The organism is Xenorhabdus sp. SGI246 (assembly GCF_040838225.1).
Lineage (GTDB): Bacteria > Pseudomonadota > Gammaproteobacteria > Enterobacterales > Enterobacteriaceae > Xenorhabdus > Xenorhabdus indica.
In genome coordinates, this window is the sequence record NZ_JBFPEZ010000022.1 from 1 (window position 1) to 53566 (window position 53566).

40 protein-coding genes, 1 pseudogene and 1 riboswitch are annotated in these 53566 nt (G+C 44.6%); of the genes and pseudogenes, 24 read left to right on the forward strand and 17 right to left on the reverse strand.

All coding sequences use genetic code 11. The features are described from left to right. The first annotated feature begins 391 nt into the window (after positions 1-391). The 9 genes from secE (at position 392) to ABLA85_RS05730 (ending at position 14188) form a co-directional block, all read left to right on the forward strand. Positions 392-775 (forward strand): preprotein translocase subunit SecE, encoded by a 384-nt coding sequence (gene secE / locus ABLA85_RS05690; RefSeq protein ID WP_038260752.1) that lies wholly within the window; start codon positions 392-394, stop codon positions 773-775. A 2-nt stretch (positions 776-777) separates the two neighbouring features. Continuing rightward, the gene (nusG, locus tag ABLA85_RS05695; RefSeq protein ID WP_038260749.1) at positions 778-1323 is read left to right on the forward strand and encodes a transcription termination/antitermination protein NusG; all 546 of its coding nucleotides are present in this window, start codon (positions 778-780) and stop codon (positions 1321-1323) included. Between the two features lie 213 nt (positions 1324-1536). Beyond that, positions 1537-1965 (forward strand): 50S ribosomal protein L11, encoded by a 429-nt coding sequence (gene rplK, locus ABLA85_RS05700; protein WP_367962133.1) that lies wholly within the window; start codon positions 1537-1539, stop codon positions 1963-1965. Positions 1966-1968: 3 nt separating this feature from the next. Further along, positions 1969-2670, forward strand: a complete 702-nt coding sequence (gene rplA, locus ABLA85_RS05705; RefSeq protein WP_038260744.1) for a 50S ribosomal protein L1 — start codon at positions 1969-1971, stop codon at positions 2668-2670. 340 nt (positions 2671-3010) lie between these two features. Next, positions 3011-3508, forward strand: coding sequence for a 50S ribosomal protein L10 (gene rplJ, locus ABLA85_RS05710; RefSeq protein ID WP_340620201.1), 498 nt, complete (start codon positions 3011-3013; stop codon positions 3506-3508). Between the two features lie 63 nt (positions 3509-3571). Continuing rightward, positions 3572-3937, forward strand: a complete 366-nt coding sequence (rplL, locus tag ABLA85_RS05715; protein ID WP_340620202.1) for a 50S ribosomal protein L7/L12 — start codon at positions 3572-3574, stop codon at positions 3935-3937. A 422-nt stretch (positions 3938-4359) separates the two neighbouring features. Beyond that, the gene (gene rpoB, locus ABLA85_RS05720) at positions 4360-8388 is read left to right on the forward strand and encodes a DNA-directed RNA polymerase subunit beta (protein ID WP_367962134.1); all 4029 of its coding nucleotides are present in this window, start codon (positions 4360-4362) and stop codon (positions 8386-8388) included. 183 nt (positions 8389-8571) lie between these two features. Then, positions 8572-12795: a DNA-directed RNA polymerase subunit beta' gene (gene rpoC / locus ABLA85_RS05725; protein WP_367962135.1), complete on the forward strand. Its 4224-nt coding sequence runs from the start codon at positions 8572-8574 to the stop codon at positions 12793-12795. 97 nt (positions 12796-12892) lie between these two features. Beyond that, on the forward strand, positions 12893-14188 hold the full coding sequence (locus tag ABLA85_RS05730; protein WP_367962136.1) for a polysaccharide deacetylase family protein: 1296 nt from the start codon (positions 12893-12895) through the stop codon (positions 14186-14188). A gap of 165 nt (positions 14189-14353) precedes the next feature. Here the strand turns inward: ABLA85_RS05730 and malM are convergent, their stop codons facing one another. The 3 genes from malM to malK are packed head-to-tail and all read right to left on the reverse strand — an operon-like array spanning position 14354 to position 17738. Then, on the reverse strand, positions 14354-15295 hold the full coding sequence (gene malM / locus ABLA85_RS05735) for a maltose operon protein MalM (RefSeq protein WP_367962191.1): 942 nt from the start codon (positions 15293-15295) through the stop codon (positions 14354-14356). A 20-nt stretch (positions 15296-15315) separates the two neighbouring features. Next, positions 15316-16593, reverse strand: a complete 1278-nt coding sequence (locus ABLA85_RS05740) for a maltoporin (protein WP_367962138.1) — start codon at positions 16591-16593, stop codon at positions 15316-15318. 35 nt (positions 16594-16628) lie between these two features. Continuing rightward, positions 16629-17738 carry a maltose/maltodextrin ABC transporter ATP-binding protein MalK gene (gene malK, locus ABLA85_RS05745; RefSeq protein ID WP_367962139.1) on the reverse strand — a complete coding sequence of 370 codons (1110 nt, stop codon included), beginning with the start codon at positions 17736-17738 and terminating at the stop codon, positions 16629-16631. Between the two features lie 377 nt (positions 17739-18115). Here malK and malE point away from each other — a divergent pair, with 377 nt between their 5' ends. From malE to malG, 3 genes are all read left to right on the forward strand, one after another. After that, a complete protein-coding gene (malE, locus tag ABLA85_RS05750; RefSeq protein WP_367962142.1) occupies positions 18116-19315 on the forward strand; it encodes a maltose/maltodextrin ABC transporter substrate-binding protein MalE in 1200 nt (399 codons plus the stop codon). Between the two features lie 145 nt (positions 19316-19460). Next, positions 19461-21062 carry a maltose ABC transporter permease MalF gene (gene malF, locus ABLA85_RS05755; RefSeq protein ID WP_367962143.1) on the forward strand — a complete coding sequence of 534 codons (1602 nt, stop codon included), beginning with the start codon at positions 19461-19463 and terminating at the stop codon, positions 21060-21062. A gap of 12 nt (positions 21063-21074) precedes the next feature. Next, positions 21075-21965, forward strand: a complete 891-nt coding sequence (gene malG / locus ABLA85_RS05760; RefSeq protein WP_367962145.1) for a maltose ABC transporter permease MalG — start codon at positions 21075-21077, stop codon at positions 21963-21965. A 204-nt stretch (positions 21966-22169) separates the two neighbouring features. Here malG and malQ read toward each other — a convergent pair whose 3' ends face one another. Then, complete coding sequence (gene malQ / locus ABLA85_RS05765) at positions 22170-24302, reverse strand: 4-alpha-glucanotransferase (RefSeq protein WP_367962147.1); 2133 nt, start codon at positions 24300-24302, stop codon at positions 22170-22172. A 9-nt stretch (positions 24303-24311) separates the two neighbouring features. After that, entirely contained in the window at positions 24312-26747 is a 2436-nt protein-coding gene (gene malP / locus ABLA85_RS05770) for a maltodextrin phosphorylase (RefSeq protein WP_367962148.1), read from the reverse strand. A gap of 346 nt (positions 26748-27093) precedes the next feature. Here malP and malT point away from each other — a divergent pair, with 346 nt between their 5' ends. From malT to ABLA85_RS05800, 6 genes are all read left to right on the forward strand, one after another. Further along, positions 27094-29808 (forward strand): HTH-type transcriptional regulator MalT, encoded by a 2715-nt coding sequence (gene malT, locus ABLA85_RS05775; RefSeq protein ID WP_367962149.1) that lies wholly within the window; start codon positions 27094-27096, stop codon positions 29806-29808. Between the two features lie 196 nt (positions 29809-30004). After that, complete coding sequence (locus ABLA85_RS05780) at positions 30005-31279, forward strand: aspartate aminotransferase family protein (RefSeq protein ID WP_367962151.1); 1275 nt, start codon at positions 30005-30007, stop codon at positions 31277-31279. Further along, entirely contained in the window at positions 31279-32340 is a 1062-nt protein-coding gene (locus ABLA85_RS05785) for a zinc-binding dehydrogenase (RefSeq protein WP_367962153.1), read from the forward strand. The genes ABLA85_RS05780 and ABLA85_RS05785 overlap by 1 nt, the downstream gene beginning before the upstream one ends. A 24-nt stretch (positions 32341-32364) precedes the next feature. Continuing rightward, positions 32365-32997 (forward strand): HAD family hydrolase, encoded by a 633-nt coding sequence (locus ABLA85_RS05790; RefSeq protein ID WP_367962193.1) that lies wholly within the window; start codon positions 32365-32367, stop codon positions 32995-32997. A 159-nt stretch (positions 32998-33156) separates the two neighbouring features. Further along, the gene (locus ABLA85_RS05795) at positions 33157-34308 is read left to right on the forward strand and encodes an MFS transporter (protein ID WP_367962156.1); all 1152 of its coding nucleotides are present in this window, start codon (positions 33157-33159) and stop codon (positions 34306-34308) included. A gap of 14 nt (positions 34309-34322) precedes the next feature. Continuing rightward, positions 34323-34928, forward strand: coding sequence for a DUF1349 domain-containing protein (locus ABLA85_RS05800; RefSeq protein WP_367962157.1), 606 nt, complete (start codon positions 34323-34325; stop codon positions 34926-34928). A 152-nt stretch (positions 34929-35080) separates the two neighbouring features. Here ABLA85_RS05800 and thiH read toward each other — a convergent pair whose 3' ends face one another. The 8 genes from thiH to ABLA85_RS05840 form a co-directional block, all read right to left on the reverse strand. Beyond that, on the reverse strand, positions 35081-36259 hold the full coding sequence (gene thiH, locus ABLA85_RS05805) for a 2-iminoacetate synthase ThiH (RefSeq protein WP_367962159.1): 1179 nt from the start codon (positions 36257-36259) through the stop codon (positions 35081-35083). Next, a complete protein-coding gene (locus ABLA85_RS05810) occupies positions 36256-37023 on the reverse strand; it encodes a thiazole synthase (protein WP_367962162.1) in 768 nt (255 codons plus the stop codon). The genes thiH and ABLA85_RS05810 overlap by 4 nt, the downstream gene beginning before the upstream one ends. A gap of 15 nt (positions 37024-37038) precedes the next feature. Then, positions 37039-37251 carry a sulfur carrier protein ThiS gene (thiS, locus tag ABLA85_RS05815; protein ID WP_367962164.1) on the reverse strand — a complete coding sequence of 71 codons (213 nt, stop codon included), beginning with the start codon at positions 37249-37251 and terminating at the stop codon, positions 37039-37041. Continuing rightward, positions 37248-38039 (reverse strand): ThiF family adenylyltransferase, encoded by a 792-nt coding sequence (locus tag ABLA85_RS05820; RefSeq protein ID WP_367962166.1) that lies wholly within the window; start codon positions 38037-38039, stop codon positions 37248-37250. Before ABLA85_RS05820 ends, thiS begins: the two co-directional genes overlap by 4 nt. Next, a complete protein-coding gene (thiE, locus tag ABLA85_RS05825) occupies positions 38033-38719 on the reverse strand; it encodes a thiamine phosphate synthase (protein WP_367962168.1) in 687 nt (228 codons plus the stop codon). Before thiE ends, ABLA85_RS05820 begins: the two co-directional genes overlap by 7 nt. Beyond that, positions 38703-40688, reverse strand: coding sequence for a phosphomethylpyrimidine synthase ThiC (gene thiC, locus ABLA85_RS05830; RefSeq protein WP_367962170.1), 1986 nt, complete (start codon positions 40686-40688; stop codon positions 38703-38705). The genes thiE and thiC overlap by 17 nt, the downstream gene beginning before the upstream one ends. 202 nt (positions 40689-40890) lie before the next feature. Next, a riboswitch (TPP riboswitch) is annotated at positions 40891-41014 on the reverse strand. Positions 41015-41277: 263 nt separating this feature from the next. Further along, positions 41278-42195 carry an Rpn family recombination-promoting nuclease/putative transposase gene (locus ABLA85_RS05835; RefSeq protein ID WP_367962172.1) on the reverse strand — a complete coding sequence of 306 codons (918 nt, stop codon included), beginning with the start codon at positions 42193-42195 and terminating at the stop codon, positions 41278-41280. Between the two features lie 83 nt (positions 42196-42278). Then, positions 42279-42953: an HAD family hydrolase gene (locus tag ABLA85_RS05840; RefSeq protein WP_367962174.1), complete on the reverse strand. Its 675-nt coding sequence runs from the start codon at positions 42951-42953 to the stop codon at positions 42279-42281. Between the two features lie 254 nt (positions 42954-43207). Here ABLA85_RS05840 and nudC point away from each other — a divergent pair, with 254 nt between their 5' ends. Then, positions 43208-43972: an NAD(+) diphosphatase gene (gene nudC, locus ABLA85_RS05845; RefSeq protein ID WP_367962176.1), complete on the forward strand. Its 765-nt coding sequence runs from the start codon at positions 43208-43210 to the stop codon at positions 43970-43972. 175 nt (positions 43973-44147) lie between these two features. Here the strand turns inward: nudC and dcp are convergent, their stop codons facing one another. Together dcp and ABLA85_RS05855 are read right to left on the reverse strand one after the other, a co-directional pair. Further along, complete coding sequence (gene dcp / locus ABLA85_RS05850) at positions 44148-46355, reverse strand: peptidyl-dipeptidase Dcp (protein WP_367962177.1); 2208 nt, start codon at positions 46353-46355, stop codon at positions 44148-44150. Positions 46356-46456: 101 nt separating this feature from the next. After that, positions 46457-46673, reverse strand: a pseudogene (locus ABLA85_RS05855) (hypothetical protein); the annotation flags it as partial. Positions 46674-46758: 85 nt separating this feature from the next. On the opposite strand from ABLA85_RS05855, the gene hemE reads away from it, so the two are divergent. The 5 genes from hemE to ABLA85_RS05880 all read left to right on the forward strand — a co-directional run bounded on the left by hemE (position 46759) and on the right by ABLA85_RS05880 (position 50332). Continuing rightward, positions 46759-47823, forward strand: a complete 1065-nt coding sequence (hemE, locus tag ABLA85_RS05860; protein ID WP_367962178.1) for a uroporphyrinogen decarboxylase — start codon at positions 46759-46761, stop codon at positions 47821-47823. Positions 47824-47826: 3 nt separating this feature from the next. After that, a complete protein-coding gene (nfi, locus tag ABLA85_RS05865) occupies positions 47827-48504 on the forward strand; it encodes a deoxyribonuclease V (protein ID WP_367962181.1) in 678 nt (225 codons plus the stop codon). Between the two features lie 76 nt (positions 48505-48580). Next, complete coding sequence (locus tag ABLA85_RS05870) at positions 48581-49168, forward strand: YjaG family protein (protein ID WP_367962183.1); 588 nt, start codon at positions 48581-48583, stop codon at positions 49166-49168. Positions 49169-49355: 187 nt separating this feature from the next. Next, positions 49356-49628, forward strand: a complete 273-nt coding sequence (gene hupA, locus ABLA85_RS05875; RefSeq protein WP_010848914.1) for a nucleoid-associated protein HU-alpha — start codon at positions 49356-49358, stop codon at positions 49626-49628. A gap of 44 nt (positions 49629-49672) precedes the next feature. Further along, positions 49673-50332, forward strand: a complete 660-nt coding sequence (locus ABLA85_RS05880) for a DUF1481 domain-containing protein (RefSeq protein WP_367962184.1) — start codon at positions 49673-49675, stop codon at positions 50330-50332. Between the two features lie 36 nt (positions 50333-50368). On the opposite strand, the gene purD is transcribed toward ABLA85_RS05880, so the two are convergent. Beyond that, positions 50369-51667: a phosphoribosylamine--glycine ligase gene (gene purD / locus ABLA85_RS05885; RefSeq protein WP_367962187.1), complete on the reverse strand. Its 1299-nt coding sequence runs from the start codon at positions 51665-51667 to the stop codon at positions 50369-50371. Positions 51668-51697: 30 nt separating this feature from the next. Continuing rightward, positions 51698-53287 (reverse strand): bifunctional phosphoribosylaminoimidazolecarboxamide formyltransferase/IMP cyclohydrolase, encoded by a 1590-nt coding sequence (purH, locus tag ABLA85_RS05890; protein ID WP_367962189.1) that lies wholly within the window; start codon positions 53285-53287, stop codon positions 51698-51700. Positions 53288-53566: the final 279 nt, after the last annotated feature.

The following is a 53566-nucleotide window of genomic DNA, read 5'->3' on the forward strand; positions in this document are numbered from 1 at the left end:
TGCTGGTGTTGTTGCTAAAGTGATCGCATAATTTTTTTAATGTGTTCATTTTGGAAGGGGCATCGACAGATGCCCTTTTTATACGTTGTTTTAAGAAGAACCTATCTCATCAATAGTTGTCTGATGGGTACGCTGACTGAATAGTTGTATTGAATTATTGGTGAGATAGGCTCTGATACAACGGATAGGCTTGGTATCGATCGGTTTTCAAGAATTCTTTCCAAAAAATAGTTTTCAAGAAAACAGATACAAAAAGTCCTGCTGAATTATGGCACCGAGTCAGATACAATTGCAATTATCTTTGGGTTCGGTCTGATTTGTTTTGCTCTTGCGAGGCAAGCTGGCTATCTATTTACATCATAGTTACTTACATATAGTTACAGGTTGGTTTATGAGTGCGAATAGCAATGCTCAAGAAAGCGGGCGTGGTCTTGATATAGCAAAATGGCTATTGGTGGCAGTGCTGCTGGTGGTTGCTATTGTGGGTAATTACTATTACCGGGAGTATAACCTGCCTCTGCGCGCGATAGCCGTTGTTGCTATTGTTGCCCTTGCAGGAGCAGTTGCATTGTGGACTGCGAAAGGTAAAGCTGCATTAGCATTTGCCCGTGAATCCCGCGTTGAAATGCGTAAAGTCATTTGGCCAACACGCCAGGAAGCTCTGCATACGACACTGATTGTTGCGGCAGTGACGGCTGTCATGTCTCTTATTTTGTGGGGGCTGGATGGTATTCTGGTGCGTTTAGTTTCATTTATTACAGGCCTGAGGTTTTAAGAATGTCTGAATCCCCAAAAAAGCGTTGGTATGTCATACAGGCATTTTCTGGGTTTGAAGGTCGTGTGGCTCAATCTCTGCGTGAGCATATCAAATTGCATGATATGGAAGATTCTTTCGGCGAAGTGATGGTGCCGACAGAAGAAGTTGTTGAGATCCGCAGTGGCCAACGTCGTAAAAGCGAGCGTAAGTTCTTCCCTGGCTATGTCTTGGTACAAATGGTAATGAACGATGCAACCTGGCATCTGGTTCGCAGTGTACCACGCGTAATGGGCTTTATCGGTGGTACATCTGACCGCCCGGCACCAATTAGTGATAAAGAAGTCGATGCGATTATGAATCGTCTTCAGCAGGTTGGTGATAAACCACGTCCAAAAACTTTGTTCGAACCAGGCGAAATGGTTCGTGTCAGCGATGGCCCGTTTGCGGACTTCAACGGCGTAGTGGAAGAAGTCGATTACGAGAAGAGCCGTTTGAAAGTTTCGGTTTCTATTTTTGGTCGTGCCACGCCAGTTGAGCTGGATTTCAGTCAGGTCGAAAAAGTTTGATCTGATGCTTAATTAAGCGAATTGGCTTGCAAAGGGTGTGAAATTAACATACAATTTCGCGCCTTTTGTTTTTATCTAGATAAGCAACTAAGTCTGGTAACAAACATAACTTTTTTTGTGGTCTGGTCTTATATTAGGTTATTAGACGAGGCCTGAATCGTTAGGGGAGCCTCTTTCTGGAGGCGATAACACCCATATAGAGGAAAAATATAGATGGCTAAGAAAGTACAAGCCTACGTTAAGCTGCAAGTTGCAGCAGGTATGGCTAACCCAAGCCCACCAGTTGGTCCAGCTTTGGGTCAGCAAGGTGTTAACATCATGGAATTCTGTAAGGCGTTCAATGCTAAAACTGAAAGCCTTGAAAAAGGCCTGCCAATTCCAGTTGTTATCACTGTTTACGCAGACCGCTCTTTCACTTTTGTTACTAAAACCCCACCAGCGGCTGTCCTGCTGAAGAAAGCTGCAGGCATCAAATCTGGTTCTGGTAAGCCGAACAAAGAAAAAGTTGGTAAAGTAACCAGCGCTCAGATTCGTGAAATTGCTGAAACTAAAGCTGCGGACATGACTGGTGCTGACATTGACGCAATGATGCGTTCAATCGAAGGTACTGCTCGTTCCATGGGCCTGGTAGTGGAGGGTTAATCAATGGCTAAACTGACCAAGCGCATGCGCACTATTCGTGAAAAAGTTGATGCAACTAAACAATACGACATCAATGAAGCCGTTGTTCTGCTAAAAGAATTAGCTACCGCTAAATTCGTAGAAAGCGTTGACGTAGCTGTTAATCTTGGCATTGATGCGCGTAAATCTGACCAGAACGTTCGTGGTGCAACTGTACTGCCACACGGTACTGGTCGTTCAGTACGTGTTGCTGTATTTACTCAGGGCGCAAACGCTGAAGCAGCTAAAGCTGCTGGTGCAGAACTGGTAGGTATGGAAGATCTGGCTGAACTGGTTAAGAAAGGCGAGATGGATTTCGACGTAGTTATCGCATCTCCAGATGCAATGCGCGTTGTTGGCCAATTGGGTCAAATTCTGGGTCCACGTGGCCTGATGCCAAACCCAAAAGTTGGTACTGTAACTCCTAACGTTGCAGAAGCGGTACAAAACGCTAAAGCAGGTCAGGTTCGTTACCGTAACGACAAAAACGGTATTATCCATACCACCATCGGTAAAGTTGACTTTGATGCTGACAAACTGAAAGAAAACCTGGAAGCTCTGTTGGTTGCGCTGAAAAAAGCTAAGCCATCTTCTGCTAAAGGCGTTTACATCAAGAAAGTTAGCCTGTCCACTACCATGGGCGCAGGTGTTGCAATCGACCAGTCTGGTCTGAACACCGCAGCTTAATAATTTAAGCTAAAAGCGAATAACGCTTTACCTTGGCGTCAGATTTGTCTAAAATCTGACGCTTCGAATTTGCCTGAACAGATGTATAACAATTGATAATAATTGATACATAAAATCTATCAGAGCAAATCACAGTTTTCGGTTGGAGCTTGGCCTAATCCAAGCCCCGTCCAAGACCGCAGGCGTAAGTAATTACTTAATATCCTGCGTAGACGGTGACAGAGCCAAAGGAAATTTATTTTCTGGATTCTGCTCACCGTGTTTCAGCGCTCAGGCACATTTCGTGCTCTGAGTGAAGTGAGTCCCGGGTTTGCCCGGTTAATCCAGGAGCAAGAAGCTAATGGCACTAAATCTTCAAGACAAACAAGCGATTGTTGCTGAAGTCAGCGAAGTAGCCAAAGGCGCGCTGTCTGCGGTTGTTGCGGATTCTCGCGGCGTTACCGTAGATAAAATGACTGAACTGCGTAAAGCAGGTCGCGAAGCTGGCGTTTACATGCGTGTTGTTCGTAACACTCTGATGCGCCGTGCTGTTGAAGGTACTGAATATGAGTGCCTGAAAGAAGCGTTTGTTGGTCCAACCTTGATTGCTTTTTCTAACGAACATCCGGGCGCCGCTGCTCGTCTGTTCAAAGATTTCGCGAAAGCGAACCCAGCATTCGAGATTAAAGCAGCAGCCTTTGAAGGTGAGTTTATCCCAGCGAGCAACATCGATCGTCTGGCAACACTCCCAACTTACGAAGAAGCAATCGCACGCCTGATGTCAACCATGAAAGAAGCCGCTGCAGGCAAACTGGTTCGCACCTTGGCTGCGCTACGCGATCAGAAAGAAGCTGCTTAATTGCTTATTTCCTTCGTTGCTTTTTAACGTATAAATTTTTTCTGAATTTTAGGAACACTTGTTATGTCTATCACTAAAGAACAAATTCTGGACGCAGTTGCAGAAATGTCTGTAATGGACGTTGTTGAACTGATCAGCATGATGGAAGAAAAATTCGGCGTTTCTGCTGCTGCGGCTGTTGCTGTAGTTAGTGGTGCTGCTGAAGCAGTTGAAGAGAAAACTGAATTCGACGTAATCCTGACTGGCGCTGGTGCTAACAAAGTTGCTGTAATCAAAGCAGTACGTGGTGCAACTGGCCTGGGTCTGAAAGAAGCTAAAGACCTGGTTGAAAGCGCACCAGCAGCACTGAAAGAAGGCATCAGCAAAGAAGACGCTGAAGCTCTGAAAAAATCTCTGGAAGAAGCAGGTGCTTCTGTTGAGATCAAGTAAGATCAGTTTGAAGTTCGCAGCCTGATTATTAAGGCTGGCGGCTGGCGGTTTTTTAATCGCCAGCCTTTTTGCGCTGTAGAGCACCTTATTGTTTTATAAGATCATTGTTTTATAAAGTCATTTTGGAGTTTTATAAGGCATATGCGCTATAGAGCACAACGCAGGGAGTTAGTAGCATTTCACACTGTTTGGCTGCTAATGAACCCAGAATACTCTTTCCTATTGACGACTTAATATACTGCGTTCTCAGCTACGATCCACTCGGGTAGCTCGGTAGTAAGTAACGCAATGAAATGATTTAAGAGTAATAGTAATGAGTATTACAGAAAATATTCTATTTTCTGTTCGAAAAAATAGTGTTGCAGAGTGCTGTCCTTAAGGGCGGACAGAGTGGGTCACTTATCAGCGAGCTGAGGAACCCTATGGTTTACTCCTATACCGAGAAAAAACGTATTCGTAAGGATTTTGGTAAACGTCCACAAGTTTTGGATGTTCCATATCTTCTTTCTATCCAACTTGACTCGTTCCAGAAGTTTATCGAGCAAGATCCTGAAGGCCAGAATGGACTGGAAGCGGCCTTCCGTTCTGTGTTCCCAATTCAGAGTTACAGCGGCAGTTCTGAGCTGCAATATGTAAGCTACCGTCTTGGCGAACCTGTTTTTGATGTTCAAGAATGTCAGATCCGTGGCGTGACTTATTCTGCTCCACTGCGCGTTAAACTGCGTCTGGTGATCTATGAGCGTGAAGCGCCAGAGGGTACAGTTAAGGACATCAAAGAACAAGAAGTCTACATGGGTGAAATTCCACTCATGACTGATAATGGGACTTTCGTTATCAACGGTACTGAGCGCGTAATCGTATCTCAGTTGCATCGTAGCCCAGGCGTTTTCTTTGACAGCGATAAGGGTAAAACCCATTCATCCGGTAAGGTACTGTATAATGCACGTATCATTCCTTACCGTGGTTCATGGCTGGATTTCGAATTCGATCCTAAAGATAATCTGTTTGTGCGTATTGACCGCCGTCGTAAATTGCCGGCTTCGATTATTCTGCGTGCGATGGATTACACTACTGAAGACATTCTGAATCTGTTCTTCGACAAAACTATTTTCGAAATCCGCGACAACAAGTTGCAGATGACTCTAGTACCAGAACGTCTGCGTGGTGAGACTGCTTCATTTGATATTGAAGCAAACGGCAAAGTATATGTTGAAAAAGGCCGTCGTATCACTGCTCGTCATATCCGTCAGTTAGAGAAAGATCAGGTAGACCGTATTGAGGTGCCTGTCGAATATATCGCGGGTAAAGTTGTTGCGAGAGATTACATCGATCAGAACACAGGTGAAATCATCTGTTCTGCTAACATGGAACTCTCTTTGGATCTGCTGGCGCGTTTGAGCCAATCTGGTCATAAATCCATTGAAACTCTGTTTACTAACGACTTGGACCACGGTGCATACATCTCCGAAACTCTGCGTATTGACCCAACCAACGATCGTTTGAGCGCACTGGTTGAAATTTACCGCATGATGCGTCCGGGTGAACCACCAACCCGCGAAGCAGCAGAAAACTTATTTGAGAACTTGTTCTTCTCTGAAGATCGTTATGATCTGTCTGCTGTTGGCCGTATGAAGTTCAACCGTTCTCTGGATCGTGAAGAGGTTGAAGGTTCCGGTATCCTGAGCAAAGACGACATCATTGATGTCATGAAGAAGCTTATCGATATCCGTAACGGTAAAGGCGAAGTGGATGATATTGACCATTTGGGCAACCGTCGTATTCGTTCCGTTGGCGAAATGGCTGAAAACCAGTTCCGTGTTGGTCTGGTACGTGTAGAACGTGCGGTGAAAGAGCGCTTGTCTCTGGGTGATCTGGATACCCTGATGCCACAGGACATGATCAACGCTAAGCCAATTTCTGCGGCAGTGAAAGAGTTCTTTGGTTCCAGCCAGTTGTCTCAATTTATGGATCAGAACAACCCACTGTCTGAAATTACCCATAAACGTCGTATTTCTGCTTTGGGCCCAGGTGGTCTGACCCGTGAGCGAGCAGGCTTTGAAGTTCGAGACGTACACCCGACTCACTATGGTCGTGTATGTCCAATCGAAACGCCTGAAGGTCCAAACATCGGTCTGATTAACTCACTGTCTGTTTATGCACGTACTAACGAATATGGTTTCCTTGAAACCCCTTACCGTTTAGTGCGCGACGGTGTAGTAACAGATGAGATTCACTACCTGTCAGCGATTGAAGAGGGTAATTACGTCATTGCGCAGGCTAACTCCGCATTAGACGAAGAAGGCCACTTCATTGAAGAACTGGTAACTTGCCGTCACTATGACGAATCCAGCTTATTTAACCGTGATCAGGTTCAGTACATGGACGTTTCGACACAACAGATCGTGTCCGTCGGTGCTTCCTTGATCCCATTCCTTGAACACGATGACGCCAACCGTGCATTGATGGGTGCAAACATGCAACGTCAGGCAGTTCCAACTCTGCGTGCAGATAAGCCGCTGGTCGGAACAGGTATGGAGCGTGCAGTAGCGGTTGACTCTGGTGTAACCTCCGTTGCTAAACGTGGTGGTGTGGTTCAGTACGTTGACGCATCCCGTATCGTGATTAAGGTTAACGAAGATGAAATGTACGCAGGTGAAGCGGGCATTGATATCTATAACCTGACCAAATATACCCGTTCTAACCAAAACACTTGTATCAACCAGATGCCATGTGTATCTCTGGGCGAACTCGTAGAACGTGGTGACGTTCTGGCTGATGGTCCATCCACTGACTTGGGTGAACTGGCACTGGGTCAGAACATGCGTGTGGCGTTCATGCCATGGAATGGTTATAACTTCGAGGACTCCATCCTCGTATCTGAACGTGTAGTTCAGGAAGACCGTTTTACCACTATTCATATTCAAGAACTGGCTTGTGTATCCCGTGATACCAAACTGGGGCCTGAAGAGATCACCGCTGACATCCCTAACGTGGGTGAAGCCGCTCTGTCTAAACTGGACGAATCCGGTATTGTTTATATCGGTGCGGAAGTGAAAGGTGGTGACATTCTGGTAGGTAAAGTGACACCGAAAGGTGAAACGCAGTTAACGCCAGAAGAAAAACTGTTGCGTGCGATCTTTGGTGAGAAAGCATCTGATGTTAAAGACTCATCACTGCGCGTACCGAACGGTGTTTCCGGTACTGTTATCGACGTACAGGTCTTTACCCGTGATGGTGTAGAAAAAGACAAGCGTGCGTTGGAAATCGAAGAGATGCAGTTGCGTCAGGCGAAAAAAGACCTGACTGAAGAACTGCAAATTTTCGAAGCTGGTCTGTTTGCCCGTATTCGCAATGTACTGATTTCCGGTGGCATTGAAGCGGAAAAATTAGACAAACTGCCACGTGAGCGCTGGTTAGAATTGGGTCTGGCTGATGAAGATAAACAAAATCAGCTTGAGCAATTGGCAGAACAGTATGACGAACTGAAAGCTGAGTTCGAGAAGAAGCTGGATGCTAAGCGCCGTAAAATCACTCAGGGTGATGACTTGGCACCAGGCGTGCTGAAAATTGTCAAAGTTTATCTGGCAGTGAAACGTCAGATCCAACCTGGTGACAAGATGGCAGGTCGTCACGGTAACAAGGGTGTCATCTCTAAGATTAACCCAATCGAAGACATGCCTTACGATGAAAACGGTACGCCGGTTGATATCGTACTGAACCCGCTGGGCGTACCATCACGTATGAACATCGGTCAGATTCTGGAAACCCATTTAGGTATGGCGGCGAAAGGCATTGGTGACAAGATCAATGCGATGCTGAAACAGCAGCAAGAAGTTGCCAAACTGCGTGAATTCATCCAGAAAGCATATGATCTGGGTGATGATACCCGTCAGAAAGTTGATTTGAATACTTTCACTGACGACGAAGTCATGCGTCTGGCTGAAAACTTGAAGAAAGGGATGCCAATCGCAACTCCAGTCTTCGACGGTGCGAAAGAGACTGAAATCAAAGAGCTGTTGAAATTGGGTGGTTTGCCGACCTCTGGTCAGATCACTCTGTTTGATGGCCGTACTGGTGAGCAATTTGAGCGTCAGGTAACAGTTGGTTACATGTACATGCTGAAATTGAACCACTTGGTTGATGACAAGATGCATGCTCGTTCTACTGGTTCTTACAGCCTGGTTACTCAGCAGCCACTGGGTGGTAAGGCACAGTTCGGTGGTCAGCGTTTCGGTGAAATGGAAGTATGGGCACTGGAAGCATACGGTGCTGCATATACTCTGCAAGAAATGCTTACTGTTAAATCTGATGATGTTAACGGTCGTACCAAGATGTATAAAAACATCGTGGATGGTAACCACCAGATGGAACCAGGTATGCCGGAATCTTTCAACGTATTGCTGAAAGAGATCCGTTCCTTGGGTATTAACATCGAGCTGGAAGACGAATAAATTGTTTTCCGCTGGCGCTGTCCGGCCTTATGTTGAAACCGGGTTTTGAAACGTTGTGTTGAAACATTGCGTTGAAACATATAGCAATGTCGGGCAGTTTGCCAGCCAGTGGTTACACTGGTCATAGGGGGGAGTGGCATGGGCCACTCACCTAACAGGTCTAACTCCGACAGGAGCCATTTCGTGAAAGACTTATTGAAGTTTCTGAAAGCGCAAACTAAGACCGAAGAGTTTGATGCGATCAAAATTGCTCTGGCCTCTCCAGATATGATCCGTTCGTGGTCATTCGGAGAAGTAAAAAAGCCGGAAACCATTAACTACCGTACGTTCAAACCTGAGCGTGACGGACTTTTCTGTGCGCGTATTTTCGGGCCGGTAAAAGATTACGAATGCTTGTGTGGTAAATACAAGCGCTTGAAACACCGTGGTGTGATTTGTGAGAAGTGTGGTGTTGAGGTGACTCAGACTAAAGTTCGTCGTGAACGTATGGGTCACATTGAACTGGCATCTCCAACTGCCCACATCTGGTTCCTGAAATCACTGCCGTCCCGTATTGGTTTGCTGCTGGATATGCCACTGCGCGACATTGAACGCGTATTGTACTTCGAATCCTATGTAGTTGTTGAAGGTGGCATGACCAGCCTTGAGCGCGGCCAGATCCTGACTGAAGAACAGTATCTGGATGCACTGGAAGAATTCGGTGATGAATTCGACGCCAAAATGGGCGCGGAAGCGATCCAATCTTTGTTGAAAAACATGGATCTGGAAAACGAATGTGAAACCCTGCGTGAAGAACTGAACGAAACCAACTCTGAAACTAAGCGTAAGAAGCTGACCAAGCGCATTAAGCTGCTGGAAGCCTTCATTCAGTCTGGCAACAAGCCAGAGTGGATGGTTCTGACTGTTCTGCCAGTTCTGCCGCCGGATCTACGTCCATTGGTTCCACTGGATGGCGGCCGTTTTGCAACTTCAGACCTGAACGATCTGTATCGTCGCGTTATTAACCGTAACAACCGTTTGAAACGCCTGCTGGATCTGGCTGCGCCAGACATCATCGTACGTAATGAAAAACGTATGTTGCAGGAAGCGGTTGATGCGCTGTTGGACAACGGTCGTCGTGGTCGTGCGATTACGGGTTCCAATAAACGTCCTCTGAAATCCCTGGCAGACATGATCAAGGGTAAACAAGGCCGTTTCCGTCAGAACCTGCTAGGTAAACGTGTTGACTACTCAGGCCGTTCTGTAATTACCGTAGGTCCATACTTGCGTCTGCATCAGTGTGGTTTGCCTAAGAAGATGGCGCTGGAACTGTTCAAGCCATTCATCTACGGTAAGCTGGAACTGCGTGGTTTGGCGACTACCATCAAAGCAGCCAAGAAGATGGTTGAACGTGAAGAAGCGGTTGTATGGGATATTCTTGATGAGGTTATCCGTGAGCACCCGGTTTTGTTAAACCGTGCACCAACCCTTCACCGTCTGGGTATTCAGGCATTCGAACCGGTTCTGATCGAAGGTAAAGCAATCCAGTTGCACCCACTGGTGTGTGCGGCGTATAACGCCGACTTTGACGGTGACCAGATGGCTGTTCACGTACCGTTGACACTGGAAGCCCAGTTGGAAGCGCGTGCGTTGATGATGTCTACCAACAACATCCTGTCTCCAGCGAGTGGTGAACCAATCATCGTTCCATCTCAGGACGTTGTATTGGGTCTGTACTACATGACTCGTGACTGTGTTAACGCGAAAGGCGAAGGCATGGTTTTGACCGGCCCTAAAGAAGCAGAACGCGTATACCGCGCAGGTCTGGCTTCTCTGCATGCCCGTGTCAAAGTTCGTATCACTGAAGAAGTGAAAGATGGTGAAGGTAATGTCACTGTCAACACAGGATTGGTTGATACGACCATTGGTCGTGCCATCCTGTGGATGATCGTACCAAAAGGTTTGCCGTATTCATTGATTAACCAGCCACTGGGTAAAAAAGCTATCTCCAAGATGCTGAATACCTGTTACCGCATACTGGGCTTGAAACCAACCGTTATTTTGGCTGACCAGACCATGTATACCGGTTTTGCTTACGCTGCCCGTTCAGGGGTATCCGTAGGTATTGATGACATGGTTATTCCTGAGAAGAAAGAAGGCATCATTGCAGAAGCTGAAGCCGAAGTTGCCGAAATTCAGGAACAGTTCCAGTCAGGTCTGGTAACTGCGGGCGAACGTTATAACAAGGTTATCGATATCTGGGCTGCGGCGAATGAGCGTGTTGCTAAGGCGATGATGGAAAACCTCTCTTCTGAAACTGTGATTAACCGTAATGGTGAAGAAGAACAGCAGGTTTCCTTCAATAACATCTTTATGATGGCCGACTCCGGTGCTCGTGGTTCTGCGGCTCAGATCCGTCAGTTGGCGGGTATGCGTGGTCTGATGGCAACGCCAGATGGCTCCATCATCGAGACCCCAATTACTGCGAACTTCCGTGAAGGTCTGAACGTACTCCAGTACTTCATCTCAACTCACGGTGCTCGTAAAGGTCTTGCGGATACCGCATTGAAGACTGCGAACTCCGGTTACCTGACACGTCGTCTGGTTGACGTTGCTCAGGATCTGGTTGTCACTGAAGATGACTGTGGTACTCACGACGGTATTTTGATGACCCCGGTTATCGAAGGTGGTGACGTTAAAGAACCTCTGCGTGAGCGTGTACTGGGCCGTGTGACTGCTGAAGACGTTCTGAAACCAGGTTCAGCGGACATTCTGGTTCCACGTAATACACTGCTGAACGAAAAATGGTGTGACCTGTTAGAAGAAAACTCCGTTGACAGCGTGAAAGTACGTTCCGTCGTGAGTTGTGAAACTGACTTCGGTGTTTGTGCGAAATGCTACGGACGTGACCTTGCTCGTGGACATATCATCAACAAAGGTGAAGCAGTTGGTGTTATTGCGGCACAGTCAATCGGTGAACCAGGTACACAGTTGACGATGCGTACGTTCCATATCGGTGGTGCGGCATCTCGTGCGGCAGCAGAATCCAGCATTCAGGTACGTAACAAAGGTCAGCTTAAACTGACAAACGCAAAATTTGTTACTAACTCTGTGGGCAAACTGGTTATTACTTCCCGTAATACCGAATTGCGCCTGATTGACGGCTTCGGTCGTACGAAAGAAAGCTATAAAGTACCTTACGGTGCGGTATTGGCTAAAGGTGATGGTGAAGCAGTAACCGGCGGTGAAACTGTTGCGAACTGGGATCCACACACCATGCCAGTCGTGAGTGAAGTGTCCGGTATCATCCAGTTCTACGACATGGTTGATGGTCAAACCATCACCCGCCAGACGGACGAACTGACTGGTCTGTCATCACTGGTCGTTCTGGATAGTGCAGAGCGTACTGGTAGTGGTAAAGACCTGCGTCCGGCACTGAAAATCGTTGATGCTCAGGGTAACGATGTTCTGATCCCAGGTACAGATATGCCTGCTCAGTACTTCCTGCCGGGTAAAGCGATTGTTCAGTTGGAAGATGGCATGGCTATCTCTGCGGGTGATACGCTGGCGCGTATTCCTCAGGAATCTGGCGGTACTAAAGATATCACCGGTGGTCTGCCACGCGTTGCAGACCTGTTCGAAGCTCGTCGTCCGAAAGAGCCTGCTATCCTGGCAGAGATTAGTGGTATCGTTTCTTTCGGTAAAGAAACCAAAGGCAAGCGTCGTCTGGTAATCAGCCCACTGGATGGTGGTGATGCTTACGAAGAGATGATCCCTAAATGGCGTCAGCTCAACGTGTTCGAAGGTGAGGTTGTTGAACGTGGTGACGTGATCTCCGATGGCCCAGAATCTCCACATGACATTCTGCGTTTGCGTGGTGTTCATGCTGTTGCCCGTTACATCACCAACGAAGTTCAGGAAGTTTACCGTCTGCAAGGCGTTAAGATTAACGATAAACACATTGAAGTTATCGTTCGTCAGATGCTGCGTAAAGTTACCATTGCAAGTGCGGGAAGCTCTGAATTCCTTGAAGGCGAGCAGGTTGAATACGCACGCGTTAAAGTTGCTAACCGTAAATTGGAGCAGGACGGTAAAGTCTCTGCGACTTTCCACCGTGATCTGTTGGGTATTACCAAAGCGTCACTGGCAACAGAATCCTTCATTTCTGCGGCGTCGTTCCAGGAAACAACCCGCGTACTGACTGAAGCTGCTGTTGCAGGTAAGCGTGATGAGCTGCGAGGCCTGAAAGAGAACGTTATTGTGGGTCGTCTGATCCCTGCGGGTACAGGTTATGCTTACCATCAGGATCGTATGCGTCGTCGTCACGAAAATGAAGTGGTTGAAGCACCACAAGTTAGTGTTGACGAAGCCACTGCAAACCTTGCTGAATTGTTGAATGCTGGTTTCGGTAGCAGCAATAACGAGTAAACTCGTGATGATGAATAATAGTATACTTAATCAGTATCGCTAATTGTAAAATGCCCTCTCTTGGTAGAGGGCATTTTTTATTGGGTGGAAAATACAAATGAGACGAATCGTTCATGTTCTTGTAATGGTTTTCTTACTGCCCTTGATATTTTTTCTCAATCCGGCCTTAGCACATCAGCATGACGGGTCAAGCTATCGTTATATGGAGGTAATCAGAGATAGTGAAATCTATGCCTGGATTGGTGAACATGTCATTCAGGTTGGACTGTTCAAAAAAGGGCAAAATCTGAAAGTGACTCAGGAAGAAGGGGAAGACAGTGATTATTACGAATTTAGCTTTGGTAATGGGAAAGGTTATATTGCCAAAGATAATTTGAGGAAAATAAAGAGATCAGCATTTCCTATTGATCCTTTCCATACTCTTAATAAAAAAGCATCTCAAGGTTTGGTTATTTTTAAAGATATTCGAGTCTATAGCACCCCCAAAGTAGATAATAAACCGATAACAATTTTAGCAGCGGATCTCCGTTATCCAATTTTGGATAAATTACAAGATGCTTCAGATCATATTTGGTATGAAATTAATTTAGGCGATCGCTTGGGTTACATTAGTGACCAAGATGCTGAGTTGGATAATGGTATTCCTGTATTGACTTATCACCATATTCTTAAGGATAAGGAAAATAAACATTTTCTACATACTTCAACAACCACATCTTTGACTGCCTTTCGTCATCAGATGGCTTATCTGAAACAGGCGGGTTATACCACGATTTCATTGTATGAACTGGAAGGATACCTAAATGGAAGCATTAATTTGCCAGCTAAAGCTGTTGCTTTGACGTTTGATGATGGATTGAAATCTGTATATCGGTATGCTTATCCAATACTGAAAGAGAATGGACAAAAGGCAACGCTTTTTATTATTTCATCCCGAATTAAACGCCATCCACAGAAATGGAATCCTAATGGCCTGCAATTTTTAAGTCTTCCTGAATTCTACTCCATGCAGAACGTTTTTAATTTTCAATCCCATACCCATTTTTTGCATCGTTTAGGTAAAAATAAACAACCAATATTACTCAGTCGTTCATACCGCAATATTCTGTATGATTTCGAACATTCACGCCGGGCATTATCACAATTTAACCCCTATGTACTTTATCTCTCTTATCCTTTTGGTGGATATAATCAGATAGCGATGAAAGCTGCCAAAAATGCAGGATTTCATTTGGCGGTTACTACAGTTCAGGGAAAAGTAAAGTTGGGGGATAATCCTTTCTCTTTGAAACGATTATATATATTACGGACAGACTCCATTGAAAAAATGGCAAGAATGATTTCTAATCAGGCAGATATTGTACCTTTACAGCGTATAGATAACAGGATGTAAGATATTAGTACATTGCCAGATTTTTAGAGGCTCACCATAGTCATAAATGCACAGCTATAAACATATCTGAATTTATAGGATATAGAGCCTAATCCTTTAGGCCCTAAGTTTATTTATTGAATCTCACTATGGTTTTCGCTGAATATGGTTTTCGCTGAAACAAGCCTATTCTTTGTTTTTTACCATTTTGATAAATGTTTCTCGTGCGCTTGGTGAGCCAAGACGTTCTGCTTCATCTAATAACTTTAGTGCCTTATCAATATCACCATTTCTAATCGCTTTTTTAATGGCATCATTGAAATACTGTTCGGTATCACCTAAGACCGATTTGGTTTCCGGCGTATTAGATGACGGTTGCCCAGGAGGAACAGTATTTAGTTGGGTAGAACCAACAGTCACTGCTTTAGGCTCGGATACAGTAAAAGAATGACCAATTAAAATATTTCCAGCATCTCGTTCCGATTTCACTTTCAGTGTTAAAGTACCTGTATCGGTATGGCGAGCTATTGGATTAGGGATATTAGGTATAGCATTACCGACTCCCTGTGCATAAGCTTTGGCGGGATCAGCCATTTCTGTAGATGCTTGTAGATCTGTATGGGTCGTATAAATCAGCATATAAATTTGCTGCTGCCCTAATGCAGGTGTCAGTTTTAATGTCCCCTCAAGCCTGTCTGCCGACATAATACTTGGTTGCTGATAGGTAAAATAATGGCTTGGGTAAAAAGCAGCAGGACGGAATTGTTCATCAAGCACTAACACATTAGGTGAATAAACTTGTCTGTCTTTTATCAGGCTACTCAGGGTTATTTCCAATGCTCCATGATTGGCAGGTAAAGCAAGAGCGGCGACTGCACCCTGGATATTTCCTTGATTAAGCTGAAGTGATGCGTGATTAAGAGTCACTGTTTGCTTGGCATTGGTATTCACCGATTGCCATGCTAATTTCTGTAAAACGGAGATAGGTAAAGAAGGCGCAACAGAGTTGCGCTTTTTCAAATCAGTGATGGACTTATCAGAAACCGTTTCAGTGACAGCATAAGTCAGTGTGGGTATGTTCATGCAGAACAAGATACTGAAACAAATAGGAAACAGTTTGATTCTCATTTTATGACCTTTGCCTGACATTACCACCAAGCCTCAAATTGAGCCCCAAACGTGAATTCATCACTCTTACCACGGCTGAAACGGTGTGCCGTTGTGTCAGAGTAAGCAACGCCATTGAGATAACCTTCATTTTCATTGGCATAACCCCACTTTTCATTCCATTTGGCATAAGTAACAAATAAACGGATAGCAGGACGGGACCAGATACTATCCCCTGCTTGCCATTGCTGTGCCAATGTAATTTTGTATTGATTATTTGTTGTTTTGGTGCGTTGAGATTTCACACTGTCATAGCCAGCTTCCATCAACGTACTCATAATAGGGGTCCACTTATACATTGGCCGGATACCAACCGTATACCATGTGGTGCCGTTACGATTATCGCGATCAATATCCTGATACATAGCCACGTACATCAGATCCCATTTTTTTGCCAGATTGATTGCACCATGATTTAAAATACGCAGCATATGACCATTATTGTTGACGTTAGCACCTTCTGGACGACCATTATTGCTGGAGGTCATGGAATCAGTTGCATACTGAACAACAAACTTGTTGAATCCTCCTAACATACTTTGTGTGTGTTCAGCCGTTAGCATAACGCCATCTTTAGAGGCGTTTTTATCCAGATGATAGCCTTTGCGCGCATTAGCACGCCCATAGTCAATCCCCAATTCCAGCGTTCCACCATCATTGATAGGTAATTCAGCAAGCCGAATATCGAAAACATCATTAGAGGTGGAGGTATAGCCCTGTTTACCTGCAATCCAGCCATGTGAGCCACCATTTTCGGTATTGCGAGTCACAGCAAGAGAAAGTTTGCCCAAACCAAGATCAATATTTTCCAAGCCCGCACCGGGACCAGAGATATCCCAATAATAAAAATCGATCATATGCACATCATGGCGTTGGTAAAAGCGCTTACCTGCCCATAAAGTCGAACCGGGTAGCCAATCAATGATATTACTTGCCTTCACATTCATTTCACGAAGAGCCGGGCTGGTTGATTCCCAATCGCTCTTTTGTGCGATGGAATAGGCCAGATTAGTGTCAAAATAGAAGCGCTTGTCACCTTCCTGCCACAATTCTTGTCCTAATTTTAATTCGGCATAGGTTTCACACTCATTGCCGAGGCGATATTTACTTTGTGCTCCTGTACTTTGAGCACATTTTTGTTCACCTCCACTGCCTGTCCAACCGATACCTGAACGGGCATAACCGTGAAAGTCTACCGCAGCGGCTTGTATGGAAAATAATCCAGCCAGTATAGTCAATGAGAGAGGTAAGATACGCATTAATAATTCTCCTGTTATTTTTTTATAGAGTAGATTTAAACTCCTGGTTCTTTATGCAAACGCTGGCATGCCGTTCCATCTTCCCGGAACAGATGGCAGCGATGAGGAGCTAACCCGATCGTGAAGGTTTCCCCTTCTTCCACGAGAACAATATCAGGCCGGAGATAAACGAGGTTTTGATGGATAGTTGATATGTGGATATGGATTTGCGTTTCATTTCCTAACTGCTCTACTAGCTGTATTGTTCCTTCTAGTGTTACGTCGGCAATATCATTGGGCAGTAGGTGTTCCGGGCGAATGCCTAGGGATACGTTACTGCCAACGGTGAGGCCTTTACTTTCGACAGGAAGCCAAACATGCTGTCCATTGGGCAGGCTGATTTGCACTTGATCGACGGCGATAGCAGAAACCTTGACGGGCAAGAAATTCATTTTCGGAGAGCCAATAAAACTGGCTACAAAACGGTTAGCAGGGTAGTGGTAAATCTCCAGAGGTTTTCCAACCTGAGCAATATTGCCTCCGTTTAATACGACGATCTTATCTGCCAATGTCATAGCTTCGGTTTGATCATGGGTGACATAGATCATGGTGCGTTTCAGGCGCTTGTGCAGGCGTGAAATTTCAATACGCATTTGGACACGCAGGGCTGCATCCAAATTGGAAAGAGGCTCATCCAGCAAAAAGATATTAGGTTCGGCTACCAGAGTTCTGCCAATAGCAACTCGCTGACGTTGCCCACCTGATAGCGCTTTTGGGCGGCGATCTAATAAGTGAGCAAGCTGGAGAGTTTCTGCAACTCGCTCTACTCGCTTCTGAATTTCACTCTTTTTAACACCTGCCAGCTTTAAACCGAAAGACATATTATCTGCTACAGACAGATGGGGGTAGAGCGCATAAGATTGAAAAACCATTCCGATACTGCGTTTGGCAGGAGGTACATCATTTATTCTTTGCCCTGCGATCAATAGCTCACCGGAAGTAATATCTTCCAGCCCGGCAATCATCCTTAATAAGGTTGATTTTCCACATCCTGATGGGCCAACAAAAACCACGAATTCCCCTTCTTCAATCTCAAGATTGAGATTTTTAGAAATAATATTTTCACCATAAGCCTTAGATACATTACGAAATGTGACGCTGGACATGTATTTCCCTCGGAGTTGCCATCCTGGTTTGTAGTGAAAAGCAGATGGCAGGATTGTGTGCAAAATAACAGGAACAAAAATCCTCCATTTCATAGTTTTTTATGGGGGAGGAGGTAGGAGGATTAGATTAATAAAATTGAAAAATTCTTTGATAAGTCACGGAATAAGATGTGATTTTAATCCCAAAAATTGATGCCTTTTTAAGACTAACAGTCTGGTTTACAGTGCTTTTGTAATCACGCTCACACTCATTTGATGGGAGGCGTAGGGTAAAGGAGGATGAGCCTGTTTTCCATTAATTGCACACTGAGGACTATTTTCTGAAAGTGTAATGAGAAATTTAGCTTAAATTAGCAGACGATAAAAAGGACGGAATGATGAAAAAAACAACTTTGAAAGTGAGTGTTCGTGCTCTGATGCTTTCCGTTTTATCTACATGGGTACTCTCTGCCCCGGCTTTAGCAAAATTGGAAGAAGGTAAACTAGTAATTTGGATCAATGGGGATAAGGGATATAACGGTCTGTCTCAGGTCGGTGATAAGTTTGCGCAGGAAACGGGCATTTCAGTCAGTGTTGAACACCCAGACAAACTAGAAGAAAAGTATGCCCAGATTGCTACAACGGGGGATGGTCCTGATATCATTTTCTGGGCACATGATCGTTTTGGAGGTTATGCACAGTCTGGGCTGTTGGCTGAGCTCACACCTGATAAAAATTTTATAGACAAACTGTTTCCTTTTACTTGGGATGCTGTTCGCCATGATGGCAAGATAGTGGGTTATCCTGTTGCAGTTGAAGCACTTTCCCTTATTTACAATAAGGATCTACTTAAGTCACCACCTGCAACATGGGAAGAAATTCCGGCATTGGATAACGAACTAAAAAAACAGGGAAAGAGTGCAATCATGTTTAATTTACAGGAGCCTTATTTCTCTTGGCCCCTGATTGCTGCTGATGGTGGATATGCTTTTAAGAGGCAAGGAGATACCTACAATATTAAAGATAGTGGTGTAAATCATGCTGGCTCTAAAGCGGGTTTGACATTTTTAGTCAACTTGGTAAAAAACAAACATCTCAGTGCGGATATCGATTACTCCATTGCTGAAGCTGCTTTCAATAAAGGCAAAACAGCAATGACGATCAATGGCCCCTGGTCATGGGCGAATATCGACAAAAGTAAGATCAATTACGGTGTCACTCTGTTACCTACTTTTAAAGGTCAACCCTCTAAACCATTTGTTGGTATTTTAAGTGCGGGAATTAATGCAGCTAGCCCTAATAAGGAATTGGCGAAAGAGTTTTTGGAAAATTACCTGCTGACTAATGAAGGTTTAGCCATGATGGATAAGGATAAGCCATTAGGCGCTGTAGCGTTGAAATCCTATCAAGATATTCTTGCCAAAGATCCTCGCATTGCTGCCACGATGGAAAATGCTCAGAAAGGGGAAATTATGCCCAATATTTCACAAATGAGCAGTTTCTGGTATGGCATGCGTAGCGCCGTACTCAATTCAATAAGTAGTCGACAATCTGTAGATGCGGCTCTCAATGATGCAGAGGCTCGGATAGTAAAATAAACGAATATTAGGCTCCTGATTTTTAAGGAGCTTTTTTAGCTATTGAAGGGCAAGTTTGGTTACTGTATTTCAGTAACAGATTTTGAGTAAAGATATTTTTGTAACGGGAATAGTTATTAACTGGGATAGTAACAGGAAGTGCATAATGTCAACAAGATTGAACAAAAAAGTATGGTGGTCACGTTCTGTCCTGAAACGGCTTGTCGTGGGGCTGATAGCGGGGATGGGCCTATTTTTTACCGGTTATTTGACTGTGTTGATGTATGCACAAGGGGAATACCTGTTTGCTATGCTGACACTGGTATTACTGGGCAGTGGTATTTATATTTTTGTTAATAGCAGAGCTTACGCTTGGCGTTATACCTATCCGGGTATTGCCGGAATGGCTTTGTTTGTATTGTTTCCGCTTATTTGCACCATTGCGATTGCTTTTACAAATTATAGCAGTACCAACCAACTCACCCTTGAGCGGGCTAAGACAGTATTAATGAGTCGTCAATATCAGACAGGAGAAGCATTTGATTTCAAGCTTTATCCTGAAGCTGAACGGTGGGTTTTGGCATTGAGTATCCCGGATAGTTCTAAGATATCCAGTTCTAATATATTGGTATCAGAACCTTTTTCTTTATCTGAATCTGAAAAAGAAGAGATGATTCTGCCATTGCGTGAACAAGCAATTGGTTTTGAGCTTGGTTTCGAACGTAGTGCTGCTACATTGCGTACTATCACTCAGAACCGACAGATATTGGGAAAAATTGTGGTAGTTTTGCCCGATGGCAGTAAGTTACGTATGAGTTCTCTACGGCAATTTTCTGGTATACATGCACTTTATACTCTGAGTGAAGATGGTAACGCCCTAACCAACAATCAAACTGATGTGCAATATCGACCAAATATGGAGACAGGCTTCTATCAATCCATTAATGCCAAAGGAGAATGGGGGCAAGAAACGTTGAGTCCCGGATTTACTGTTTCTATTGGGTGGAAAAACTTCTTGCGAGTGATACAGGATGAAGGGATTCAAAAACCTTTTCTCTCTATTTTTGTCTGGACGGTGATCTTTTCCCTGTTGACAGTAATATTGACTGTGGCGCTAGGTATGATCCTGGCGTGTATTGTACAGTGGGAAGCCCTCAAAGGCAGGGCAATCTACCGAGTATTACTTATCTTACCGTATGCTGTACCTTCCTTTATTTCCATCCTTATCTTCAAGGGGTTATTTAATCAAAGTTTTGGCGAAATTAACTTGCTGCTTAATGGGTTATTTGGTCTGAAGCCGGATTGGTTTACTGATCCAACTCTGACCAGAACCATGCTGATTATCGTCAATACATGGTTAGGTTATCCCTATATGATGATCCTGTGTATGGGGTTGCTGAAAGCGATTCCTGATGATCTGTATGAAGCATCTGCAATGGATGGTGCAGGGCCGTTACAGAATTTCTTCTATATCACGTTTCCTTTGTTAATTAAGCCCCTGACACCATTGATGATTGCCAGCTTTGCGTTTAACTTCAACAACTTTGTCCTGATCCAATTACTCACTAAAGGCGGACCAGATCGTATTGGCACAACAACACCTGCGGGTTATACCGACCTCTTAGTCAGCTATACCTATCGTATTGCGTTTGAAGGTGGTGGGGGACAGGATTTTGGATTAGCGGCGGCGATAGCAACGTTAATTTTCCTGCTGGTGGGAGCCTTAGCAATCATTAACCTGAAAACCACACGTATTAAATTTGACTAAGGAGATGGCAACATGGCGATGGTGCAACCTAAATCGCAACGGTGGCGAGTATGGGCAACACATATACTCATGCTGACTTTTATCGCTTTGATTTTATTCCCATTACTGATGGTTATTGCTATTTCCTTACGACCGGGAAATTTTGCTACAGGGAGTCTTATTCCGGATACGATTTCCTGGGAACACTGGAAATTGGCACTTGGCATTAGTATAGAATCCGCAGATGGGCGTGTTACATCCCCGCCATTTCCGGTGATGTTATGGCTATGGAATTCTGTGAAAATCGCATTTATTACTGCCACGGGTATTGTTGTACTATCAACAACATGTGCTTATGCCTTTGCTCGTATGCGTTTTCGTGGCAAAAGTACTTTGTTGAAAGGAATGTTGATTTTTCAAATGTTCCCCGCTGTTTTGTCATTGGTAGCACTATATGCTCTGTTTGATCGACTAGGAGAATATATTCCTTTTATCGGGTTGAATACCCATGGCAGCGTGATTTTTGCTTATATGGGGGGAATTGCTCTGCATGTGTGGACGATAAAAGGTTATTTTGAAACATTAGATCGTTCTTTAGAAGAAGCGGCTATGTTGGATGGAGCGACATCGTGGCAAGTTTTTCGTTTGATACTTTTGCCTCTTTCTGTACCAATACTGGCAGTTGTATTTATTCTGTCTTTTATTGGGGTGATTACTGAAGTGCCAGTGGCGTCGCTATTGTTAAGTGATGTGGACAATTACACACTAGCTGTGGGTATGCAGCAATATCTTCATCCACAAAATTACCTCTGGGGTGATTTTGCAGCGGCTGCCGTACTTTCTGCTGTGCCTATTACAGTGGTTTTCTTACTTGCTCAGCGCTGGTTAGTGGGAGGATTAACAGCGGGTGGCGTGAAGGGGTGACTATCTGATTAAAAGTCAACCAAAGTAAGGGGAGTTTAAGTTGGAACTTCGTACCGGAGTAATTACGGTACGAAGTTTAATACTAAATACTTGCGGAGAATTTCAGAACCAGAAGCGTGGATCACACGAATAATGGTATTTTTGTGCTTATATTTAGTAAAATCTGCCGTAAGCTGGCTCTAGTACAAGTATTTATTCAACTGATTATGAAATCGTCCTTCTGTGCTTATCCACTGTTTCCAGCAAGTGATTTACACGCTCATCTTTGAAAATAGCTTCCAATGTAACAGCTAATTTACGTCGCCAGTTCGGGTATTCCCTGGTTGTGCCAGGAACATTGACAGGGTGTTCCATATCTAACCAATCTTCGGGTTGTAAGCCTAATAAAGCACTGGTACTGCTGGCGAGATAATAGTGTATGTCATGATTAATGGAGATTGATATCTGTGATGAGGTCTCTTGCTGCAATTGAATTGGCGTATTTGTTATGAACAATGATTCAGAAAGATAGCCAGATCGGTGTAAACCTGCCAATAGCTTTTGCTTACAATGTTCGCGTTCATCATATAACTTAGCAAGTAGCGTGTTATCTGGATATAAGCCGATTGATTCCCCCAGTTTCAGATCGCCACTTTGCCAAAACCCGCGTAATGTTGGTAAATCATGGGTGGTGATAGTTGCCATAGCTTGTGTGGTATATTCATTAGGTGACTTAAATTCTCCTTGTCCGTCGCGCTCGAAATAAAATACCTTGTAAGAATAGACACCACGTTCGCGTAATTTCCCGACAATCTCTTCTGGTACAATCCCTAAATCTTCACCTATCACCATGCAACAGTGGCGTTGACTTTCTAGTGCCAGTATTGCCAGCAGATCATCAACGGGATAGTGAACATAAACCCCTTGTGCTGCGCTTTCGCCTTGTGGTATCCACCAAAGCCTGAGCAGTGCCATCACATGATCAATTCGTAATGCACCGCAGTGACGCATATTGCTACGTAGTAATTTAATAAAAGGCTGGTAGTGTTGGGTTTGTAACACGTGAGGGTTCATCGGTGGGAGTCCCCAGTTCTGCCCTAGTGGTCCTAAAATATCCGGTGGTGCACCAATGGATGCTTCAGTGCAATAAAGCTCTCGGTTCTCCCAGGTTTCTGAACCGCCTTGCGCCACACCGACGGCCAGATCACGGTAAATACCAATTGGCATAGAACTGTTTTGGCTTTCACTAAAACAGTCAGCTAATTGACTGTCAGCTATCCATTGTAGCCAAAGAAAAAATTCCACTTCCTGTGAGTGGGTATGACAAAATTCCTGAACGGTATCACTATCTGGTTCACGATATTTTTCTGGCCAAGCGGGCCAACCCCAATAAGCATGGTTTTCACTGTACAGTTTACAGAGCAGGGCATCATAGACAGCCTGTGAATACAGGCTCTTACCACCTTGAGTAATAAATTGCCGGAAAGCGATGTAAAGGGGATCTGCAACAATTCGGGTATTGAATTGCTGATAAGCCAAACGTAACGCCGTCATTTTTAATGCCATTACGGTGGAATAATCAACCCATTCTGTTTGACGGGCATGCTGAAGTTTGTGCTGAGTTTCTGGTGACTGCCACCATATTTGAGCTTCGGTACAGGATTTGAAGTCTTCTACCTGATTTACATCAATGTAAATGACATTAAGCCAATGGCGGGATGAAGGACTATAAGGGCTGGCGTTTTCAGGCATGGCCGGATACATTGCATGCAGCGGATTCAGGCCGATAAAAGACCCTCCGCGTTGTGCCAGTTCTCGCAACATCTGTTTTAAATCACCAAAATCACCGATTCCCCAGTTATTTTCTGAACGCAGTGTATAGAGTTGAACACAGGCTCCCCAAAGTTTATGGCCTTTCTTCAAGGGCTTTGGTTCATAACAGCGTTCTGGTGTGACAATGATCTGCATCGTGTGATGTTGTGCATCATCTTTTTGCTCTGATATAGGTGTCAAAATAAGAGTGTGGTAACCCAGAGGCAAAGAGGTCGGCAATGTAAGCTGATATTGGCAATTTCCATGTAAATCTTCTCCTTGTTCTGTCTGTATCTGCCATTGATATTGTATTGAGCTATCCAAAGACAAAGTAAATGCTTTTCCCTGCATCAATACTTTCACTGTGGGGAAAGACAGAACAGAGGGGTCAGAAACCGGTCTTTTGACCGGTATATTTGTCCCCATAGCTTGTAAAATCCGATGCCTTATTTGAGCAGGAATAGCCTGTGGTTTCCCGTAAGCATTAATATATTCAGTGGCAATACCGGCCTCTGTTGCTAAATCATCAAGGCATTTATTTTCCATGACGGATCCTTATTTCAACTGCCAGATACGCTGTTGGTAATCTTGAATAGTTCGGTCAGAGCTGAATTTTCCCATACGGGCAGTATTAAGGATCGCGCTCTGTGTCCAACCGTGGGTATTACGGTATAGGGCGTCGATCCGCTGCTGAGCAACGCAGTAATCAGCAAAATCTGCCAGTACCAAATAAGGGTCACCGCCATCAATCAGACTATGCAGCATTAAAGCAAATGCTTGTGTATCTCCATGACTGAATTCACCGTTGGCAAGCGAATCGAGGATGTCTTGTAGGTGACTGTTTTGTTGGAGAATGCTTTGTGGGTTATAGCCATTTTTCAGTAATGCTTTTGCTTCCTCTACTGTATGCCCGAAGATAAAAATATTATCGTTGCCAACTTGTTCGGCTATTTCGACATTTGCACCATCCAGTGTGCCGATAGTGAGTGCTCCATTTAAGGCGAGTTTCATATTACCTGTGCCGGAGGCCTCTTTTCCTGCTGTAGAGATCTGTTCTGATACATCGGCGGCAGGGATCATTAATTCAGCTTTAGAAACATTGTAATCGGGAATAAAGGCAATCTTTAGGCGATCACGTACGATCGGATCGTGGTTGATCTTTTCGGCTGCGTGGTTGATGGCGGAGATAATATTTTTTGCCAGATAGTAACCTGGGGCGGCTTTAGCGCCGAACAGGAAAACACGTGGGTGAATATCCAACGCCGGGTTTTCCTGAATTTGTCGATAAAGTGAGAGGATATGCAGCAGATTCAAATGCTGGCGTTTGTATTCATGCAGTCGTTTGATTTGTACATCAAAAATGGCATGGGGATCGAGTTTAAGCCCCATCACTTTATTAACGTAGTTGGACAAGCGGATTTTATTATCCTGTTTTACCCCCCGATAAGCTTCATGAAAAGCCGCATCATTGGCATAGGGTTCGAGTTTTTTTAACGCGGTAATATCGTTGATCCATTCGTGTCCTAATGTCTGATCAATCAATGAAGAGAGTGCTGGATTGCATTGTTTTAGCCAGCGACGTGGTGTAACCCCATTGGTTACATTATGGAATTTTGCCGGCCACAATTGATGATATTCAGGAAATAGGTCTGTCACAATCAAAGATGAATGCAGTGCTGCTACTCCATTAACTGCAAAACAGGCTACAACACAGAGATTAGCCATCCTCACCTGATGGTCATGGATAACAGCCAGTTTTTCCCATATTTGTTGATTGCCCGGCCAGTTTTGTTCCACTGTTTCACGGAAGCGACGGTTTATTTCCTGAATGATACGGTGGTGGCGCGGCAGTAATTCACTGATTAAATGTTCATCCCAACGTTCTAAGCCTTCTGGTAGTAGGGTGTGGTTGGTATACGCGAAGGTCTGTCCAGTAATGGCCCATGCAGTATCCCAATCCAATTGGAGCTCATCAATCAGAAGACGCATCATCTCAGGAATGGCAATGGTTGGATGGGTATCATTGAGCTGGATAACTTCGTACTGCGGTAACTCTTGTATTTTGCGGCCAGCTTGTTGATGACGACGTAGAATATCAGCTACGGCACAGGCGCACTGGAAATACTGCTGCATCAGACGAAGGCGTTTTCCGGCCTGATGATTATCATTCGGATAGAGGACTTTGGTCAGGCTGTTGGCTTCAATGCCTTGTTGCTCAGCATGCAGGAACTGCCCATCATTAAACAGTGATAAATCAAAGGGATTATCGTGAGTTGCCAGCCACAGACGCAGGGGTTGTATAACACCATTATCATAACCAATCACAGGTAGATCCCATGCTTCTCCTGTTAGCGTAAAATCAGGTAGCCAGGTTTCACGACCTTCTGCTGTTGTGACAATTTTACCGCCGAAACTGACAGTAACGTTCAACTGTATATTGTGGTAAAACCACGGGTAGGTATTGCGTTCCCAATCATCAGGAGCTTCAATTTGTAGCCCCTGTTCGAAAGATTGCCGGAACAGGCCATATTGGTAATTGAGTCCGTAGCCGATTGCCGGTTGCTTAAGGGTTGCCATTGAATCAAGAAAACAGGCTGCCAGACGCCCTAATCCACCATTACCCAAAGCAGGGTCAACTTCTTCTTCCAGTACATCACTTAATAGCACTCCATATTCGGCTAAATAAGTCTGAACATCATCATACCAACCAAGGTTAAGCAAATTGTTAGCAGTCAAACGGCCGATTAGAAATTCCATCGAAATGTAGTTGACGTGTCGTTGATTGCCTTTCGAACTATCGACGTGGTTTGGATGATCAATTTGGTGATTACTGTTTTGCCGATAAGTAGGCAGTAATTCCAAAAGAGTGGTACTGATAGCTTGCCACCACTGATGTGTTGTCATTTTCTGTGCTGAATCAAGGCCAAAGCGTTGCCACTGACGAGTAAGTGCAGCCTGAAATACGGCTTTATCGAGTTTGGGCTGTTTCATGGAGTCTTCATCCTGGGGAAAATATAGAGATTATTTAGCCTGATATGCTGAAGGCTCAGTCGGCAAGATACATCATCCTGTAAGGATATTCACAGGGATGAGTATCAGGGCGTAGCTATTTTTTCGGATGCTTTCGCAATTTTATCGGGAACAAGAAACGTTTCAGATAAAGAATGTGACAAGGTGCAACTTAACACAATGAAATCAATCAACCTAATTGCAAAAGGCGGGCATTTCTCTAAATTTGGTTGTTCATTAGCAAATGTTACTGATTTTGATTGCTTAATAACATCGAAACAAGGTTTCAGAAATCAGTTTGACTCGTTATTTGTGAGGGGAGGAAATCATGCTTATCCCGTCGAAACTCAGTCGCCCCCTTCGCCTCAATAATATGGTTATGCGTGAGCGCCTGTTAAAACAGCTTAATGAAGCACAGAATTATCGATTGGTGCTGATAACCAGTCCGGCAGGGTATGGTAAAACCACGTTAATGTCACAATGGGCTGCCGGACAGGATAATCTGGGGTGGTATTCTCTGGATGATAGTGATAATCAGCCGGAACGTTTTGCCAGCTATCTGATTGCTGCTGTCCAACAGGCGACACAGGGGCATTGTGTTAAAAGTGAAGTATTAGCGCAAAAACATCAATATGCCAATTTATCTGCACTGTTTGCACAATTATTTATTGAACTGAATGAATGGAAACAACCACTGTTTCTGGTGATCGATGATTATCATCTGATCGTGAATAAGCTTATCCATGAAGCCATGCGTTTTTTTCTACGCCACCAGCCGGAAAACCTGACGTTGATTATCCTTTCCCGTCATTTACCGTCATTGGGCGTTGCTAACTTACGTGTGCGCGAGCAATTGTTAGAATTCGACAGTCAGCAGTTAGCTTTTAATGAGCAGGAAGCGCAGCAATTTTTTGATAAACGGCTGGCCAGACCATTAGATGCTGATCATTGCAGACAGTTATGTCACGACGTGGGAGGGTGGGCGACGGCGTTGCAGTTAATTGTTCTCTCTGCCCGTCAGGCAGGTAATACAGCAGAAATGTCGGCAAAACGCCTTTCAGGAATGAATGCCTGCCATTTGTCAGATTATCTTGTGGACGAAGTTTTAAACCGCGTTGATCAGGAAACACGGGAGTTTTTGCTGCGTAGTTCTATCCTGCGTTCGATGAATGATGGTTTGATTGTCTGTTTGACAAGAATGGAAAATGGACAGCAACACCTTGAAGATATTGAACGTCAAGGGTTGTTTATCCAGCGCATGGATGATTCTGGAGAGTGGTTTTGTTTTCATCCCTTGTTTGCTTCATTCCTTCGCCAACGTTGCCAGTGGGAAATGGCAGCGGATTTACCGGAATTGCATCGTGCGGCGGCAGAAGGCTGGTTGATGCAGGGGTATCCGGGAGAAGCGGTTCATCATGCTTTGGCGACAGCAGATACGAAGTTGTTATGTGATATTTTGCTACAACATGCATGGGAGTTATTTAACCACAGCCAGTTATCACTACTGGAAGAGTGCATGAATGCTTTGCCGCATGAGCAGCTATTGGAAAATCCGCGTTTGGTGCTGTTACAGGCATGGCTGGCGCAGAGTCAGTATCGGCATTATGAGGTCAATGCGTTATTGAATCAGGCTGAGCGATCTTTGGAGCAAAAAGAGATAAAGGTTGAGGATGAATTACTGGGAGAGTTTGACGCATTGCGTGCTCAGGTCGCGATTAATGACGGCAGACCGGATGATGCCGATTTACTGGCTGAAAAAGCGTTGGCAAGTCTGCTGCCTGATAATGAATATGGCCGTATTGTCGCGATGTCAGTCAAAGGGGAGGTATTGCATTGTAAAGGGGAGTTGTCTCGCGCATTAACGTTGATGAAACAGACAGAACAGCTTGCCCGCCACTGCCATGTTTACCATTATGCTTTATGGGCATTATTGCAGCAAAGTGAAATTTTACTGGCTCAGGGATATTTGCAGGCCGCCTATGAAACTCAAAATCACGCTTTTGACTTGATCCGTGAACAGCATTTGGAACAGTTACCCATGCACGAGTTTTTGCTGCGTATTCGTTCACAGCTTTTGTGGTGTTGGGCGCGTATTGATGAATCGGAGGAATCGGCACGTCGTGGTTTAGATGTGTTATCTAACTTTCAGCCTCAGCAGCAATTACAGTGTCTGACTCAACTGGCGAAATGCTCTTTAATTCGTGGCGATATTGATAATGCTCGCCGTCATTTATCCCGGTGTGAGAATCTGCTCAATAATGGGCATTATCACCGTGACTGGCGAACAAATACTGATAAATTGCGGGTCATTATCTGGCAACATCTGGAGGATAAGGTTTCAGTGGCACAATGGCTGGTTCAGGCAGAAAAACCTGAAAGTTTCAGTAACCATTTCAACCAGAACCAGTGGCGTAATATTGCCCGTGCTCAGATCTTGCTTGGTCAGTATGAAGAAGCAGAAGCTATTTTGGAAACGCTGAATGAATATGCTTTAAAGCTGGAACTGGTAAGCGATCTGAATCGCAATTTATTATTGTGCAACTTACTTTACTGGCAGCTTGAGCGTAAGGCTGAAGCACAACAAGTGCTGATGGAAGCCTTGCATTTAGCTAATCGCACGGGGTTTATCAGTCATTTTGTGCTTGAAGGTGAGTTAATGGCTCAGCAATTGCGCCAGCTCATTCAACTCAATATCTTGCCTGAATTTGAGCAACATCGGGCGCAGCGTATCTTGCGGGAAATTAATCGCCAGAATCGGCATAAATTTGCTCATTTTGATGAAACTTTTGTTGAGCAGCTTCTTACTCATCCTGATGTCCCTGAACTTATTCGTAATAGCCCATTAACTCAACGTGAATGGCAGGTATTGGGGTTGATTTATTCTGGTTACAGTAACGAGCAAATTGCTGTTGAACTGGAAGTGGCAGCGACGACAGTTAAAACTCATATCCGCAATCTGTATCAGAAAATGGGTATTACCCATCGTCAGGAAGCTATTCAGCAAGCACAGTATTTAATGCAAATGATGGGATTAGGTGTCTGATAATTTTTCCCCAATGCGATATTACTGTTAAGAACATAAATAAATATGAATAAATAAAAATATAAAATAATTTTTAAACCTATTTAATATTTTTTATGGTATTTCTGTGATAGACATCAAATTTGAAAGAGGTCTAATCTTATTCTCCATAGTTGACGTGTTTTTTGTTAAATATAACTAATGATGGAGAGTGATTATGGAAAATAACTATCACCTTAAAGAAGATCACTTTAAAGAGAATCATCTCGAAGAAATGCTTTCTCGTTATGTCGGTCATGGCCCGTATTTGGTCATTGATGGTGAAAAATATATTGATGCGGCATCGGGAACGTTCAATTTGCCGCTTGGTTACACTAATCACAGGATCGCTGAAAAATTAAAGCAGCAGATTGATAGATGCACGCATTTGAGTTCTGCCTATACACGAGAAATGTCACAGTATATTTTGAATAAGTTGGTTAAACATACTCCCAAAGGTATAGACAGAATTTGGTTACGGGATGTTTCTGGCTCTGGTGCTGTGGAGTGTGCCATTCGTATTGCTCAAAAAGCGACAGGACGTTCTGGCATCGTTTCTTTCTTTCTTGCCCATCACGGTCAGTCTCTTGCTACGGCGCAGGTTTCTGGCAATGCGTTCCGGCTTAAAAATTTTCATATCAATATCGAAGGTTCCATAAAAATTCCAGCTCCGAGTAGTGTCATGGCTGAACCCCCAGATGAAGCAACACAGTATATCGATCTGGAGCAGTTCATTCAGTTGGGCTCAAGCGACAATATCGCATGTCTGATTATTGAACCGATTCAGGGGAATGGCGGGAATATTGTTTTCCCCGTGGAGTTCTATCGCAAGATCCGGGAAATTTGCCATCAGCATGGCATCATTATTATTGCAGATGAAGTTCAGACAGGGTTTGGGCGTACGGGTACTTTCTTTGCTTCTACAGGTTATGCCAAAGAACTAGAGCCAGATATTATCGTTTTTGCCAAAGGCGCAGGCGGCATTGGTATTCCAACCGGCGGTGTGCTTATGCGTAGTTCATTGGATGTATTGGAATCATTCGAGCATTCAAGCACTTCCGGCGCTAATCCGTTGTCTTTGGTCGCACTTAACGAAATCATCGATATTATTGAAGATGAACATATCTTAGAAAATGTACGTCAGAATGAAACCTTCCTGCGTAACGGGTTGCTGGATTTACAACATAAATATCCTGAAATTACCGGAGTCAGGGGCATTGGTTATATGTTTGGTTTTGATACGCCAAGTCCAGAGTTTGCAGGCAGGGCGATTGCGGTTGCCAACTACCATAAACTTATTCTGCGTGGTTCCCGGTATGGTAAGGGGCGAGCACTCAAGGTACGTCCTCCTTTGATTTGTACACAAGTGCATTTGAACGAAATACTTCATAAATTGGATCTGACTTTTGCTGAGCTGACGGTTTCTGCCCAGGGACACAGGGAGGTTGCATAATGAAAGCGCTTAAATTTAATCAAGTATGGGATATTCAAGTCCAGGACGTTGAGCCGTTGCACTGTATTGAACCGGATGATGTGGTGGTGAATATCGCTGTATGCGGGATATGTGGAACTGATGTAGGCATTATCACGGGTTCTTACCCTGTTGCAGTACCGGGAACGACATTGGGCCATGAAACGACAGGCATTGTGGCACAGGTGGGTAGTGGAGTAACGCGCTTTCAAGTTGGTGATCGTGTAGTCATTAACCCGACATACTCTTGCGGGTGTTGCAGAATGTGCCAGACAGGCAACCCAAACCATTGTGAGAAGAAAATGGGTACAGAAGCGGGTGTTTCCTATGATGGTGCATTTGCTGAGCAGTATCTGGCAAAAGAGGGTTCACTGATTAAATTGGAGCCTCATGTCAGTATGGAAGCGGCTTCATTGACAGAGCCATTAAGTTGTACATTGACTGGCGTGGATAAATTGGGGATTACCCACACCAATATTCGTGCAGTAGTAGCAGGTGCAGGGCCGATGGGGATGCTGTACCTTTGGGCATTGCATGAGCGAGGCGTTAAGGCGTTCATGATTGAGAAAAACCCGAATCGTATACAGTTTGCCCGCCAGAATTTACCTGCGGAATGCCGATTATATACTAATTTTGATGAAGCGCTGACACAGGAATACGGCGATAAATCGGCATTAATAGACCTGTGTGTAGATACTACTGGGCAACTGACAGAGTATATTTTCGGTCATTTGGCACCGGGAGGTAAGTTATTGAATGTTGCTTTAAAAGACAAACATGCCAATCTCGATATCTTAAAGATTGCGGATAAGAGCCTTTCTGTGATTGGTTCCATTGATTCCCTGAACAACAGTTTTGAACGGGCTTACACCATGATCCGTGATGGTGTGATCCCGGCAGATCGCCTGATTAGTCATGTTTTTGATTTTGATGATTATCACCAGGCATTTCTGACTGTTGGTTGTGATATTGCAGGCAAGGCGCAAATACCGCTTAGTACGCCAAATTGTAAAGTGTTAATTCGTGTGGCTGATTTGAAGTAATTGATGAGTATTGGAATAGTGATGATGGATAAATTCAATGTCATTTTTGATATCGACGGGGTCATTGTTGATAGTGAACAGCTACATTTTGATGTGCTGTGTGAACTGGCACCTGAACAGACACGCGATATTCAGCCACAACAACTGATCGGCCTGAGTCTGGCAGAAACACTGAATGCGATTGGTGTTCCATCACAAGTACAGCAAAGCATTACCAACCAGATTATCTCAGTTTATCAAGATAAATTATCTACACATTACCTGCGACCAGGCATTGCTGGCTTGCTAACAGCCTTACAGCAAAATGGGGTTGCTTTTGGCTTTGTTTCGACCGCTCCACGCGAAGTGTGTTTGGCCAATCTTGGGTTGTTGAGCCTGGCGGAAGAACCAGCATTAATTTCTGGTGATGATGTTGAACAAACCAAGCCTTTTCCTGATCCCTATCTGGCTATGCTTAAATTGAAAAGAATGGAGGTTCGGCAGACTTTAGTCATTGAAGATACTGATTTGGGAATTATGGCAGCAAAACAAGCGGGTATTCCACAAATATATGCCTGGCCTCATGCCTTGTCAGTAATGGAACAGTATAAGCAGGCAACGTGTGTTATTAAGAGTCTGGCAGATATTCCTCAATTTGCAGGGTTAATCTCAATATAATTTAAAAAGATTTTCAGCCAGTATGATTTGGGTTTTATATCTCAAGCTAATGCCCTTTTCAAAAAATCGAGAAGGGCATTGTTTGAATAAGGGTGATTTTTTATCAGGCTTGTGTATGTAAAACAAGGTTGCATACGCGGAAATTGATGGAGGAAGCGGATGTCTGGGGAATATACGATTTCTTTGGTTAAACAACCTATTATGGCGACAAAAATCTCTTTTTTTATTGCAGGTTTTAGTATGGCGAGTTGGGCTCCTCTGATCCCATTAGTCAAAGAGAGACTACTCTTGGATGATGGTGCAATGGGCTTGCTGATGCTGGCATTTGGCATAGGCTCTTTCATTATGATGCCAGTCGCAGGAATGCTGTCCGCACGATTTGGTTGCCGGAAAGTTTTTGCTTTCTTCACATTACTGGCCATTTTGATGTTGCCGGGATTGAGTATCCTACCTACTCCCGCAGTTCTGGCTGGTGCACTATTTTTATTTGGGGCAGGGATTGGGGCGATGGATGTTTCGGCCAATATCCACGCAGTTAATATTGAAAAAAGAGTACAGAGTCCTGTGATGTCAGGTTTTCATGCCCTGTTCAGTTTAGGGGGAATATCCGGGGCGGGTTCGGTGAGTTTGTTGCTGTTTATGGGAATATCCCCATTTTTAGTAATGGTCGCTGTGACATTATTGATTATCCTGTTGCTGTTTCCGGTATGGAATGGATTGCTGGATGATGCAGAAGCCGGAGATACCCCGTTTTTTGCTTTGCCGCGTGGAATTGTGATCTTGATAGGTTTTCTCTGTTTTGTTGTTTATCTGATGGAAGGTTCCATGCTGGATTGGAGTGGGATCTTATTAAGCAGTGTTCATAGCATAGATAGTCATCAGGCGGGATTGGGTTATACCCTGTTTGCTATTACCATGACATGCGGTCGATTTTTCGGAGACAGGCTGATCGCCGCCTGCGGGTATCGGCAGGTTTTTTTGGCAAGCGCTATTTTGGCGACATCAGGGTTTATCCTGATTTATCTGGCATCCGGTGTAATTGCATTGGTGGTGGCATTCCTGATGATCGGCGCTGGTTTGTCCAATCTGGCTCCGATGTTTTTTACCGCATCGGGACGGCAAAAAGTGATGCCTGACTCTCTGGCTGTTTCTGCGGTCTCTACGATGGGATATTCAGGTATTCTGCTTGGGCCGGCGATTATTGGTGGTTTAGCCCATCAGATAACATTGCACAGCGCGTTTGGTTGTATCGCTTTGTTATCTCTTTCATTATTGGCGGGATATTGGTTAATTGCACCCGACCGAAAATAACAGAGGAAATATTGATGAATTTGTTGCACTGCCATTGGCTTAATGAACCCGTTTCGTGGAAGCATCAAGATGATGAATTGCATGTGGTGACTGATAATCAAACAGATTTTTGGCGAGATACCTGGTACGGCTTCCAACGCCATAGTGGGCATGTTTTTGGTGGTTATGTAGAGGCTGCTTTTATCAAAGAAGGGTTCACTTTTCAGCTCTGCATTGAAGGACGTTTTGAGCAGTTATACGATCAGGCCGGTATTATGTTGCTGGTGGATGAGCACCACTGGTTAAAAGCGGGTATTGAGCATTCTGATGGGCAGTCAACAATTGGCAGTGTACTGACAGCTCCTTGCTCTGATTGGGCAATGGGGGTTTTTCCAGGTGACCCTGATAAATTCTGGCTGCGTTTGACCTATCAGGAGGGGGCTATACGCTTGCAATATTCCACTGATGGTAAGCGATGGCCATTGTTGCGGTTATCTCCTTTTAATATCAGTAATCACACTGGACAGCAGGTATTTGTTGGGGCTATGTGTTGTTCACCGGAACGTGAAGGTTTACAAGTGAAATTCTCTGATTTCAAATTGACGTCCTCATTGAACAAAGCTCTGCATGATTTGAGTTAGAGACCATTCTATCGGTCTGTATGTTTTATGCACAGATTTTATTGAAATGATGGTTTGCAGATTACAACCCGACAAAATTAAATCCCCTTTTTAAAAAAAGAGTTAGTTGATTACCCCTCATCCAATGTGGATGAGGGATATCATGATATTTTTTATCCATGCCTGCCCAAATAACTATCCCAATCCTTCCAGACTGGTTGCAATCCAGCTTTCACCAAAGCATCTGCAACTTGTTCAACAGAACGATGATCGTTTGGAGAGAACTGTTCCAGCTCGTGATGGTCATTATCGACATAACCACCCGGTTGGGTTTTGGAGCCGGCACTGACACTATTTATTGCCAATGGCACGACGTGATCGCGGAAATACGGGGATTCACGCGTGGAGAGGGAAAGCTCTACATCTGGTGCCAGCAGGCGGAATGCACAGATCAGTTGTACCAGTTCGGCCTCATTCATCAGAGAAGCAGGTTCAATGCCACCAGCACAGGGACGCAGGCGTGGAAAAGAGATGGAATAGCGGCTTTTCCAGAATTCTTTTTGCAGGAAGAGCAGATGCTCTGCCACCATATAACAATCTGTGCGCCAGTTATAGGATAAACCGATTAACGCACCCAAACCGATTTTGTCGATACCTGCTCGTCCGAGTCGTTCAGGGGTTTCCAGTCGCCAATGGAAATCTTGTTTTTTCCCTTTGAGATGATGCAATTGATAACTTGGCTCATGGTAGGTTTCCTGATAGACCAGTACGCCATCCAATCCTAGAGTTTTTAATTCTGCATATTCCTCTTGTGCCAATGGTTGCACTTCCATTGTGACAGAGCTGAAATAACGGTGTATTAAGGGAAGATAATGGCGAAAATAATCCATGCCGACCTTTTTTTGATGTTCCCCGGTTACCAGCAGGATATGCTCAAACCCTAATTTTTTGATGGCCTGACATTCAGCTTCAATTTCCTGTTCATTGAGCGTCTTACGTTTGATGTGGTTACTCATGGAAAAACCACAATAAGTGCAGTCGTTGGCGCACAGGTTGGAAAGGTAAAGTGGGATGTAAAATCCCACGGTATGACCAAATCGTTGACGGGTTAATTGTTGTGCCCGCTGAGCCAAAGGTTCAAGGTAAGACTGCGCTGCGGGGGAGAGCAGTGCCATAAAATCATCCAATGTCAGATGTTCGCTGTTTAGGGCCTGTTCGACATCTCGTCTGGTTTTACTGTTGATACGTAGCGTGATGTCATCCCAATCCAACTGTTGCCAGCGTTGACGAAAAGTAGTTTCTGTCAATCGATTACGGGTCGCTGTGTTACTGGGTAATGTGTTAACTGTCATAGCACCCCCAGAAAATTGGTCAGTGGGCTGGAGGCTTCTGCATAGGATTTCTGGCTTGCCATACCGGCCTGATAAGCAAGTTCACCTGCCTCAATGGCTGCTTTAAATGCTTGCGCCATTTTGACCGGATTATGAGCAACGGCGATGGCAGTATTGACCAAGACGGCGTCGGCTCCCATTTCAATGGCTGCCAGTGCATGGCTTGGTGCGCCAATACCAGCGTCCACGACGACAGGAACATGGGATTGTTCGATGATGATTTGCAGAAAATCACGGGTGAGCAAGCCCTTGTTTGAACCAATAGGAGCACCTAATGGCATTACAGCAGCACAGCCTGCTTCTTCCAGACGACGGCACAGAACCGGATCTGCGCCGCAATAAGGCAGGACAATAAAGCCTTCTTTGACTAACTGCTCTGCACCTTTCAGAGTTTCTACCGGATCAGGTAACAGGTATTTTACGTCAGGGTGAATTTCCAGTTTGATCCAGTTGGTGTCCAGTGCTTCCCGTGCAAGACGGGCGGCAAATACGGCTTCTTCTGCGGTTTTTGCCCCGGAAGTATTAGGCAGGAGTTTGACTCCTGACTCTTGTAATGGTGCGAGAATGCCATCATCGTTGCCATGCAGATCGATACGTTTCATAGCCATTGTGACTAGCTGGCTACCGGAGGCACGGATAGCTTCTATCATTAATCCGGCATTAGCGAATTTACCTGTTCCTGTAAACAAGCGGGAGTGAAAGAGGGTATCAGCGATTTTTAACATGATTAACCTCCGGCATTAACCACCAGCAATGGCCTGAAACAGCAGGATATTGTCCCCGTCATTGACCAGGTGAGTATCCCATGCTGAGCGCGGGATAATAGTCTGATTAATAGCTAATGCAGTGCCCGATTGGGTACGCTGTATATGTTTTAGTAGCTGTTGTACCGTCATAGGCTTATTCACAGGAGCTGGCAGTGTGACTGTTTGATCGTTGACGATGATGTTCATGCGATTTTTTTTCCTGAAACTGTTTTATCTATAAAAGATAATGTTCCGCAGATTGGACATTGCGGTGATGCAGTTAGCTGTAATGTGCTCCAGCTTTGTTGTCTGCCATCAAACAGACGTAGTTTTCCACTCAGATGAGAAGGAAGACCAGCCAGCATTTTGATTGCTTCCAGCGCTTGCAGTGTACCGATAACACCGACAACTGGCCCCAGAACACCAGCAGTCCGACAATTACGTTGTGGTTCTTCCTGATCGGGATAGAGACAGGCATAACAACCATGTTGGTAAGGGGGTTCAAACACCATAAGTTGCCCGCTGAACCCTACAGCACTGCCACTGATAAGGGGTGTACTGGTATTAACACAGACAGCATTAATTGCGTGCCGGGTTGCCATGTTATCGCTGCAATCCAATATCAGGTCGATTTGTCTTTGTCGGACAAGATTTGTCAGTGACGTTTTATCTTGTCGCTCGCTAATAACGGTGAGATTGACGAGGGGATTTAAATCGGCCAATTGTTCTGCCGCCAGAACTGCTTTTCCGGCGGAAATATCTGCCGTGCGATAGAGGATTTGGCGTTGCAGGTTAGAGATATGTAATTTGTCATCATCTGCAAGATAGAGGTGCCCTACTCCTGCTGCGGCGAGATAAAGTGCTGCGGGGGAGCCTAACCCCCCCATTCCAACAATTAATACCTTGCCTGCTTTTAATTTTTCCTGTCCATCAGGACCGATGTCTTCCAATAACAATTGGCGGCTGTACCGCATAAATTCTTGATCGTTCAACATAAGAGCCTCCGATCATTTTTCTCAACGATCCCTTCAACCATTATTCCTTCAACTAAGTGAAGTAATTTGGATGTTGCCTGTCGCCAGTCTTTGGCTTTAGTGATGGCACTGACCAGCGCCACACCTCCGACACCTGTTGCGATCACATCCGGTACACGTTCCAGTGAGATACCGCCGATGGCAACGGTAGGAAATTCTGGCGTGATCTCCACCTGATGTTTCAGTGCGATAAGTCCCTGTGGCGCTGATGGCATCTCTTTGGTCGTGGTCGGGAAAATATGGCCCAGTGCGATATAAGATGGACGCAGAGCTTTTGCCCGTGCTAGTTCCTGTTCGTTATGGGTGGAAATACCCAGACGAAGTCCGGCCTGTTGGATAGCCTGAAGATCGGCGATATCCAAATCTTCTTGCCCCAGATGTACGCCATAGGCACGGTGTTTGATTGCCAGACGCCAGTAATCGTTGATGAACAGACGAGCGTTGTATTGATTCCCCAGTGTAATGGCTTGCCGGATATCGTCCTCCACTTGCTCTTCGGACATATCTTTGATGCGCAATTGCAGAGTTCTGACACCCGCTTCCAGTAACCGCTCAATCCACATCAGGGAATCCACAACGGGATATAGCCCCAACCGGTGTTCAGTCGGAGCAAAGGATATTGTTTTAAGCTGATTTGACATCGTTGATATCCTCGGCACGATGATACAGTTCACTGCCATGAGCACGGAATTCTTCGGACATCTGTTCCATGCCAGCTTCTTGCTCTAGTTTTGCGGCATAATCTCGCACATCTTGCGTGATCTTCATTGAACAGAATTTTGGCCCACACATTGAGCAGAAGTGAGCAACCTTACCGGATTCTTGTGGTAAAGTTTCATCGTGATATGCGCGGGCAGTTTCAGGATCAAGCGCCAGATTAAATTGATCTTCCCAACGGAATTCAAAACGAGCTTTTGACATGGCGTTATCGCGGATTTGTGCACCGGGATGACCTTTAGCAAGATCTGCTGCATGAGCGGCGATTTTATAAGTGATCAGCCCCTGCTTCACATCTTCTTTGTTTGGCAGACCGAGATGCTCTTTAGGCGTAACATAACACAGCATGGCACAGCCGAACCAACCGATCATTGCAGCACCAATACCAGAGGTGAAATGGTCATAACCCGGTGCGATATCAGTTGTCAGTGGCCCCAAGGTATAAAATGGCGCTTCGTGACAGTGCTCCAGTTCTTCTGTCATATTGCGGCGAATTAACTGCATCGGAATATGCCCCGGCCCTTCTATCATCACCTGTACATCATATTCCCAGGCGATTTTGGTCAGCTCACCGAGGGTATGCAGTTCGGCAAATTGAGCTTCATCATTAGCATCCTGAATAGAGCCGGGGCGTAATCCGTCCCCCAAAGAGAGGGAAACGTCGTAGGCCGCACAGATTTCACAAATTTCACGAAAGTGGGCATAGAGAAAGTTTTCCTGATGATGGGAAAGGCACCATTTCGCCATAATTGAACCACCACGGGAAACAATGCCTGTCAGGCGCTTGGCAGTCATAGGAACGTAACGCAGCAACACCCCCGCGTGGATGGTGAAATAATCCACTCCTTGTTCGGCCTGCTCTAGTAACGTATCGCGGAACATTTCCCATGTCAGGTTTTCCGCAATGCCATTGACTTTTTCCAGTGCCTGATAAATAGGCACTGTGCCGATGGGGACTGGGCTGTTACGCAGTATCCATTCACGGGTTTCGTGGATATAGCGTCCGGTGGAGAGATCCATTACTGTGTCAGCACCCCAACGGGTAGACCAAATCAATTTTTCGACTTCTTCTTCAATAGAGGAAGTGACGGAGGAATTACCGATATTGGCGTTAACTTTCACCAGAAAATTACGCCCGATAATCATCGGTTCAGATTCTGGATGATTAATGTTAGCAGGAATAATCGCACGGCCAGATGCGACTTCTTGACGGACAAATTCAGGGGTGATGTTATCCGGCAAGTTTGCGCCGAAACTTTGTCCTGCATGTTGTTGAAGCAGAATTTCACCACGGATACGCTCACGCCCCATATTTTCACGCAGTGCAATAAATTCCATTTCTGGTGTGATAATGCCTTGGCGTGCATAGTGCAATTGAGTCACATGCTTGCCCTGTTTGGCTTTCAATGGCTGAGAACGATGTTTGAAGCGCAGGTGATCCAGTCCGGCATCTGCAAGGCGCTGTTGAGTAAAGTCAGAACTGAGTCTTGCAACAGGTTCAGTATCATTGCGCTCTTCAATCCACGGTTGGCGGATTTTCTGCAAACCCGTTTTTACGTCCAGTATGGCTTCTGGATCACCATAAGGGCCGGAAGTGTCATAAACAGGTACGGGTTCATTCTCCTCAAATTGAGGATTTTCTTTCGTTCCGCCAATCAGCGTGGGAGATAACTGTATTTCCCGCATGGGAACCTGAATATCTTCGCGTGATCCTGCCAGATAAATACGGTGTGAATTGGGAAATGTCACACCTTGAATCGAACTGATAAATTCCTGTGCTGCATCTCGTTGGGCTTTACGTGGCTGTGCTGGATGAGCTTTAGGTGAGATATTGGTTGCAGGGATAATGTCAGCGGTAGAGGTAACGCTGTTGTTATTAATCGCATTAGACATAGCAAATTCCTGACTGTGTTATCGCCTGTCTCATTGCGCAAATAAACATGACGCTCAGAGAGGGCTTGAGTTGAGAAAATTGCTTGTCTGGAGCTCGCAGGGAGTAATGGTTGATTGCTGAATTACGTCATCCGAACAGATTTATTTGCACGACAATTTGTTTGTACAACAATCTGTGCAACAAAAAGAAGAACATATCAGCGGAGTGATTACTCTTGTTCCCTTCGCGGGTATTAGCCCGATCAGGTTCTGCGGATCCCGAATAAACGGTCTCAGCCTGTGTTCACCGTGATACAGATGAACGCTAGGCACTCCGACAAGAAAACACCCAGAGTATAAAGGGGATTCTGAAAACTGCAACCAGATAAAGTCAGAATCTTTTGTGTGAAGCTGGCCATCCGGGATTAGATTCGTGGGATTAGGTACTTACGATGAGTCTGAATCCCCCCTTTTTTCCGTTAAAAGACCTTGTGCCAACTGCCCTTTTCTCAAAGAAAATGGTTGAGTAAATTTAATTTTGGTTAACTTAATAAATTAATAACGCTTACCCGCCCCGAAAAGCGGGTAAGGGAACAACAAGAAGAGAGTATTATTGCAGGGAGATAATTTCTTCACGGCTAAGACCGGTACTTTCCATGATCAATTCAATAGTGACACCATTTTTCAATAGGGTTCGAGCAATATTCATTGATGCCTCTTTTTTACCTTCCAATCTGCCTTCCAATCTGCCTTCCAATCTGCCTTTATCCTGTAATCGTTGTGCAATATTCACAATTACCTCCTGATGACTATCTGCCTGTTCAGTCAGTTGCTGGATCACCTGTTCAAAGTGGGGAGAATCCATCGTAACAAACAGGTAATTAAGGATAGTAACAACATCACTGTCACTATTGTAGTTCTGTTTGAGGGCGTGAGCTAATAACCTAGTCACAGCTTTAAACCCCTCGCGCAAATTCTTATGTTTCATCGCCAGTTCCATCACGGCGATTTTACGATGATTAACCAATTCGTTATCATCAATAATGGTCACATCGACCAGCGGAAATGGGTTGCAATACATTTCCTCCGCCAGTTTTGGCAATGAAAAACATTGCGTCCAGACCTGCTGGAAAGGATAAGGGCTGGCATCGCCATGATAAAACAAAACGGGCACAACCAGCGGCAATTCTTTATTGCCCTGTTGCAAATGCTGATTCATTGCCATAAATGCATAGTGCATCATGCGCCAGGCTATCATTTTATCCGGTGTAGATTGGTGTTCAACAAGTACATAAATATAACCGTCACCTTGTCGAGTTTTCACCGAATAGAGAACATCGGACATTCTTGATCGTAACTGACGATCAATGAATGAAGAGTTAGTCAATCTTAACGTATCAAAATCACACAGTTTCTTGATTTTTTCCGGCAGATGAATGTCAAAAAAATCACGGGCATTTTCAATCTTAGCCATAAACCCTTTGAACGCTGCATCATGCGGTGTGGGGATTGTCTTTTTATTCTTCATATTTTCTTATTAAAAATGATTCTCGCACCCAGTGTATAGTACATTTGTAAAAAGCTAATTTTTCACGTAGTTAGATTAGTAAATTAAGTGCGTGACGCTAAAGTCCAATTCAATTGTTTCCAACCATGAGCTTCTGCCGCGGCCCGTAATTGTATATCTGGATTGACTGTAAAGACTTCGCTGGCAAATCGGCACATTGGTAAGTCATTCGCAGAGTCTGTATAAAAATAGATATGTTGTGGCGATAAATTCTGTTCTGTCAGCCATTGTTGTAAGCGGGCAACTTTCCCTTCCCGGAAAGTAGGGATGCCCTGAATATCTCCGGTATAACAACCATCTTTCATTACCATATCAATCCCCATTGCTGTTTGTATTCCAAATGCAGCAGCGATTTTCTTAACGATAAAAGAAACGGTGGCAGAAATGATGATGACAGGAATGTTTCGATGGCGATAGATATCTAATTGTTTTCTGGCGGCAGGATAGAAGACAGGTTTGATTTTGGTTTCCACAAAATCGGTCAGCCAGATATCTATTTGCTTATGAGGAATTTGGCTGAGTGCCTGCAAGTTGGCCGCCAGATACGCTTGCATATTCAGCTTTCCTGCACAGTAATCCGATATCATTTTCTGGTCTGCCTCTATAAAGCGTGGGTCAGTAATGATGCCTTTTTCCCATAAATAATGAGTCCAGAACTGGCTGGAATCTCCACAAATCAGGGTATCATCCAGATCAAATATGGCAACCTGTTGTGACATAGTTGTTATTCCTTAATTCAGGATACCTATTGATACCTTCATGTTATTGATTGAAAGAAAATCAAACACTTTAACTGCATTAAATGAACATTCAGAAACGTAATTAATATAACAGATTGCAGACAAAATACGATGAAGAGGAGTATGCTGTACTGATATTGCTTTTTTTATTACATTTAATTAACATTTTAATGTGGTTATAACTTAGTTTGGCTATAACACAAAATACGATGCAACACATGATGGAATTGATGATGCAAAAGAAATTGACAGGTATAGAACGAGGTTGGTGGATTGTCAGTCTGGAAAACAGGATATGGCTACCACAAGGAGAGTTGCCATTAGGAACAGCCAGTCAGTGGTCATTGCAAGGTTATGTGGCTTACGCTATCGGTGAATGGTTGGGAGAAACTGTTTGGTTGATACGTCATAAAATGGAAGCAGATATGTCTTCTCTTCGTCGGGTTGCAGAGCAAGATCCCAGGTTATTTCAATTGGCAGGACGTGGGATCCAATTGGCTGAGTTCTATCGTTCACATCATTACTGTGGTTATTGTGGTCGAGAAATGCAACATAGTCAGCATGAATGGGCCTGTTTGTGCCAGCATTGCGATGAACATTATTATCCGCAAATTGCGCCTTGCATTATTGTCGGCATTCGTCGTGGTGATCACATTCTGCTGGCACAGCATCAGCGTCATCGTAACGGTATTCATACGGTACTTGCCGGATTTGTTGAAGTGGGAGAAACACTGGAAGAAGCTGTGCATCGTGAGGTGATGGAAGAAAGTGGGATAAAAATCCGTAATTTGCGTTATGTTGCTTCTCAACCGTGGCCTTTCCCAAATTCATTGATGATGGGATTTCTGGCGGATTATGATAGCGGTGAAATTGAACATGACCCTGTCGAACTTATCAGCGCAGATTGGTATCGTTATGATGAGCTCCCTCTAATCCCTACGTCTGACACGATTGCCTGCCGTTTGATTGAGGAAACGGTTGCATTATGTCGTCAGTAATGATGTTGATTGATCAATGAGTTAATCCTTTTCAAAACATGTCCATAATCTGCGCGGGAGTAGCCTGGTAACAGCTATTCTCCCGCGACTGTATAAACCATGAGAGTTACCTTGTGTTTTATATAGGGGGACTATACCCATATCAAAATGGGTAACTCTCAATCTTTACTACACCTCATTGTTTTTGTTCCTCTAGACCTCTGTTTTTCAGCATATGCTTAATACTCGGTGGTTTACCGCGCCAGTCGATATACAGTTTTTCCAAGTCTTCACTATTACCACGTGACAACACCTTATCGCGGAAACGTTGGCCATTCTCTGCCGTCAGACCTCCGTGTTCGGTAAACCAGGCAAAAGCATCATCTGCCAGCATTTCTGTCCACAGATAAGCATAATAACCGGCAGAATAACCGCCACCCCAAATGTGGCTGAAGTAGCTGGAACGATAGCGCGGCGGCACGTAGCTGAGATAGATGTTGTCTTGTTGCAGAGACTCGGCTTCAAACTTATCCACGTCCTGCTGTGGTTGATCAGCGGTCAGCATATGCCAGTGCATATCCAGCAACGCGGCTGACAGAAGCTCGGTCATGCTATAACCTTTGTTGAATTTGTCAGCTTTATTGATTTTATCCACCAACGTCTGTGGCATTGCTTCACCGGTTTGGTAATGCTTGGCATAATGGGCAAACACTTTTGGATCACGCGCCCAATACTCATTAAATTGTGATGGAAATTCCACAAAATCACGGGCGGTGTTGGTGCCGGACAGGCTCGGATATTCCTGATCGGCAAACATTCCGTGCAAGGCATGCCCAAACTCATGGAATATTGTGATCACGTCATCATACGACAATAGCGCTGGTTGGCCCGGTGCCGGTTTAGTAAAGTTGGCGACGTTGTAAATCACCGGCTTGGTTCCGATGAGCTTTGACTGATCGACAAAATTACTCATCCAGGCCCCACCGCTTTTGTTGTCGCGCTTAAAGTAATCGGCATAAAACAACGCCAACGGCTTCTTGTCTTTATCGAAAACTTCATACACGCGGACGTCGGGTTGATAAACTGGGATGTCTTTGCGCTCTTTAAAAGTAAGGCCATACAGCAGATTGGCGGCATAGAATACGCCATTATTCAGAACGTTATTCAACTCGAAATATGGCTTAATCTGTGATTCATCCAAATCATATTTTGCTTTGCGTACCTGTTCGGCATAAAACGGCCAGTCCCAGGCCTCCAGCTTAAAGCCCCCTTTTTGCTGATCAATCACCGCCTGAATGTCTTTAGCTTCGCGCTCAGCGCGTGCAGTGGCCGCTGGTACAATATCACGCAAAAATTTCAATGCGGCTTTAGGCGTTTTAGCCATCTGATTTTGCAGTTTCCACGATGCATAATCCGGGAAGCCTAGCAGCTTAGCTTGTTCAGCACGGATCTTCGCTAACCGGGCCAGGGTTTGACGCGTATCATTATCGTCACCTTTTTCGGCTCGCGTCCACGAGGCCTCAAATAACGCTTTACGCGTATCACGATCTTTCAGGCTTTGCAGACTCGGCTGTTGGGTAGTGTTTTGCAATACTAACAACCATTGTTTATCTAGGTTACGCTCACTGGCAGCCTGCGCAGCTGCGGCAATTTCACCCTCGGACAGCCCGTCCAGGCTGGCTTTATCTTGAATCGCTAGCGCACCATTTTGGGTTGCCGCCAGCAGTTTGTTAGTAAACTGGGTACTGAGTGTTGCTGCTTCCTGATTCAAAGCCTTTAACTTTGCTTTATCTGCATCAGATAAGTTGGCTCCCGCTAACTCGAAGTTTTGATAAGTCACTTCCACCAATCGGCGCGATTCCGGATCCAGATTCAACGTCTCGCGCTGCTGGTAAATGGTTTTGATACGGTTGAACAATTTACTGTTCAGCATAATTTCATCATTCATTGCTGCCAGTTTTGGTGAAGTTTCTTCATTCAGTTTTTGTAGCCTGTCAGTGGTATTAGCCGACGTCATCGCTCCAAATACGTTCATCACCCGTGTTAACATTGCCCCCGATTTCTCCAGCGCGACAAATGTATTTTTAAAACTAGGTGTGGCGGGATTATTGGCGATCTTCTCTACCTCCTTCAGTTTCTGTTTAATACCGGCAGCAATTGCGGGTGCATAGTCTGTTTCTTTTATCTTATTGAACGGAGGAGCCTGGAACGGTAGTACACTTGGGGAGAAGAAAGGATTTTTGTTCTTCTTGTATTGCTGTTGATTCGCTTCATCGGTCACACTCACCTCCTTTACCTGGTCACTTGATACGTTCGTGTGGTCAGATCCCAGTTTATTTTCTTCGGCCTGCGCCTGAGTGCCTAGTGCCAAGCCAATAGCTAATACTAAAGTGGATAAACGCATTAGTCGAAACTCCTCCATGTAAGTAGGTTATTTATCAATGAAAATGAAAATGACTTCATAAGCGCTTTAACGCAGTTAACTAACTAAATAATTACTAATATAAACCAATTCATCCAATGATTAACTGAAGAGCGCAAACAATGAAGGGTTATGGCAACGTGAGAAACGGAATTGCCTCCACGTAACATTGCTGTTACATGAATGTAACATGATGAGAGCGATAAGTCGGTGTGCATAGTTCTTATTCTGGGTTTTGTGACTCTGCACATGAATTTTTTTTATCTGGTATTGTTTGTTTTTGGGGGGATGCTTGAACATTTATTTATTGGTAGTCAAGACGGAAGTTCAGCTTCTGACGTGTTATCATGCGCGCGCTTTTTGTCGATAATCAAGGGAGCTTGCCATGAATGAGTTGAAAAACGATCGCTATCTGCGCGCCTTATTACGTCAGCCTGTCGATATTACACCAGTATGGATGATGCGTCAGGCAGGACGCTATTTACCTGAATATAAAGCTACGCGTCAGGAGGCGGGGGATTTCATCTCGTTATGCAAAAATACTGAATTGGCTTGCGAAGTAACGCTCCAGCCTCTGCGACGTTTTCCATTGGATGCGGCGATTCTGTTTTCTGATATTTTGACGATCCCTGATGCAATGGGATTGGAACTTTATTTTGAAGCAGGTGAAGGGCCGCGTTTTCAATTTCCAATCCTTAATCGTGCTAATGTGGAAAAGTTATCGGTTCCCGATCCAGAGATGGAGCTGGGTTATGTGATGGATGCTGTTCGAGCGATCCGCAAGGCACTAGCAGGGCAAGTTCCTCTGATCGGTTTTTCTGGCAGTCCGTGGACACTGGCGACTTATATGGTCGAAGGGGGAAGCAGTAAGGCATTTACTAAGATCAAAGCCATGATGTATGCTGAGCCCGCGACATTGCATCTACTGCTGGATAAATTGGCAAACAGCGTTATTCTATATCTGAACGCGCAAATTAAAGCTGGTGCTCAATCTGTCATGATTTTCGATACTTGGGGCGGTGTGTTATCTCCGCGTGATTATCAGGAATTTTCGTTGCAATATATGCATAAAATTGTCGATGGATTAATCCGTGAACATGAAGGCCGCCGTGTACCTGTGACTCTGTTTACAAAAGGCGGCGGGCAGTGGCTTGAAGCGATGGCAGCAACAGGTTGCGATGCCCTTGGGCTGGATTGGACAACGAATATTGCTGACGCCCGCCGCCGTGTCGGGGATAAAGTTGCTTTACAAGGTAATATGGACCCATCCATGCTGTATGCCGCGCCAGCGCGAATTGAACAAGAAGTTTCGACGATCCTACAGGACTTTGGTGCAGGCAGCGGGCACGTTTTCAATCTGGGGCATGGTATCCATCAGGATGTTCCGCCAGAACATGCAGGGGCTTTTGTCGAAGCAGTGCACAGACTTTCAGTAAAATATCATCAATAGCCTATGATTGATACGAAGGCATTACGTCAGGAACAGATAGAAAAAGCACGGCAGGTTATCCGCCATGATGCTTTTTCTGCGTCTTTTGTACCAGAGTTCATTGCGGGCGCGGATGTTGGGTTTGAAGAAAACGGTACGATAACCCGTGCTGCCATTGCTATCTTGCATTATCCCACCCTTAAGCTGGTAGAATATCAAATCGCGAGGGTGGAAACTGTACTCCCCTATATCCCCGGCTTACTCTCATTTCGTGAATATCCGGCATTGCTCGCAGCATGGAATAAGCTAAGTCTACGACCTAATCTGGTGATGGTTGATGGTCAGGGTATTGCCCATCCGAGACGTCTGGGGGTTGCCAGTCATTTTGGCTTGCTGGTGGATGTTCCGACAATCGGGATAGCTAAAAGTCGCTTATGTGGTGAGCATGAGCCTGTGGGCGAGGCATTGGGTAGTAGTCAGCCATTGATCGATCATGGTGAACAGATTGGTCTCGTATGGCGGAGTAAAAAAAGATGTAATCCACTCTATATTTCCATCGGTCATAAGATCAGTATTGAGAGTGCTATCTATTGGATTGAGCATTGTATGAAGGGATATAAGTTGCCTGAACCGACCCGTTGGGCTGATGGAATTGCCTCAAATAGACCGTTTTTTAAGCAAACAATGCAGAAAAATCTATAATTGAGGCGGAAATATGTGGATATTCTTGATTTTCAGGTAAACTTCGACGCAAATTAAGCATCATGAGTAACAGCTAATGTTAAGAAACCCGATCCACCTGAGGTTGGAGAAACTTGAAAGTTGGCAACATTTGACTTTTATGGCTAGTCTATGTGAGCGGATGTATCCAAACTATCAAGCATTTTGTCGCCAGACTGAGTTTGCAGATCCTGCGCAATATCGTCGCATTCTCGATCTGGTTTGGGAGACATTAGTTGTCAAAGATGCAAAAGTAAATTTTGATAACCAATTGGAAAAACTGGAAGCCATTATCCCATCAGCAGATAGCTATGATATTTATGGTGTGTATCCAGCAATTGATGCGTGTATTGCATTAGGTGAAGTCATTCATTCGCGTTTGAGTGGTTCAACGTTAGAGCATGCAATAGCCGTCAGTGAAATATCCATCCGAACTGTCGCCATGCTGGAAATGACCCAAGTTGGTAAAGAAATGACAGAGGATGAATTAAAGGCATTGCCTGCCATTGAAGAAGAATGGGATATTCAATGGGAGATTTACCGTTTATTGGCGAACTGCGAAGAACGGGACATAGAATTAATTAAAGGATTAAAGACTGATCTCCGTGAGTGCGGGGTCAGTAATATCGGCATAAACTTGGAGTGATAAGTCATAAAACGTGACTTAGTGCTTGAATTGCCGGATTTAAAGACTTCACATTTGCCCTCACTCTGTTCTACATTGAGGGCGAAAAGAAGTGGCTATCGGTGCGTGTATGCAGGGGTGCTGTCAAATCGGCATATCCGTCGCACTCGATGCTTTGCAAACGATAAACACACTGTAAGGATAATCTATGAATAAGACTGAATTAGTTGATGCAATCGCAGCAGGTGCTGATCTGACCAAAACTCAGGCTAAAGCTGCCCTGGAATCAACTTTGAATGCAATCACTGAATCTCTGAAAAACGGTGATGCAGTGCAACTGGTTGGCTTTGGTACTTTCAAAGTTAATCATCGTGCAGAGCGTACTGGTCGTAACCCACAGACTGGTAAAGAAATCAAAATCGCAGCAGCAAACGTACCTGCTTTCTCTGCTGGTAAAGCACTAAAAGACGCAGTTAAGTAATCGTATTGCGAAAAAAGAAGAGAGAGGGGAATTCAACGCCCCTTTTGTTGACGCTACAGGGGCTGCTAGCATTGGGGATTATCTCATTGCTCAGCGCCTGTTCAGTTCAACCAAAAACTCCAATTTTCAGCGCCAGTGGTTTCATTACCGATGGTGGCGTTATCCGCCTATGGCGCTTGAATGATCAAAATAGTAAACCTCAAGTCATTATGAGTGTTTACAGCCCCTATCATCATAAAAATACCACTGTCTCTTTCTATGAATACCGCCGAGGGAATTTGTGGCAAGTGCGTCGTAATGTACTCAATAATCAGCCAGCAGAAGAGATTTTGCGGTTGGATAGAGAAAACAATGTTATTTTTATGCAAAGCCAGTTCGATGGCCGGCGCGAACAACTCTCCAATGATGACATTATTAGCTTACAGTTTGATGCGAAACGAACAGAGGAAATCAGCAATGCTTTAATTGCAGGAGAAGTTAAACTGGTTCAGGGACATTGGCAGAATGGTGAATTGACTACTTGTGCCGGGAAAAAATTATTTATTGAGTTTGAGCCTCAGGATCGGGTATGGCTCGAAGAAAGACACAAGAATAGCTATGGTATACTTACGATTGCATGGTTGGAAGCACCAGCAGGGAGGCAATTACTACTGGTTGCCAATGATGATTTTTGTCGCTGGGAGCCGACGAAAGATAAGTTGTAAGCCTGTACTTTCGCCAGCTCTTCATTTCCGATTATTTTATTTCAGACGCGCAATGGCACGATAGCCAATGTCTTTCCGATAAAAACAACCTTCCCAGTTAATCTTTTCAGCTTTCAAGTAAGCCTTTTTTTGTGCTTCTGCAATATTGCCACCCAATGCTGTAACACATAAAACACGGCCACCTGCGGTTACTACCTCTGTATCTTTGAGAGCTGTTCCCGCGTGGAAAACTTTTTCATCAGGTTGAGTTTCGTTGAATGGTGCTTCTTGATTCAGGCCAGTGATCACATCACCTTTGGTATAATCAGCCGGATAGCCATTTGCCGCTAACACGACACCCAGTGCAGAGCGGGCATCCCATTCGGATGTTTTGCCATCTAACTGGCCTTTTGCTCCAGCGAGACAAAGTTCAACCAAATCAGAGCGCAAGCGCATCATAATTGGTTGGGTTTCAGGATCACCAAAACGGCAGTTAAATTCGATAACTTTCGGCTCGCCTTGTTTATCAATCATCAAGCCTGCATAGAGAAAGCCGACATAGGTATGTCCTTCCGCAGCCATACCTTCAATTGTCGGGTAAATAATTTTCTCCATCACACGCTGGTGGATCTCATTATTTATAACTGGTGCTGGAGAGTATGCGCCCATTCCGCCAGTATTTGGCCCTGTGTCTCCATCACCGACCCGTTTGTGATCTTGGCTGGTTGCCATGGGAAGCACATTTTTACCATCTACCATGACAATAAAACTGGCCTCTTCTCCGTCCAGAAATTCTTCAATAACAATCCGATGCCCTGCGTCACCAAATGCGTTGCCCGCCAGCATATCTTTAACAGCGTTTTGAGCCTCTTCCATCGTCATGGCGACAACTACTCCTTTACCTGCCGCCAGACCATCAGCCTTAATGACAATAGGTGCTCCCATTTTTTCCAGATAAGCGAGAGCGGGTTCAACTTCTGTGAAATTTTGGTAAGCCGCTGTTGGTATATGGTGACGTGCGAGAAAATCTTTGGTGAAAGCTTTAGAACCTTCCAGTTGGGCGGCTGCCTTAGTTGGGCCAAAAATTGTCAGCCCTGCTTGTTGAAAAGCATCAACCACACCGATAACCAGAGGGGCTTCTGGCCCTACAATAGTGAGAGCAATATTATGGCTTTGGGCAAAGGCCAATAAACCATCAATATCTGTTGCGGCAATATCTACATTCTTTAGATTCGCTTCCAAGGCTGTTCCAGCGTTACCCGGTGCGACATAAACTTGACTTGCCAACGGAGATTGAGCTGCTTTCCACGCCAGTGCATGTTCCCTTCCGCCACTACCAATAATCAGTATATTCATCAGGTTCTCCTATTATAAAGCTGAGATAGATTAATGGCGGAAATGACGCATGCCGGTAAAAATCATGGCAATGTCATGCTCATCAGCAGCAGCAATCACTTCATCATCACGTATAGAGCCGCCTGGCTGGATCACACAACTTACTCCCACGGCTGCGGCGGCATCAATACCATCTCGGAATGGGAAAAAAGCATCAGAAGCCATAGCACATCCCTGAACTTCTAGCCCTTCATCGGCTGCCTTAATTCCTGCGATCTTAGCTGAATAAACACGGCTCATCTGGCCTGCACCAATACCGATTGTCATATTATCTTTGGCATAAACAATGGCATTGGATTTAACAAACTTAGCGACTTTCCAGCAGAATAGCGCATCCTGCATTTCTTGCTCTGTTGGTTGACGTTTAGAAACTACCCGTAACTGAGCTTTTGTTACCATGCCTAAGTCACGCTCTTGTACCAATAAACCACCATTGACACGTTTGAAATCTAACCCAGCAGCGGGTGAATACCATTCGCCACAGGACAAAACGCGGACATTTTGTTTGGTTGCCAGAATTGGCAAGGCAGCTTCATGAATAGTAGGTGCAATGATGACTTCAACAAACTGGCGTTCAATGATGGCCCTGGCAGTATCTGCATCCAGTTCACGGTTAAAGGCAATAATTCCACCAAATGCGGAGGTAGGATCAGTTGTAAATGCACGATCATAAGCTGTGCGGATATTAGCTCCAATCGCAACGCCACAAGGATTAGCATGTTTGACAATCACGCAAGCAGGTTCGGAAAAGGTTTTCACACACTCCAAAGCGGCATCGGTATCTGCAATATTATTGTAAGAGAGCGCCTTGCCTTGTAGTTGTGTGGCTGTAGCAATAGAAGCTTCTTCTATATTCTCTTCTATATAGAAAGCAGCATCCTGATGACTATTCTCACCATAACGCATATCTTGCTTCTTGATGAAGTTCAGATTTAGCGTACGAGGGAATTTACCTGACGGTTGATCGATCTCACCGTGATAAGCAGGAACCAGTTTGCCAAAATAGTTGGCGATCATGCTGTCATAAGCGGCTGTGTGTTCAAAGGCTTTAATAGCCAGATCGAAGCGGGTGGATTGAGTCAGAGAATTCTGATGGTTATCCATTTCCTCTATAATCTTGTTGTAATCCTGGCTATTAACAACAATAGCGACATCATTATGGTTCTTGGCTGCGGAGCGAACCATGGTCGGGCCGCCAATATCGATATTCTCCACCGCATCTTCCAGAGAGCAATCCGGCTTCGCGACGGTTTGCGCGAAAGGATAAAGGTTGACGACTACCATATTAATCGGCGCAATCTGGTGTTGCGCCATCACGGCATCATCGTGCCCGCGTCGACCAAGAATGCCGCCATGTACTTTAGGATGAAGTGTTTTCACTCGTCCATCCATCATTTCAGGAAAACCAGTATAGTCGGAAACTTCGGTAACATTCAGACCTGCTTCGGCCAGTAGATGTGCTGTTCCCCCTGTTGAAAGCAGTTCGACACCGCGATTGGATAAGGCTTTAGCAAATTCAACAATACCCGCTTTGTCAGAAACACTCAGCAGGGCACGATGGATTGGACGAAGCTGTTGCATTAGTGTGATCCCTTGGATTTCATCAAACAAGAATGTGTTATTAAAAAATTATGTGGTAATTTTTTCTGCTATGATTGTAACGCAAACGTTTGCGTGATGCTCGATAAATTTTATCAAAATATCCATCTGTTAATAACTTGTGCGCAACTTGGTATAAATCGGGGTTTTGCTGTGTAATTCAGCAAATGATGATTTTTTTCAAAAAAACTATTGCCAGCGCCGGAAAACCCCCTATAATGCGCATCCGTTGTCACGACGAACACACAAAACAGTCGGGAT

What these genes read in the sequence shown, in the direction of transcription:
- secE (WP_038260752.1), top strand. Translation starts at nt 392, where the DNA reads ATGAGTGCGAATAGCAATGCTCAAGAAAGCGGGCGTGGTCTTGATATA.
- nusG (WP_038260749.1), top strand. Translation starts at nt 778, where the DNA reads ATGTCTGAATCCCCAAAAAAGCGTTGGTATGTCATACAGGCATTTTCT.
- rplK (WP_367962133.1), top strand. Translation starts at nt 1,537, where the DNA reads ATGGCTAAGAAAGTACAAGCCTACGTTAAGCTGCAAGTTGCAGCAGGT.
- rplA (WP_038260744.1), top strand. Translation starts at nt 1,969, where the DNA reads ATGGCTAAACTGACCAAGCGCATGCGCACTATTCGTGAAAAAGTTGAT.
- rplJ (WP_340620201.1), top strand. Translation starts at nt 3,011, where the DNA reads ATGGCACTAAATCTTCAAGACAAACAAGCGATTGTTGCTGAAGTCAGC.
- rplL (WP_340620202.1), top strand. Translation starts at nt 3,572, where the DNA reads ATGTCTATCACTAAAGAACAAATTCTGGACGCAGTTGCAGAAATGTCT.
- rpoB (WP_367962134.1), top strand. Translation starts at nt 4,360, where the DNA reads ATGGTTTACTCCTATACCGAGAAAAAACGTATTCGTAAGGATTTTGGT.
- ABLA85_RS05730 (WP_367962136.1), top strand. Translation starts at nt 12,893, where the DNA reads ATGAGACGAATCGTTCATGTTCTTGTAATGGTTTTCTTACTGCCCTTG.
- malM (WP_367962191.1), bottom strand. Translation starts at nt 15,295, where the DNA reads ATGAGAATCAAACTGTTTCCTATTTGTTTCAGTATCTTGTTCTGCATG.
- ABLA85_RS05740 (WP_367962138.1), bottom strand. Translation starts at nt 16,593, where the DNA reads ATGCGTATCTTACCTCTCTCATTGACTATACTGGCTGGATTATTTTCC.
- malK (WP_367962139.1), bottom strand. Translation starts at nt 17,738, where the DNA reads ATGTCCAGCGTCACATTTCGTAATGTATCTAAGGCTTATGGTGAAAAT.
- malE (WP_367962142.1), top strand. Translation starts at nt 18,116, where the DNA reads ATGAAAAAAACAACTTTGAAAGTGAGTGTTCGTGCTCTGATGCTTTCC.
- malF (WP_367962143.1), top strand. Translation starts at nt 19,461, where the DNA reads ATGTCAACAAGATTGAACAAAAAAGTATGGTGGTCACGTTCTGTCCTG.
- malG (WP_367962145.1), top strand. Translation starts at nt 21,075, where the DNA reads ATGGCGATGGTGCAACCTAAATCGCAACGGTGGCGAGTATGGGCAACA.
- malQ (WP_367962147.1), bottom strand. Translation starts at nt 24,302, where the DNA reads ATGGAAAATAAATGCCTTGATGATTTAGCAACAGAGGCCGGTATTGCC.
- malP (WP_367962148.1), bottom strand. Translation starts at nt 26,747, where the DNA reads ATGAAACAGCCCAAACTCGATAAAGCCGTATTTCAGGCTGCACTTACT.
- malT (WP_367962149.1), top strand. Translation starts at nt 27,094, where the DNA reads ATGCTTATCCCGTCGAAACTCAGTCGCCCCCTTCGCCTCAATAATATG.
- ABLA85_RS05780 (WP_367962151.1), top strand. Translation starts at nt 30,005, where the DNA reads ATGGAAAATAACTATCACCTTAAAGAAGATCACTTTAAAGAGAATCAT.
- ABLA85_RS05785 (WP_367962153.1), top strand. Translation starts at nt 31,279, where the DNA reads ATGAAAGCGCTTAAATTTAATCAAGTATGGGATATTCAAGTCCAGGAC.
- ABLA85_RS05790 (WP_367962193.1), top strand. Translation starts at nt 32,365, where the DNA reads ATGGATAAATTCAATGTCATTTTTGATATCGACGGGGTCATTGTTGAT.
- ABLA85_RS05795 (WP_367962156.1), top strand. Translation starts at nt 33,157, where the DNA reads ATGTCTGGGGAATATACGATTTCTTTGGTTAAACAACCTATTATGGCG.
- ABLA85_RS05800 (WP_367962157.1), top strand. Translation starts at nt 34,323, where the DNA reads ATGAATTTGTTGCACTGCCATTGGCTTAATGAACCCGTTTCGTGGAAG.
- thiH (WP_367962159.1), bottom strand. Translation starts at nt 36,259, where the DNA reads ATGACAGTTAACACATTACCCAGTAACACAGCGACCCGTAATCGATTG.
- ABLA85_RS05810 (WP_367962162.1), bottom strand. Translation starts at nt 37,023, where the DNA reads ATGTTAAAAATCGCTGATACCCTCTTTCACTCCCGCTTGTTTACAGGA.
- thiS (WP_367962164.1), bottom strand. Translation starts at nt 37,251, where the DNA reads ATGAACATCATCGTCAACGATCAAACAGTCACACTGCCAGCTCCTGTG.
- ABLA85_RS05820 (WP_367962166.1), bottom strand. Translation starts at nt 38,039, where the DNA reads ATGTTGAACGATCAAGAATTTATGCGGTACAGCCGCCAATTGTTATTG.
- thiE (WP_367962168.1), bottom strand. Translation starts at nt 38,719, where the DNA reads ATGTCAAATCAGCTTAAAACAATATCCTTTGCTCCGACTGAACACCGG.
- thiC (WP_367962170.1), bottom strand. Translation starts at nt 40,688, where the DNA reads ATGTCTAATGCGATTAATAACAACAGCGTTACCTCTACCGCTGACATT.
- ABLA85_RS05835 (WP_367962172.1), bottom strand. Translation starts at nt 42,195, where the DNA reads ATGAAGAATAAAAAGACAATCCCCACACCGCATGATGCAGCGTTCAAA.
- ABLA85_RS05840 (WP_367962174.1), bottom strand. Translation starts at nt 42,953, where the DNA reads ATGTCACAACAGGTTGCCATATTTGATCTGGATGATACCCTGATTTGT.
- nudC (WP_367962176.1), top strand. Translation starts at nt 43,208, where the DNA reads ATGCAAAAGAAATTGACAGGTATAGAACGAGGTTGGTGGATTGTCAGT.
- dcp (WP_367962177.1), bottom strand. Translation starts at nt 46,355, where the DNA reads ATGCGTTTATCCACTTTAGTATTAGCTATTGGCTTGGCACTAGGCACT.
- hemE (WP_367962178.1), top strand. Translation starts at nt 46,759, where the DNA reads ATGAATGAGTTGAAAAACGATCGCTATCTGCGCGCCTTATTACGTCAG.
- nfi (WP_367962181.1), top strand. Translation starts at nt 47,827, where the DNA reads ATGATTGATACGAAGGCATTACGTCAGGAACAGATAGAAAAAGCACGG.
- ABLA85_RS05870 (WP_367962183.1), top strand. Translation starts at nt 48,581, where the DNA reads ATGTTAAGAAACCCGATCCACCTGAGGTTGGAGAAACTTGAAAGTTGG.
- hupA (WP_010848914.1), top strand. Translation starts at nt 49,356, where the DNA reads ATGAATAAGACTGAATTAGTTGATGCAATCGCAGCAGGTGCTGATCTG.
- purD (WP_367962187.1), bottom strand. Translation starts at nt 51,667, where the DNA reads ATGAATATACTGATTATTGGTAGTGGCGGAAGGGAACATGCACTGGCG.
- purH (WP_367962189.1), bottom strand. Translation starts at nt 53,287, where the DNA reads ATGCAACAGCTTCGTCCAATCCATCGTGCCCTGCTGAGTGTTTCTGAC.